Origin of the sequence: Citrobacter sp. BIDMC107, from assembly GCF_001037575.1 — a bacterium.
Lineage (GTDB): Bacteria > Pseudomonadota > Gammaproteobacteria > Enterobacterales > Enterobacteriaceae > Citrobacter > Citrobacter freundii.
In genome coordinates this window covers 3,294,061-3,350,404 of record NZ_KQ089848.1, presented here as the reverse complement: position 1 = coordinate 3,350,404, position 56,344 = coordinate 3,294,061, and the positions used below count along the sequence as shown (strand labels likewise).

The window sequence follows — 56,344 nt, the reverse complement described above, 5'->3', positions numbered from 1 at the left end:
AACGGGCCAAAACTTTGAATAACACTTTTCGGTTTACTGTGGTAGAGTGACCGTGAAGACAAAATTTCTCTGAGATGTTTGCAAGCGGGCCAGTCCCCTGAGCCGATATTTCATACCACAAGAATGTGGCGCTCCACGGTTGGTGAGCATGCTCGGCCCGTCCGAGAAGCCTTAAAACTGTGACGACACATTCACCTTGAACCAAGGGTTCAAGGGTTACAGCCTGCGGCGGCATCTCGGAGATTCCCTTCTACCTGGCAACAGCCATGACATTACTTTCTGAACTCCCTTTATCCCGGCAAGAAATTCGTCAACTGATTCGGCAGCGTCGTCGTGCGCTTACCTCCGAACAGCAACGACAATACGGTCAGCAAGCCGCGACCCGAATGCTCAGCTTTCCCCCTGTTGTACTCGCTCATACGGTGGCAGTATTCCTCTCGTTCGATGGCGAACTCGATACCCAGCCGCTAATAGATCAGCTGTGGCGAGCGGGCAAGCGCGTCTATCTTCCGGTTCTTCATCCCTTCAGCGCCGGTAATTTGCTGTTCCTGCACTATCATCCGCATAGCGACCTGGTAACCAATCGCTTAAAGATCCAGGAACCACGACTTGATGTACGTGACGTATTACCACTGTCACAGCTGGATGTACTGATTACGCCGTTAGTGGCGTTTGATGAATATGGGCAACGCCTGGGCATGGGCGGCGGATTTTATGACCGCACGCTACAAAACTGGCAGCAGCATAAGATCCAGCCCGTAGGCTACGCGCACGATTGTCAGCGAGTAGAAAAGCTGCCTGTTGAAGAATGGGATATCCCGCTGCCTGCGGTGGTGACGCCGTCAAAAGTATGGGAATGGTAGCTTTTTTGTCGATTGACAGCGCCGTTTTTTTAAACTAACTTTCTCGGTGAAGGGTGAGGGAGGCGAACCTCCCTCCTGCGTACTCTCTGTTAATATGCTGGCGAAGCGATGATTAACAGGATCAGCAGCATGATGACGTATCTCATCATCGTCCCTTTCCTTTTTAAAGCCCCTATCGTAAATTCCTTTTATTGATGTACAACGCAGAGCGCAACCTTTAATTACCAATTGCGGCAAAGATCGAAAACGGAATGTATGCGTTACACAAAGAGATAGTAAGGCAGGATAATCAGAGGAAAGATGGGCAGGTCAACTGCCTGCCCATGTAGAGGAAATCAGTACAGCAGACGAGCGCGAATGGTTCCCGGAAGAGCTTTCATCGCCTGCAGCGCTTTCTCCGCCACATCTTCATCCGCTTCAATATCAATAACTACGTAACCTACCTGTGCGGAAGTCTGCAGATACTGTGCGGCAATGTTGACGCCCTGTTCGGCAAAAATCTGGTTCAGCGCGGTCAGTACGCCCGGACGGTTTTCGTGAATGTGCATCAGACGACGACCGCCGTGTAGCGGCAGCGAAACTTCCGGGAAGTTAACTGCAGACAGCGTAGAGCCGTTATCGGAATACTTGGTCAGTTTCCCAGCCACTTCCAGACCGATGTTTTCCTGCGCTTCCAGCGTTGAACCACCAATGTGCGGCGTCAGGATCACGTTGTCGAAATCACACAGCGGCGAAGTGAAAGGATCGCTGTTGGTTGCCGGCTCGGTTGGGAATACGTCGATTGCCGCCCCTGCCAGGTGCTTGGTCGCTAACGCGTCGCACAGCGCAGGAATATCAACAACCGTACCACGTGCGGCGTTAATCAGCAGCGCGCCTGGTTTCATCAACGCAATCTCACGCGCGCCCATCAGATTTTTGGTGGAGGCATTTTCCGGTACGTGCAAACTGACCACGTCGCTCATATTGAGCAGGTCGGAAAGATGCTGCACCTGCGTGGCGTTGCCGAGTGGGAGTTTATTTTCTATATCATAGAAATAGACATGCATCCCCAGCGATTCCGCCAGAATGCCTAGCTGAGTACCAATGTGGCCGTAGCCGATGATCCCCAGTTTTTTGCCACGCGCTTCAAAGGAGCCGGTAGCCAGTTTGTTCCACACGCCGCGGTGTGCTTTGGCGTTCGCTTCGGGTACACCGCGTAGCAGGAGAAGCAGTTCGCCAATCACCAGTTCCGCAACGGAACGCGTGTTAGAGAATGGCGCGTTAAACACGGGGATCCCGCGCTTTGCCGCAGCGGTCAGATCAACCTGGTTGGTGCCGATACAGAAGCAGCCAATCGCGACCAGTTTCTCTGCGGCGTCAATCACATCTTCAGTCAGATGGGTACGGGATCGCAGGCCAATGAAGTGGGCATCACGGATGGACTCTTTCAGTTGTTCAGTGTCCAGAGCGCCTTTGTGAAACTCGATGTTGGTATAACCTGCTGCACGAAGGCTTTCGAGTGCTTTTTGATGCACGCCTTCTACCAGCAGAAATTTAATCTTATCTTTCTCCAGTGATACCTTTGCCATTTCCCCGACCCTGTCTTTTTTTGTTCAAACTGATGTGTTGTGTGTGGGATTTTCATCCGCCTCTTCAACATATCAAAAAATAATATTGCGGCAATATGAACGTTTGCGTCGCCGTGCTGAAGAAATGTCATTCAGAGAGAAATGTCAGAGGAAAATACTGGCGATAACTTTTTCTTTGGAGAGATCGGCAGGACAATATTATAAACGTGACACAAGTCACCAAATTTGCCCTGCCAAAATTTTTTTAACGGGAGAAGACACTCCCATCAGATCATTTTACGATAGTTTTCACGCCGTCTGGGGTACCGATCAGCGCGACATCCGCACCACGGTTGGCAAACAGACCGACGGTTACCACGCCCGGAATCGCATTGATGGCGTTTTCCATGGCCACGGCGTCAAGGATCTCCAGACCATGTACATCAAGGATCACGTTGCCGTTGTCCGTCACTACGCCCTGACGGTATTCAGGACGACCACCCAGCTTCACCAACTGGCGAGCCACAGCGCTGCGCGCCATTGGGATCACTTCAACCGGCAGCGGGAAGTTGCCGAGAATGTCGACTTCTTTGGACGCATCCGCGATGCAGATAAATTTCTTCGCCACGGAAGCAATGATTTTTTCACGGGTCAACGCTGCACCGCCGCCCTTGATCATCTGCATGTGGCCGTTGATTTCATCCGCGCCGTCCACGTATACGCCGAGACTATCAACTTCGTTAAGATCGAACACGTGGATGCCAAGGCTTTTGAGTTTTTCGGTTGAAGCGTCCGAACTGGATACCGCACCTTCAATCTGACCTTTCATTGTGCCCAGCGCATCAATAAAGTGTGCGGCTGTTGAACCTGTACCTACGCCCACAATGGTACCGGGCTGTACATACTGAAGTGCCGCCCATCCTACTGCTTTTTTCAGTTCATCCTGCGTCATGATCGTTTCGCCTGTGATGTGAATATGGTGGGAAAATTCACGCGCATTATAGAACATTGTGCAGAAAAATGTCCCCACACCCGCTCGCAAGCGGCGGATTTCGTCTTTACCCAACCTAAATTTGTGTCATAGTGCAGAACAAGCAAAATTTTCAGGAGTGCGTCAAAGCAATGAAACGTCCGGACTACAGAACACTACAAGCACTGGATGCGGTTATTCGTGAACGAGGATTTGAGCGCGCGGCGCAAAAGCTGTGCATCACGCAATCCGCGGTTTCACAGCGCATAAAACAGCTTGAGAATATGTTCGGACAACCGCTGCTGGTGCGTACCGTACCACCACGCCCAACCGAACAGGGGCAGAAACTACTGGCGCTTTTGCGTCAGGTTGAACTGCTGGAAGACGAGTGGCTGGGTGATGAACAAACCGGATCGACACCGCTGCTGCTCTCACTGGCAGTGAACGCCGACAGTCTGGCGACCTGGTTGCTTCCGGCGTTAGCCCCGGTACTGGCCAATTCACCGATTCGGCTGAACCTGCAGGTTGAGGATGAAACGCGCACCCAGGAACGTCTGCGTCGTGGTGAAGTGGTCGGTGCGGTGAGTATCCAACATCAGGCGCTGCCAAGCTGTCTGGTGGATAAACTTGGCGCGCTGGACTACCTGTTCGTTGGCTCCAAACCTTTCGCCGAGCGTTATTTCCCTAACGGCGTCACCCGCTCCGCCCTGCTGAAAGCCCCGGCGGTAGCGTTTGACCATCTTGATGATATGCATCAGGCGTTCCTGCAACAAAACTTCGATCTGCCGCCGGGAAGCGTGCCGTGCCACATCGTTAACTCTTCTGAAGCCTTCGTCCAGTTGGCGCGTCAGGGCACCACCTGCTGCATGATCCCGCACTTACAGATTGAGAAAGAGCTGGAAAGCGGCGAGCTGATCGATTTAACGCCAGGTCTGTTCCAGCGTCGGATGCTGTACTGGCACCGTTTTGCACCGGAAAGCCGCATGATGCGCAACGTTACCGACGCGCTGCTGGAATACGGGCACAAGGTGTTGCGCCAGGATTAAACCGTTTATTGCTCCAGAGTGCCGGATGGCGGCGTAACGCCTTATCCGGCCGACAAGCCTTTACCCTCTATTCATGCTATTCCCGCCACGTCTTTGAAATAAATCACAAAATCAAACACGCCATGCGGCAAAAAACGACGCCCTGTTGGCTATTTTTTGCTGGCGACAAGCCAAATGAAAAAGCTCACCGTATCCGCAAAGATTCAACTTATTGCGTAATACGGAGCAAAAAATGGCAAACGTGCAGGAGTGGCAAACACTCGCTAATAAAGAACTCAGTCGACGGGAAAAAACCGTCGAATCGCTGGAAAGACAGACGGCGGAAGGAATTGCCATCAAGCCGCTATACACTGAAGCGGACCTCGATAATCTGGAAGTCACGGGCACTCTTCCCGGCCTACCGCCTTACGTGCGTGGCCCGCGCGCCACCATGTATACCGCGCAGCCGTGGACCATTCGCCAGTACGCTGGTTTCTCTACCGCCAAAGAGTCCAACGCCTTTTACCGCCGCAACCTCGCCGCCGGGCAAAAAGGACTTTCCGTCGCCTTTGACCTTGCCACCCATCGCGGCTATGACTCTGACAACCCGCGCGTGGCAGGTGACGTCGGCAAAGCGGGCGTGGCGATCGATACTGTCGAAGATATGAAGGTGCTGTTCGACCAGATTCCGCTGGATAAGATGTCGGTATCAATGACCATGAACGGCGCGGTGCTGCCGGTACTGGCGTTTTATATCGTGGCTGCAGAAGAACAAGGCGTAACGCCAGAGCAACTCACCGGGACCATTCAGAACGATATTCTGAAAGAGTACCTGTGCCGCAATACCTACATTTACCCGCCAAAACCTTCAATGCGCATCATCGCCGACATCATCGCCTGGTGTTCCGCCAATATGCCGCGCTATAACACCATCAGTATCAGCGGTTATCACATGGGGGAAGCCGGGGCGAACTGCGTCCAGCAGGTGGCGTTTACGCTGGCTGACGGCATTGAGTACATCAAAGCCGCGCTGTCTGCCGGGCTGAAAATTGATGACTTCGCGCCGCGCCTGTCATTCTTCTTCGGCATCGGCATGGATCTGTTTATGAACGTCGCCATGCTGCGTGCGGCTCGCTATTTGTGGAGTGAAGCAGTCAGCGGTTTTGGCGCAAACAACCCGAAATCTCTCGCTCTGCGTACCCACTGCCAGACCTCCGGCTGGAGTCTGACCGAGCAGGATCCTTACAACAACGTGATCCGCACGACCATTGAAGCGCTCGGCGCTACGCTTGGCGGCACCCAGTCTCTGCATACCAACGCCTTTGATGAGGCGCTCGGGCTACCCACCGATTTCTCCGCCCGCATCGCGCGTAATACACAGATCATCATTCAGGAAGAGTCAGAGATCTGCCGCACCGTCGATCCGCTGGCCGGATCGTATTACGTCGAGTCGCTCACCGATCAAATCGTGAAGCAAGCGCGCACGATCATCAAAAAAATTGATGAGGCAGGCGGCATGGCGAAAGCGATCGAAGCCGGGCTCCCTAAACGGATGATCGAAGAAGCTTCCGCGCGCGAGCAGTCGCTGATCGACCAGGGTAAACGCGTTATCGTCGGCGTGAACAAATACAAGCTGGATAAAGAAGACGAAACGTCGGTACTGGAAATCGACAACGTGAAGGTACGCAACGAGCAAATTGCCTCGTTGCAGCATATCCGCGCAACTCGCGACACAGATGCCGTCAATGCCGCACTCGCGGCGCTGACCCACGCCGCGCAGCATAATGAAAATCTGCTGGCCGCCGCCGTTAACGCCGCCCGCGTTCGCGCCACGCTCGGTGAGATCTCCGACGCGCTGGAAACCACTTTTGACCGCTATCTGGTTCCCAGCCAGTGCGTCACCGGCGTGATTGCGCAAAGCTATCACCAGTCCGACAAATCCGCCGATGAGTTCGACGCCATTGTTGCGCAAACCGAGCAGTTCCTCGCGGAAAATGGTCGCCGACCGAGGATCCTGATCGCCAAGATGGGCCAGGATGGTCACGATCGCGGCGCGAAAGTGATCGCCAGCGCCTACTCCGATCTCGGCTTCGATGTCGATCTCAGTCCGATGTTCTCCACACCAGAAGAGATCGCCCGTCTGGCGGTAGAAAACGATGTGCATGTAATAGGCGCATCGTCACTGGCGGCGGGTCATAAAACGCTCATCCCGGAACTGGTTACCGCGCTCAAAAAATGGGGGCGTGAAGATATCTGCGTGGTAGCAGGAGGCGTTATTCCGCCACAGGATTACGCCTTCCTGCACGAGCATGGCGTGGCAGCCATTTATGGCCCCGGCACGCCAATGCTCGACAGCGTCCGCGATGTGTTAACCCGTATCAGTCAGCATCATGATTAACGCCGCTACGCTTGAGGATGCCGTCCGCCGCTTGCGACTTGGCGAACGGGCTACGCTCGCCCAGGCGATGACGCTGGTCGAAAGCAGCCACCCGCGCCACCAGCCGCTGAGTACGCAGTTGCTGGACGCAATTATGCCGTTCACCGGTAACGCCCTGCGTTTGGGGATAACCGGTACGCCGGGCGCGGGCAAAAGCACCTTTCTGGAAGCATTCGGCATGCTGTTAATCCGTCACGGATTACGGGTGGCGGTGATCGCCGTCGATCCCAGCAGCCCGGTCAGCGGTGGCAGCATTCTTGGCGATAAAACCCGCATGACGGAGCTGTCTCGCGCCGAATCTGCGTTTATTCGCCCGGTCCCTTCCAGCGGTCATTTAGGCGGAGCCAGCCAGCGCGCCCGCGAATTAATGCTGCTTTGCGAAGCGGCTGGCTTTGACGTGGTGATTGTAGAAACCGTCGGCGTTGGGCAGTCAGAAACCGAAGTCGCAGGCATGGTGGATTGCTTTATCTCACTGCAAATTGCCGGCGGTGGCGACGATTTGCAAGGCATCAAAAAAGGTCTGATGGAAATGGCGGATCTGGTCGTCATCAATAAGGACGACGGCGAGAACCATGCCAGCGTGGCCATCGCCCGCCATATGTACGAATCCGCCCTGCATATTCTGCGCCGTAAATATGACGAGTGGCAGCCGCTGGTTCTGACCTGTAGCGCCCTGGAAAAACGCGGTATTGAGGAGGTCTGGCAGGCGATAACCGACTTTAAAACGTGCCTTAGCGCCAGCGGTCGACTGGAAAAAGTCCGCCAGCAGCAGGCGGTGGACTGGTTACACCAGCAGGCTGAAGAAGAAGCCCTACATCTGCTGTTTGCGCGGACTGATTTCGACCGCTATTTCCAGCAGACGCTACAGGCCGTCAAAAATAACGATCTGTCGCCGCGCACCGGTCTGCGGCACATCAGCGAATTTATCCAGCATCATTACTTTCAATAAAGAGAACATTATGTCTTATCAATACGTCAACGTGGTCATCATCCAGAAAGTCGCGGTTATTGAGTTCAATTACGCCCGCAAGCTCAATGCCCTGAGTAAAGTGTTTATTGACGATCTGATGCAGGCGCTGAGCGATCTCAATCGTGCGGACATTCGCTGCATCATTCTACGCGCTCCGAGTGGAGCCAAAGTTTTCTCTGCCGGGCATGATATTCATGAACTCCCGACCGGACGTCGAGATCCGCTCTCCTATGACGATCCGCTGCGTCAGATAACCCGCATGATCCAAAAATATCCAAAACCGGTGATCTCTATGGTTGAAGGCAGCGTCTGGGGCGGCGCATTTGAGATGATCATGAGTTCCGATCTGATCATCGCCGCTGAAACATCCACCTTCTCGATGACCCCGGTCAACCTCGGCGTGCCGTATAACCTGGTCGGCATCCACAACCTGACTCGCGACGCCGGTTTTCACATCGTGAAAGAGCTGATCTTTACCGCCTCACCGATTACCGCTCAGCGTGCGATGGCCGTCGGGATCCTCAACCATGTGGTTCCTGTAGACGAACTGGAGGATTTCACTCTGCAAATGGCGCACCACATCTCGGAGAAAGCGCCGCTGGCGATCGCCGTCATTAAAGAAGAGCTGCGCGTACTGGGTGAAGCGCACACCATGAATTCCGATGAGTTCGAGCGCATTCAGGGCATGCGCCGCGCGGTGTACGACAGCGAGGATTATCAGGAAGGGATGAACGCGTTTATGGAAAAACGTAAACCTAATTTTGTCGGCCATTAATCACGTCTGAGGAAGGAGACGGCCATGAAACGGATGAGCGCCGAACAGGCGGCAGAAATTATCCAGCACGATGATATGGTGGCGTTTAGCGGCTTTACCCCCGCGGGTTCGCCAAAAGCGTTACCCACCGCAATTGCCCAACGTGCCTGCGAACAGCATCAGAACGGACAGCCTTTTCAGATCCGCCTGCTGACCGGAGCATCAATTGGCGCCGCCGCTGATGATGTACTATCCGCGGCGGATGCCGTTTCCTGGCGTGCGCCTTATCAAACGTCATCGGGCCTGCGCGACAAAATTAATCAGGGCCAGGTGAGGTTTGTCGATCTCCATTTGAGCGAAGTGGCGCAAATGGTTAATTACGGCTTTTTTGGCGAGATCGATGTTGCCGTCATTGAAGCCTCAGCCATCGCGCCGGATGGCCGGATTTGGCTGTCCAGCGGTATCGGTAATGCCCCCACCTGGCTGCTGCGGGCGAAAAAAGTGATCATTGAATTGAATCATTACCATAATCCGCGTGTGGCGGAGTTTGCCGACATCGTGATACCCGGTGCGCCGCCGCGGCGTAACAGCGTACCCATTTTTCATACCATGGATCGCGTAGGCAGTCAGTGCGTACAGATAGACCCCAAAAAGGTGGTTGCGGTGGTGGATACCGAACTGCCCGATGCAGGAAATGCATCGGATAAAACCAATCCGGTCAGCCAACAAATTGCCGATAACGTAGTCTCTTTTCTGCTGGCAGAAATGGCGCACAAACGCATTCCAGCTGAGTTTCTGCCCTTACAAAGCGGGGTGGGCAATATCAACAACGCGGTAATGGCTCGACTGGGCGAGAACCCGGATATCCCGCCCTTTATGATGTATTCGGAGGTGTTGCAGGAGTCGGTGGTGCATCTGCTGGAAACGGGCAAGATAACCGGTGCCAGCGCCTCCAGCCTGACCATTTCAGCCCCGTCGCTACAGAAGATTTACGACAACATGGACTTCTTCGCCAGCCGGATTGTGTTGCGCCCGCAGGAGATCTCCAATAACCCGGAAATCATTCGTCGGCTGGGGGTTATTGCGCTCAACGTCGGTCTGGAGTTTGATATCTACGGTCATGCCAATTCCACGCACGTTGCGGGGGTGAACCTGATGAATGGCATCGGCGGCAGCGGGGACTTCGAGCGCAACGCCTACCTGTCTATCTTTATGGCGCCGTCGATTGCCAAAGGCGGGAAAATCTCAACCATCGTACCGATGTGCAGCCATGTCGACCACAGCGAACATAGCGTTAAAGTGATCGTGACCGAACAAGGGATTGCCGATCTGCGTGGGTTATCTCCGATGCAGCGGGCGCACACGATTATCAATAACTGTGCGCATCCGCTTTACAGAGATTACTTGCACCGCTATCTGGAAAAAGCGCCCGGCGGGCATATCCATCACGATCTCAGCCATGCGTTCGATCTGCATCGCAACCTTCTCGAAACAGGCTCGATGCTAGGTTAACTTGCACTACCGTCACGATCTTCAGCAATATGCTGGAGCATGGTGGCGGTATAGCGATGATTTTTCAGCGAATAGAGAAACTCCTGCATATACATGGGGCTGCCGGGCGCGTCGAAATATTTCAGTGTCGACGGGTTCACCAGCCGCCAGGCGAAGTGAGGGATCACCGTCAAAAACTGCCCGCGCTCCACCGCGCTAATCTTCGCCATAAAGCTGTACGGACGATAGATAATCGTCGGGTTGATCCCGCAGGGTCGCATGTATGCATCCAGCATCGCCTCAAAGTTGGCGCGATTCTGGAAGCGCATTTGCAGCCAGGGCAGCTCGCGCAGCAGATCCTGCGGCTGTTTTTCTTCATAGCGTCGAGAAACGAGAAACCCCAGACGCAGCGGAGGCAGTTCGCTGATCGCCAGATTTTCCAGCTCCTGCACGCGGGGGGAAACGTGCTGCGGCGAGATAATAAAATCCAGTTTGCGATCGAACAGGTTATCAATCACCCCATTCTCGCTGAATTCAACGGCCTGAGCCGTCACACCGTCATACTTGTCACCAAGGCTAATCAACTGGTCAAAAATAATCGTTGGGTAGGTATTGTCGATGCCGATAACAATTTCCCGCGAGCGGCGAGAGGCGTTATGGATTTCGTTATCAATGGCAGAGAGGCGCTGATAAACGGGAAACAGCTTCTGATACAGCTCTTGTCCTGCTTTATTCAGGCTGATGTTGTTATCTTTGCGGGTAAACAGCGTATAGCCGATTTGATCTTCCAGTGCAGCAATGCTTTTACCGAAGGGCGATGCGGTCATATGTATTTTTTCTGCCGCTCTGGCGATGTTATTGGTTTGCGCCAGCAGAATGAAATTACGCATCTTTTTCGAGATAAAAATATCCATAGCGTCCCCTTAAAAATCGCTATGGCCTATCCTCATTACGGCGAAAAAAAAGACCGGATGTGAAGTCTCATTTTTACAGTTGCTCACAGAAAAAACCCGGCTGGAAAGCCGGGTCTGCAACAATTACTGAGTTTTGGCTGGCGTTGCGGCTGGTTGCCCCGCCGTCGGCTCAATCTGGAAGACGACATCAACCTGATCGTCAAACTGAATAACCGGCTGTTCGTAGGTTTCCTGAGCAGAAGCAGCAGGTGCGGCATCTGCTTTCATCATCCGTACCATCGGGCTCGGCTGATAATTGGAAACGTGGTAGCGCACGCTGTACACCGGGCCAAGTTTGCTATTGAAGCCCGCAGCCAGTTGCTCTGCCTGATGAATAGCATCATCAATTGCCGCTTTACGCGCTTTATCTTTGTAAGCATCCGGTTGGGCAACACCAAGCGATACCGAACGGATCTCATTCAGACCAGCCTTCAGCGCGCCATCGAGCAGAGCGTTAAGTTTGTCCAGCTGGCGCAGCGTGACTTCAACGGTGCGCACCGCACGATACCCTTTGAGGATACTTTTACCGTTCTGGTAGTCGTAATCCGGCTGGGTACGCAGGTTTGCAGCGCTAATGTCTTTCTTCGCTATCTGGTTCTGTTCAAGGAAGGACAGATATTGCGCCACGCGCTCATCGGCCTGCTTCTTCGCTGAAGCCGCATCCTTGGCAGCAACGTTCACTTCAATTGCCAGCGTAGCTATGTCTGGTGTCGCATCCACGCTTGCTGTTCCGGAAGTCACGATGTGCGGTCCATTTGGCAGCTCATTTGCCTGTACCGATAGTGCGCTGAATCCGACTAATGCCGCCAGGGCCATTATTTTGAACTTCACGGTCGTTCCTCCATGTTTCAACAATTACCCCGAAACTCAGGGCACATGCAGGCAAGCTTAGACGATCTCGCTGCGTTGTCCATCAGACAACACTTAGTTGAACAACGCATGAACGTGCGCAACACCTTCTTTTGCCAGTTGAAAAGCAATAAACCACATCACTAATCCTACCAGCGTATTGATGATGCGCTGCGCTTTAGCAGTGCGCAGACGCGGAGCCAGCCAGGCCGCCAACAATGCCAGACCGAAAAACCACAGGAACGAAGCGCTGACGGTTCCCAGCGCAAACCAGCGCTTCGGCTCAACGTCCAGTTGCCCCCCCAGACTCCCCAGCACCACAAAGGTATCCAGGTAAACATGGGGATTGAGCCATGTCACCGCCAGCATAGTAGCAATGATTTTCCAGCGCCCCTGCTTCATCACCTCGGCACTGGCCAGTTCCAGGTTACTGCTCATCGCCGTTTTTAACGCCCCGAAACCGTACCAGAGTAAAAAAGCCACCCCACCCCAGGTGACCAGCGCCATCAGCCATGGTGACTGCATCAGCAAGGCGCTACCGCCAAAGATCCCCGCACAAATCAGCACTAAATCGCTGATAGCACAGAGTAAAGCAATCATGATGTGATACTGGCGGCGAATGCCCTGGTTCATCACGAAGGCGTTTTGCGGACCAAGCGGAAGAATCATGGCCGCACCAAGTGCAAGCCCTTGAAAGTAATACGATAACACGTTAATCATCCCGAACTGTTTCTCTTAGGAGCAGACTATAGCGCGGGGAAAACATTAGCGGAAATGGATAATTTTAATCGTAGATTAGGGAAATTAATGGAAAGAAAGTTTTTATCGGCCCGGAAAGCGATAGCGCCTCCGGGCGCGTAATTACTCTGCCGCGCGCTCTTTCACACGCTTGAAGTTCACATCCATCTGCGGATAAGGGAAGCTGATGCCGTTGGCATCGAACTCGCGCTTAATACGCTCCAGTACGTCCCAGTAGACGCTTTGCAGGTCGCTGCTGTTGCTCCAGACGCGTACCACAAAATTAATTGAGGAAGCCCCCAGCTCATTCAGGCGCACCGTCATTTCACGGTCTTTAAGAATGCGATCTTCCGACTGAATGATATCGGTGAGGATTTTTTTCACCAGATCAATATCGGAGTCGTAAGCCACACCGATAATAAATTCGTTACGTCGAACCGGTTCACGAGAGAAGTTAATGATGTTCCCGGCGATGATTTTGCCGTTTGGGATCACAACAATCTTGCCATCCACGGTACGCATGGTGGTGGAGAAAATCTGCACGTTGAGCACGGTTCCCGCTACGCCGCCGAGATCGACATACTCACCCGCACGGAACGGACGGAACATTACCAGCAGGACACCTGCGGCGAGGTTGGACAGCGAACCTTGCAGCGCCAGACCGACGGCTAAACCTGCGGCACCGAGAACGGCGATCACGGAGGCTGTTTGCACCCCAACACGGCCCAGAGCGGCAATCAGCGTGAAAGCGATAATACCGTAACGCACCAGTGCAGAGAGGAAGTCGGCAACAGTGGCATCAATTTTACGCGCCAGCATCAGGCGGTTAACGGTATTTGATACAATGCGCGCCACGATCATACCGATAATGACAATCGCGATGGCCGCAACGATGTTGACGGCATAGCTCAACAGCAGTTCCTGGTTGCGCACCAGCCAGGTGCCCGCACCGTTTATGCTGTCGACAACATTCAAATCTTCCATTCAATATTCCTTTTTTGCTTACCCAAACGGGAGAAATAAAGCCGCCCTAACGGGACTGGCAACCTGACAAGGGTAAACAATAAACCTGGATTTTGCCAAACAGATCACAGAATTCTCTGCCAGCAGAACGTTGACATAGCAATAAAAAAGGCCCGCATTTGCGGGCCTCATGTCACGTGGAACTGCGTAAATTACAGAACGTCAACCGCGTTCAGTTCTTTGAAAGCCTGTTCCAGACGGGTGATCATGGTTGCCTGACCAGCACGCAGCCATACGCGCGGATCGTAGTATTTCTTGTTCGGCTGATCTTCGCCTTTCGGGTTCCCCAACTGGCCCTGCAGGTAAGCTTCGTTTGCTTTGTAGTAGTTCAGAACGCCTTCCCAGGTAGCCCATTGGGTATCGGTATCGATGTTCATTTTCACTACGCCGTAGCTTACGGAGTCTTTGATTTCCTGAGCAGTAGAACCGGAGCCGCCGTGGAAGACGAAGTTCAGGCTGTTGTGCGGCAGGTTATGTTTCTTAGAAACATAGTCCTGAGAGTCGCGCAGGATGGTCGGGGTCAGAACGACGTTACCCGGCTTGTAAACGCCGTGTACGTTACCGAAGGAAGCTGCGATGGTGAAACGCGGGCTGATCTTGCTCAGCTCGGTGTATGCGTAATCAACGTCTTCCGGCTGAGTGTACAGTGCAGAAGCGTCCATGTGGCTGTTGTCCACGCCATCTTCTTCGCCACCGGTGCAACCCAGTTCGATTTCCAGAGTCATGCCCATTTTGGACATGCGCGCCAGGTATTTGGAGCAGATTTCGATGTTCTCTTCCAGAGACTCTTCAGACAGGTCGATCATGTGAGAAGAGAACAGCGGTTTGCCGGTTGCTGCGAAGTGTTTTTCACCCGCGTCCAGCAGACCGTCGATCCACGGCAGCAGTTTCTTCGCGCAGTGGTCAGTGTGCAGGATAACCGGAACACCGTAGTGTTCAGCCATCTGGTGAACGTGATGCGCGCCAGAGATAGCACCCAGGATTGCAGCGCCCTGAGGAACGTCGGACTTCACGCCTTTACCCGCGATGAAAGAAGCACCACCGTTGGAGAATTGTACGATTACCGGCGCTTTAACTTTTGCAGCAGTTTCCAAAACGGCGTTGATGGAGTCGGTACCCACGCAGTTAACAGCTGGCAGAGCAAAGTTGTTTTCTTTAGCTACCTGGAAAACTTTCTGTACGTCATCACCAGTGATTACGCCTGGTTTTACGAAATCAAAAATTTTAGACATTTTACGAGTCCTGTATCTTCGGCCTTGGAAAGGGCGCGCGCCCTAAAGCGCGCTAAAATAAGGGCAGGTTTCCCTGCCCATTAAATTCTTACTTTTTAGCACGCTCTTCGAGCATGGCTACTGCTGGCAGTACTTTGCCTTCCACGAATTCGAGGAACGCGCCGCCGCCAGTAGAGATGTAGGAGATTTTGTCAGCAATGCCGAACAGGTCGATTGCTGCCAGGGTGTCACCGCCGCCTGCGATAGAGAATGCTTCGCTGTCTGCGATGGCATTAGCAACGATTTCAGTACCTTTGCGGAAGTTCGGGAATTCGAACACGCCAACCGGGCCGTTCCACAGAATGGTTTTCGCATTCTTCAGAATGTCAGCCAGCTGCTGTGCAGAAGCGTCGCCGATATCCAGGATCTGCTCGTCTTCTTTTACATCGCTAACGGATTTCAGGGTAGCCGGTGCGGTTTCAGAGAATTCAGTCGCTACGCGAACGTCGGTCGGAACCGGGATGTCGCAAGTGGTCAGCAGACGCTTAGCTTCGTCAACCAGGTCAGCTTCGTACAGGGATTTACCCACGTTGTGACCTTGAGCAGCAACGAAGGTGTTCGCGATACCACCGCCAACAATCAGCTGGTCAGCGATTTTTGACAGAGAATCAAGAACGGTCAGTTTGGTAGAAACTTTAGAACCACCAACGATAGCAACCATCGGACGAGCAGGTTCTTTCAGTGCTTTACCCAGTGCATCCAGCTCGGCAGCGAGCAGCGGACCTGCACAAGCGACATCGGCGAATTTACCGATACCGTGAGTAGACGCCTGCGCACGGTGAGCAGTACCGAAAGCGTCCATAACGAATACGTCGCACAGAGCAGCATATTTTTTGGACAGCGCTTCGTCGTCTTTCTTCTCGCCTTTGTTGAAGCGAACGTTTTCCAGAACAACCAGTTCACCGGCAGCGACTTCAACGCCGTCCAGGTAATCTTTTACCAGGCGAACCGGAGCAGACAGTTTGTCTTTCAGGTAGTTAACAACCGGCAGCAGAGAGAATTCTTCGTTGTACTCGCCTTCGGTAGGACGACCCAGGTGGGAAGTTACCATCACTTTAGCACCCTGTTTCAGGGCCAGCTCGATGGTCGGCAGGGAAGCACGGATACGCGCATCGCTGGTTACTTTCCCTTCTTTAACTGGTACGTTCAGGTCCGCACGGATAAAAACGCGTTTACCAGCCAGATCCAGATCGGTCATCTTAATTACAGACATGGTGAATCCTCTCGTTGATTCATAAAGTTTTGTCGACGCTCAAGCGTCGAGCCTGAAACCAATAGCAGCCATCGCTAACGTCGTATCGAGCATACGGTTAGCAAAGCCCCATTCATTATCACACCAGACCAGCGTTTTGATCAGGTGAGCGCCACTCACGCGCGTTTGCGTACCATCAACGATGGCGCTGTGCGGGTCGTGGTTAAAATCTACTGAGACCAACGGTAATTCCGTATAGTCAACTATACCATGAAATGCACCTTGTGCTGCTTTTTGCAGCAACTGGTTGACTTCACTGGCTTTTACTGGTTTTTTCACCGTCACGCTTAAGTCGATCGCCGTCACATTTATGGTCGGTACACGCACCGCAATCGCTTCAAAACGATCGTTAAACTGCGGGAAAATTCGCGTGATGCCCGCCGCCAGTTTGGTATCAACCGGAATGATCGACTGGCTGGCCGCTCGCGTGCGACGCAGGTCAGGATGATAAGCATCAATAACCTGCTGATCGTGCATCGCGGAGTGGATCGTGGTGACTGTACCAGACTCAATGCCGTAAGCATCATCCAGCAATTTAATGACGGGTATTATGCAATTCGTGGTGCAGGAGGCATTGGAAACGATCCGGTGCTCAGCGCGCAGCTGATCCTGATTAACGCCAAACACAACGGTTGCGTCGATGTCGTGACTACCAGGATGTGAAAAGAGCACTTTCTTTGCGCCGGCGGCAATATGCGCCTCGCCGTGTTCGCGGCTGCCAAAGACCCCCGTACAATCCAGCACAACGTCGACACCCAGTTCGCGCCACGGAAGCGCATCGAGCGTTCGCTCATGCAGAATGCGGATCGCGTCATCGCCAACGATGAGCTGGTCTCGTTCCTGACGAACATCCCAGGCAAAACGCCCATGGCTGGTGTCATATTTCAACAAATGCGCCATGCCTGCAGCATCCGCCAGTTCGTTGATTGCCACCACGGTGATTTCCGCCCGACGCCCGGATTCATACAAAGCACGAACCACGTTGCGTCCGATGCGACCGAAACCATTAATCGCTACGCGTACGGTCATAGGTCTCCTGCAAGGATTTCTCAGAAACGATGTGGCAGACAGAGTAATGCAGCAAATCGCTCAGGGAAACCTTACCTGTCGCAAACTGCGACTAATTGGTTAATTGTCGAACATTTAATCGACTGAAACGCTTCAGCTAGAATAAGCGAAACGCGGAATAAAAGGAATGATTGTCCAGCAACAGAACACAGTTATCTGACTTACGTCACATTTTAACGTCCTTCAACGCGACTTTTATTCCATATTCCAGAATTACGAATAACCGTAGCAAGATTATTTCGTTGCCATGTCACAAATCCTGATTTATATCAGAAAGCTCCCTAACCCGCGTCTATATTATCAGCGCAACGTCCGAGTCTCGGAGTCCCTCAACTATGGCAACATTCTATCCCCAACCATCTGAAGCTCGCTTTCATGCGCTGCGTTTATTACCGGGCCAGGAAGTCTTTTCAGCGCTACACGCTTTTATCCAGCAGCATCAACTACAGGCAGCCTGGATAGCGGGTTGCACCGGCAGTTTGACCAACATTGCTCTGCGCTTCGCCGGACGTGAAGAAACCACATTACTTACGGGTACGTGGGAAATTATCTCTCTGAACGGCACGCTGGAACTTACCGGCGAGCATCTTCATCTGGCGGTTGCTGACCCACACGGCGCGATGCTGGGCGGACACATGATGCCGGGCTGTACCGTGCGAACCACGCTGGAACTGGTGATTGGCGAGTTGACGTCTCTGGCATTCAGCCGTCAGCCCTGCGCCGTTTCCGGTTATGACGAACTGGTTATTTCATCCCGCTAACGATTCACTTATACGAGGTCTTTTATGGCGCGTCGCCAATTTTCCAGCCAGTCTCTGGTTCTTATTGTCATTGCTATCGCCATCAACATGGTCGGTGGGCAGCTTATCAGCATGTTGAAATTACCTATTTTTCTCGACTCGATTGGCACGTTGATCAGCGCGGTGCTGTTAGGTCCGGTTGTGGGGATGCTAACCGGATTACTCACTAACCTGTTGTGGGGGTTGCTGACCGATCCGATCGCCGCCGCCTTTGCGCCCGTCGCCATGGTTATTGGACTGGTCGCCGGTTGGCTGGCACGGGCGGGATGGTTTCGCACCTTACCCAAAGTCGTGGTCAGCGGCGTAATTATCACGCTTGCCGTGACCCTCGTTGCCGTGCCGATTCGCACGACTCTGTTCGGGGGTGTCACCGGCAGCGGCGCCGATCTTTTTGTCGCCTGGATGCACTCGGTCGGTCAGAACCTGGTTGAGTCCGTCGCCATCACCGTCATCGGTGCAAATCTGGTCGATAAAATCCTCACGGCAATCATCGTCTGGGTGCTGCTGCGACAACTTCCGCTGCGTACCACGCGCCATTTCCCTACGATGTCTGCCGTGCGCTAAATGCATCCGTTTACGTCGTTAACTCTGTGGGCGCTTGCCGCCTGCTCCACGCTCCTGCTGCCAGCCGGAGTGCCGCTCAGCTTGTACAGCGCCGCGACGTTTGTCGGTTTGCTATGTATGAAGGCTACGCGGTCGCGGGCGAAATACGTACTCTGGCTGATGATTCCCTTAGGACTGGGGCTATGGCTGGTACACGGCGGATGGCTTACCGAGTGGATTAGCGGGCAGCCGCGCACACCAGAACGCTGGGCCGATGCCGTTACGCTCTGGCTGCGGATCCTGGCCATTGTGTCGACATCGCAGATGTGGATGCAGTACGTGCCGGTTGCGCGCTTTATGCGCGCCCTGTTTGCTTCTCGCCTGCCGCCAGGCGTTGCCTATCTGTTCGCAGGCCCGCTGCTGGTGGTTGAACAACTCAAACGCCAATTGGCGATTATTCACGAGGCTCAGCGCGCACGCGGCGTACCGCTGGATGAGTCCTGGTACCAACGTTTACGCGCTATGCCGGCATTAATTGTGCCGCTCACCCATAACGCGCTCAATGACTTGGCCGTTCGCGGTGCAGCGCTCGATATGCGGGGATTTCGCCTGCATCGCACTCGCACCACGCTATGGGCGCCGCCAGACAGCACCTTACAACGTCTGGCCCGCTACGGTATGGTGGTTCTGATGGCAGTTGAGACAGGAATCAGGATATGGTTACGTTAGAGCAGTTTCGCTATATTCCGACGCACGCTATGCGGCCATCCGCCTGTTACGATTTCCATTACGCCAGGCCTGGTATGGTGGCTATTTTTGGTGAGAACGGCAGCGGGAAAAGTACGCTGGCACAGCTGATGGCTGGCTGGTACCCCGACTTCCTTCCGGGAGAAATTGAGGGCACAGGTACGCTACTGGGTAATCCCATCGGGCAACTATCGCTGGTCGAGCAGTCGAGTACCATCCAGCTTGTGCAGCAGTCACCTTACCTGCAGCTTTCAGGTTGTACTTTCAGCGTGGAGGAAGAAGTGGCGTTTGGCCCGGAAAATCTCTGCCTTACCGAGACTGAAATTATGCAGCGCATAGATGACGCCCTTACGCTGACAGAATGTCAGCCCCTACGCCATCGTCATCCCGGTACCCTTTCCGGCGGGGAAACCCAGCGGGTAGTCATTGCCAGCGCACTCGCCATGCAGCCGAAAATATTGATTCTGGATGAAGCGTTCAGTCGCCTGACGGCGCAAGCCACGGCAATGCTGCTGGCGCGACTGCAACAGTGGGCACAGGAACAGCATGCTTTGGTGATACTTTTCGAACGCAACCCTTCACCTTTTCTCAGCTACTGCCAGCAGGCATGGCAGCTGCGCGACGGAGCATTGTCATCACTATGCTGACGCTAAACCAGATCAGCTATCGCTGGCCGAACGCCGCCGATGACTGTTTACGCAATATTTCGCTGGAACTCCAGGAGGGGGAATGGCTGGCGCTAACGGGCGATAATGGCGCAGGAAAATCCACGCTGTTGCGCATCATGGCCGGGCTACTGACGCCCTCATCCGGCACAATAACCGTTCAAAATCGTGCGATTGCGCAACTGAAAAACCGGGAGCGCGCCAGGGTGCTCGGCGTACTGTTTCAGGAAGCGGAGAATCAAATCTTTCACAGCAAGGTTGCAGAGGAAGTGGCCTTCGGATTACGGCTACAGAAGCTTCCGGCGACTGAAATTGCGCAACGCACGATGGCGGCGCTGCGATTATGTCAGTTAGAGGATGTCGCCGACGCGCACCCGCTAGATCTGCATACTGCACAACGACGTATGGTTGCCGTCGCCAGTCTGGAAGCCCTCAAACCCGCTATTCTACTGCTGGATGAGCCCAGTCGGGACTTTGATGCGCACTGGCTTGGCGTCTTCGAAAACTGGCTGGCAGTGTGTCGTACACGTGGCGCCAGCGTTGTAGCGATCAGCCATGACGCTGCATTTACGCAGCGCCATTTTTCGCGCATAGTACGGCTACACAACAAAAACCTCATGCCGTCCGATATGCCCCCTCAATCGTCATCTCCAGCATAAGGTCTGCTGACAGGCTATCTTCCAGCACCCGACGAACATTCGGTCCGTCGGTACGCTCATAAAATGCCTCAGCGTCAGCTTGTGAGAGTCCGCCAGCCAGTTTACGGCCTACCAGCCGCGTACGCAGCGCATTGGCTGGAGCGCGAATAAACAACGAGTAATCACAAAACTCAGCTAACGCTCGCCATCTTTCATCATCGCGCAATAGCCAGTTTCCCTCCACAATCACCATCGGCGCAGTCACCCGTATGGCCTCTTCGACCGGATCGTGCTTTTGCCGATCATATTGCGGCCAGAATCCTTCTCCTTCCCTTATCTGACGTAGATTCTGCGCAAGCTTATCCACATCAAAGGTTTCCGGCGCACCTTTGTATGCCCTCAGGTTATGGGCATCCAGCCAGCTGTTGTAGTGATGGAAGCCATCCATCGGCAGCGTCTGGATCTCTGGTAGACAAGGATCCTGAGCGCAGAGATATTCCCAGAAGGTGGTCAGCGTCGATTTACCCGTACCCGGTGGCGCGCAGAGAAAAACTATCGTACGTCGCTGCGGATTAGCAGCGTGTATTTTTGCCAGTTGCTGTAATAACGGTTTGTGGACGTTCTCTATCTCATCATCATGGTAATGTGCTTCAACCTGTAGCCCATTCACCGTTAGTTTGATTTTCACGGCGTTAATTCCTTTAAAATCGCCGTCACTGCCAGCGTCATTGCCGTCTTGACCATTGCACTAAAGCGCACCTCAGACCACGCAGCAAAGTCGGCAAATTTCATTGACTCCAGTGCGCCGTAGAGCGTTGCGTTGTGGGTAATACTGTTCACGTTGCTGATAAAATCCCAGGTGATGTCATCGGCAAAACCGGGGATAGTATCCTGCTCGTTCAGGTACTGATAAAACTGGGAAAAATGGGTGATATCGGCGTAAAGCCATTTATCCATTTTTCCCAGCGCATAAATCAGACGTAGCGCAACGTCGATATCGTCAAGCGGTCCACTCTGGGCGAGCAACGGCTTCACTGCATATTCCACGATCTCTTCATCGTTATTAACGAACAGCGACGGCAGAAAGCGCTTAATGCCCTGGAGCAAAATGTTATGTGCCGTCGTCATAAACGAAAGTAAATTATTTTGAGCATCCAGTTGCTCAAGCACATCGTCTTCTGTCAGCGTCGTCATTAGTTATCCGATAAATCACCATGAATGCAGAGAGTCTATTATATTACACGTTCGATCCGCGCCGCCGATCAGTAAAGTTTGCGTGCGCACACCATTCGCAACCTGTTGGATCCCTTTCACAAGATCGCCGCCCGTAACCCCCGTCGCGCTGAAGAGGATCTTATTTCCCCCTACCAGTTCGTCTAGCGCGTAGATACGGTTGATCTCAACGCCCATTTCCCTGCAGCGCTGACGTTCCTGTGCCGCAATCAGACGATTATCTGCGCTATCACCTTTCGCCGCGCAAAAATCAATCAGTTCAGCCTGCATGTCGCCCCCCAGCGCTTTAACTGCGCAAGCTGAAATAACCCCTTCAGGTGCCCCGCCAATGGTGTACATCAGGTCATAGGGATTTTCCTGCATACAGGCCAGCACGCTGGCGGCCACATCACCATCGGGCAGCGCAAAGACTTTGACCCCAAGCCGTGTCGCTTCGGCAATCGCTGGTTGAAGACGCGGTTTATCCAGCGTCACCATCCGCAGTCGCTCCAGCGGTTTGCCCAGTGCCTCAGCCACATTGCGCAGATTGTCTGCCAACGGCAGCGCCAGATTAATCGCCCCTTTTGCATACCGATTAACAACCAGTTTTTTCATGTACATATCAGGGGCGTGTAACAAACTGCCGCGAGGGGCAAACGCCATGACGGCCAGCGCATTGCATTGCCCCATCGCCACCATTCGCGTACCTTCAATAGGATCGACAGCGATATCGACCTCTGGTCCGGCGCCGGTTCCCACTTCCTCACCAATCCACAACATCGGGGCTTGATCAATCTCCCCTTCGCCAATGACGATTCGTCCGCGGATGGCAATACTGTTCAATGCTTCGCGCATTGCCGTCACGGCCAGACCATCAATCTTGTTTTTATCGCCGCACCCGGTTTGCGGCCAGGCTGCCAACGCAGCCTGCTCCGTGATACGAAATAGCGGCCATGCCAGCGACATCATATCGCCGCCTCCCCGATATCAACGCCGAAGTGTGCCAGCAGGTATTTTTCTGCCTTTTCGTTCCAGATGCCGTGCGTTTCCTCCACCAGCAGCGCCAACTCTTTGAATAATGGGTCAGTTTTCCCTTTCTCGGCAAAATCAGCAATGGCGGTTAGCGGCATGGTAACGCCGTTATAAATCAGCTTCTTACCGCCAGGAATTGCCGGTAAATTCAATACGGTTTCCGGAACCGCATCAAGGCCGCCAATGTGCGTCACCATAAACGACGGCTGTAGCTGTCCGGTTGCACTGAGTGCAATAGCCTCTTTCATATCATCCGTTGATCCACCGGAGGTCCCGACCACGTGAGTGCTGTTGTAGTGCACGTTATAAAAATTAAACGGCACTTTAAAGTTGCTGTCCGTCGGACCGGCAAAGAAATTCAGGCAACCATCTTCCGCGAGTAAATCGTCAGCCATTTCAATGACGGCTGGCACTGCCGCATACACAAAGACATCATCAAAACCTGCGTCATTAGTAAGGGCGCGCAGCATCGCGGTCGGGGAGTCCATACCGAAGGTATTCACATAGATAAGCTCAATCCCTTTTTCTGCCGCCAGCTCAACCGGCAACAATTTTTTAGCCTGCGCCAGTCGTGCTTCGTCAATGTCGACCACCACCACGCGTGACGGCTGAATACTGCCGTTAATGGCATAATCTATTGCTCCGATACCCATCGGCCCGGCGCAGGCCAGAAGCGCAATGCTTCCCCCCGGCTTAATCCCCATGCGATGCTCATAGACGTAAGGCGTGGTGTGAAAATTCGCGTTATACGCGCCAATAATGCAGCACATCGGTTCTGCCAATGAGGCGGCGGCAAAATAAGAGCCGTGGTAAGGTAGAACGCATCCCAGATTAATCGCCACTTCCGGGATAATCATATATGTCGCATTACCGCCAAAATATTCGTAGCTGTATCCCGCGGAATATCCACTTGGCAATCCCATCGCGGGTTGCAACACAAAACGCTGACCTTTCTTATATTTATCCGTAAGGTTTTTTCCCACCTCAACAATGATACCTGCACATTCATGTCCGGTAATGACCGGATGATTTTCCAAATCGTCCGGCACGCGTTTATGATCGCTCCCTAATGCCGCCGCTTTCCAGGTGGACAAACAAACGCTATCGGATATTACGCTTACTAACAATTCGTTATCTGTAATTTCAGGCAGATCAAATTCGCGGATACGAATATCCTGCTTGCCATATATGGCAGCCACTTTCGTTTTCATACTTACTCCCAAAATAGAAGAAGGTTAGTTCGCAGTAATGCGTTTAAATAAATCATCCAACAGTGGATCACCAATATAGTTCTTAATAAGTACTAATGGCTTTTCACTCACTCGTTTAACACGACCTTCAAGACTGGCATGGGTGACAATAATATCGGCATCTTGTGGAACGTTTTCGATAGCATAGTGCGTGACGTTAATATTTAATCCCGCTTTCTCCAGACGCTTACGAAACGTGGTTGCCCCCATCGCACTGGAACCCATTCCCGCATCACAGACAAAAGCGACGCGTTTAATATTTTTATAAGAGAATTTACCTTCCTGCTTCATCGCTTTGACGGTTCTGGCTGATTCAGCAAAGTCATCCTCACTTTCTGTTTCTACGCTCTTTTCCATTTTCAGGATTACAGATGTAATCACAAAAGTAACAATTGTTCCCGCTGTAACGCCTGCGATGGTCGCGAGGAAAGATCCTTTTGGCGTTAATGCCAGATAGGCGAATATTGATCCTGGGCTCGGTCCTGCAACCAACCCACCGTCCAGCAGGTGGAATACCCACGTCCCGGTCATTCCCCCGGCAATCATCGCAATCAGGGTTAAAGGCTTCATCAGCACATACGGGAAATACAGCTCATGAATACCACCGAGGAAGTGGATAATCATGGCACCTGGCGCGGATTTTTTACTCATCCCTTTACCGAAAATGGCAAAGCCGAGTAACAGGCCTAACCCCGGCCCTGGGTTAGATGCCACCATGAAGAAAATCGATTTTCCCGTTTCAGAAGCTTGTTGCATTCCCAGCGGATAATAGACGCCCTGATCGATAGCATTATTCAGAAAGAGGATTTTCGCGGGTTCATTGATTACGGATAGCAACGGCAGATAACCCGCATGAACCAACGCTTCAATACACTCCTTCACAAAGTTATTGGCAATGAGAACCGCCGGGCCAATGACTTCAAATCCCAGCAAACATAAGAGCATTCCCGCGATACCCAGGGAGAAGTTATTGATAACCATCTCGAAACCAGCAGGGATGCGTTTTTCCAGCAGGCGGTCGATATGCTTAATCACCCAGCCGCCAAGTGGTCCCATCACCATCGCGCCAAGGAACATCGGGATATCCGCGCCCACAATAACGCCAATAGAACCAATGCCTCCCATTACCGCGCCACGTTTCCCACCAACCAGATGTCCCCCTGTGGAGCCAATCATGACAGGCAGTAAATAGGTAATCATCGGACCGACAATTTTGGCGAAATGCTCATTCGGCATCCAACCGGTAGGAATAAACAATGCGGTTATAAAACCCCAGGCAATAAAGGCACCGATATTGGGAATGACCATTGCAGTCAAAAAACCACCAAAAGCCTGGACTTTGGCACGAGCAGACTTGTTTTCCATAATATTATCCTAAAAGGAAACGATGAATTATGCAAAGGCGATAATATCCGCCAGCTGTTTTTCTGATTTAGCCGCTAACAAAGCGCTTAGCGCTTCCTCTTCACATAATAATTCGCTTAAAGCCTGAATAGCGCCAATGTGAGAGTCAGCATTTGCCGCCGACAACCCGATTAATAATCTGATACCTTCATCATCATCGGCAAATTTCACTTCCTGTTTAAGAAGCGTTAATGACATTCCGGTTTTTAACGCGCCACATTCCGGACGAGCGTGTGGCATGGCGACACCAGGCGCTAAAATATAATAAGGGCCATTGTTAATCGTTGAGTCTTTGATCGCCTGAATATAATCTGAATTGACATAATGATTGGCGAGTAAGGATGACATAGAAAAGTCAATTGCTTCCTGCCAGTTCTTTGCTGAATCTTTTATTGAGATAGATGATTCGGGAAAGTAATCAATCAGCCGCATACATTTTCCTTATTTTATTTTTAGGGTACGAGTTAGCGTTAAAAATAAAATACGCGTGCGGCAAAATGAAATCAATCGAGGGGGAAAATACGTATGGCGCGGAATGTCTTTTTGTGAAGTCTTTAAAAACAATGAATTGAGCCATTGAAAATAAAAAGCAACACTAATTGTGTGATGCGCATTGCAAATACCAAATAACACTAAATATCATATTTGTGATTCAGATCTAAATTTACTGATTGCGCAATGTGAATTAGATTCAGCTAAATTAAAAACGGGCCGCCTGAGCGACCCGTTTTCACCTGTAATCGAAATTACAGCAGTTCTTTTGCTTTCGCGACCACGTTGTCTACGGTGAAGCCGAATTCTTCAAACAGCAGTTCTGCCGGTGCAGACTCACCAAAGGTAGTCATACCGACAATAGCGCCGTTCAGGCCCACGTATTTGAACCAGTAGTCAGCAATGCCAGCTTCGATAGCGACGCGAGCAGAGACGGCTTTCGGCAGTACGGATTCACGGTAAGCCGCATCCTGCTTGTCGAATGCATCAGTAGACGGCATGGAAACAACGCGCGCTTTCACGCCTTCAGCGGTCAGTTTGTCCCAGGCAGCCACGGCAAGTTCAACTTCAGAACCGGTGGCGATGAAGATCAACTCCGGCTGACCCGCGCAATCTTTCAGCACGTAGCCACCGCGAGCGATGTTCGCCAGTTGCTCTGCGGTACGTTCCTGCTGTGCCAGGTTCTGACGGGAGAGGATCAGTGCGGTCGGGCCGTCCTGACGCTCAACACCGTATTTCCATGCTACTGCGGATTCAACCTGGTCACACGGACGCCATGTGCTCATGTTCGGGGTCACACGCAGAGAAGCAACCTGCTCTACCGGCTGGTGAGTCGGGCCATCTTCACCCAGACCGATGGAGTCGTGAGTATAGACCATCACCTGACGCTGTTTCATCAGCGCAGCCATACGCACCGCGTTACGGGCATATTCCACGAACATCAGGAAGGTGGAGGTGTACGGCAGGAAACCACCATGCAGGGAAATACCGTTTGCGATAGCGGTCATACCGAATTCACGTACACCGTAATGGATGTAGTTACCGGCAGTATCTTCGTTGATGGCCTTAGAACCAGACCACAGAGTCAGGTTAGACGGTGCCAGGTCAGCAGAGCCGCCGAGGAATTCAGGCAGCAGAGGACCGAAGGCTTCAATCGCGTTCTGAGAAGCTTTACGGCTGGCGATTTTCGCCGGTTTAGCCTGCAGCTTAGCAATGAACTCGTTGGCTTTCGCGTCGAAGTCAGACGGCATTTCACCTTTCATACGACGGGTGAATTCAGCAGCTTCCTGCGGGAAAGCTTTGGCATAAGCAGCGAACTTCTCGTTCCATGCGGCTTCTTTTGCCTGGCCGGCTTCTTTCGCATCCCACTGCGCGTAGATTTCAGACGGGATTTCGAACGGCGCGTATTTCCAGCCCAGCTGTTCGCGGGTCAGTGCGATTTCTGCATCGCCCAGCGGTGCACCGTGAGAGTCGTGGGTACCGGCTTTGTTCGGAGAACCGAAACCGATGATGGTTTTGCACATCAGCAGGGACGGTTTGTCGGTCACTGCGCGTGCTTCTTCAACAGCGCGTTTAATCGCGTCAGGATCGTGACCATCTACACCACGAATCACGTGCCAGCCGTAAGCTTCGAAACGCTTCGCGGTGTCATCGGTGAACCAGCCTTCAACGTGGCCATCGATAGAGATGCCGTTGTCATCGTAGAACGCAACCAGTTTACCCAGTTTCAGCGTACCAGCCAGGGAACATACCTCGTGAGAGATACCTTCCATCATGCAGCCGTCGCCCATGAAAGCATAGGTGAAGTGGTCAACGATGTCGTGACCAGGACGGTTAAACTGCGCCGCCAGCGTTTTTTCAGCGATAGCCATACCCACTGCATTCGCAATGCCCTGACCCAAAGGACCGGTCGTGGTTTCAACACCCGCGGTGTAACCCACTTCCGGGTGACCCGGCGTTTTGGAGTGCAGCTGACGGAAGTTCTGCAGCTCGGACATCGGCAGATCATAGCCGGTGAGGTGCAGCAGGCTGTAAATCAGCATTGAACCGTGGCCGTTAGACAGCACGAAACGGTCACGGTCAGCCCAGGACGGGTTAGTCGGGTTGTGGTTCAGGAAATCACGCCACAGGACTTCGGCAATGTCAGCCATACCCATCGGGGCACCCGGGTGACCGGATTTGGCTTTCTGTACTGCGTCCATGCTCAGCGCACGAATAGCATTGGCAAGCTCTTTACGTGAGGACATTTTGACTCCAGATCGGATAATGAAGGCCACGCCCTAAACGACTTGACGACAGCGCGTTTTGGGCTACGCCGGAAAAAAGTGCCAACAATGTAACCCAAGCCGCGTGTCATGTACATGGAGCATCCTTTTACCGCTTCAGAAATCTCTGGATCATGCGCGCAAGTTGCGCAATCTTCTCGCCCGCTTATTGTTCTTTTCTTTATACTTATGCCGAGCGTCGGTTCACCTGCAAACGACGCATTTTTTAGAATAATCCTGACTTTGTGCGGAAGAGAAAAAATGAAAATTCGCGCTTTACTGCTTGCTACGAGCATGGCGGCGGCATTGACCGGCTGCCAGAACATGGACTCAAACGGACTGCTTTCCTCAGGCGCAGAGGCTTTCCAAGCCTACAGTCTGAGCGATGCGCAGGTAAAAGCGCTGAGCGATCAGGCCTGTAAGGATATGGACAGCAAAGCTACCATCGCCCCGGCTGGCAGCGAGTATGCAACGCGTCTTGGCAAAATCGCCGCCGCGCTTGGCGATAACATTAACGGCCAGCCGGTGAACTACAAAGTCTATATGGCGAAAGATGTAAATGCCTTTGCCATGGCGAACGGCTGTATCCGCGTATACAGCGGCCTGATGGATATGATGACCGACAACGAAGTCGAAGCAGTGATCGGCCACGAAATGGGTCACGTTGCGCTGGGTCACGTGAAAAAAGGGATGCAGGTTGCGCTGGGTACGAACGCCGTGCGGGCAGCTGCGGCTTCCGCTGGCGGGATTGTCGGCAGCCTGTCGCAATCGCAATTGGGCGATCTTGGTGAGAAACTGGTGAACTCACAGTTCTCCCAGCGTCAGGAATCCGAGGCGGATGATTACTCGTATGATCTGTTGCGCAAACGTGGGATCAATCCGGCTGGCTTAGCCACCAGTTTTGAGAAACTGGCAAAACTGGAAGCAGGACGTCAAAGCTCAATGTTTGACGATCATCCGGCATCCGCAGAACGTGCGCAACATATTCGCGATCGCATGAGCGCAGACGGGATCAAATAATCTTCGAACAGTGCCGGATGGCGGCGTGAACGCCTTATCCGGCCTACAGAATTACAAATTTAGTCCAGCGATCGGGCGTTATTGGCGAAGCCAGTTTGAGACCGGACAGCGCACAGCCACCGGAGCGTACACGTAGTACGTGAGGATGGCGAGCACTGCCCGGGTTCAAAATGGCGAGTAAAATAGCCCGAAACCGTTACTCGCCTTTTTTCGCCGCCTGGATATAGAGCATTTCTAATGCTAACGTTGCCGCCGCCAGTGCGGTGATCTCTGACTGATCGTAGGCCGGAGCCACTTCAACAACATCCATCCCGACGATGTTCAGATCTTTCAGACCACGTACCAGTTTAATAGCACGATCGGAAGTCAGACCGCCGATCACTGGCGTACCGGTTCCTGGTGCAAACGCCGGGTCCAGACAGTCGATATCAAAAGTCAGGTATACCGGCATATCACCGACAATCTGCTTAACCTGAGCGATAATGTCATCAACGCTGCGGTCGTTAACCTGGCACGCATCCAGCACGGTAAAGCCGTTGTCTTTGTCGAACTCGGTACGAATACCGATCTGCACAGAGTGATTCGGATCGATCAGACCTTCGTTCGGCGCAGTGTAGAACATGGTGCCGTGGTCGAATTCGCAGCCGTTAGCGTAGGTGTCGGTGTGGGCATCAAAGTGCACCAGCGCCATTTTACCAAAGTGCTTGGCATGCGCGCGCAGCAGCGGCAGCGTGACGAAGTGGTCGCCGCCAAAGGAGAGCATGCGCTTACCGGCAGACAGCAGCTTCTCAGCATGCGCCTGCAGTTTTTCACTCATTTCACGCGCATCCCCGAACGCATAAACCAGATCGCCGCAGTCCACCACGTTCAGGCGCTCGCGCATATCGAAGTTCCACGGGAAGCGGTTGTGCTCCCAGGCCAGGTTGGTGGACACCTGACGGATTGCCGCCGGACCATGACGCCCGCCCGCACGACCAGACGTTGCCATATCAAACGGTACACCGGTGATCACCCAGTCGGCGTCGCTATCGTACGGCATGAAGTTCATCGGCAGACGTAAAAAACCAAAGGCGTTAGAAACCAAGGAGTTGTCGTATTGATGACCTAAGGTGCTCATGTACTGACCTCTTTAAAAATCGATGAAAAAAAATCCCCTCCGCGTCGTTAAGCCCGACGAGGAAGGGATTGATTTGGTAACTGCATATTTACGGCAAATTATCGCCGTTATTTTGTACGGATTCAAGTGAGTGCCACAAATGCTGCCCCCGCGGATTCCGACTGCCGGATGGCGGCTTCGCCTTATCCGGCCTACTTTCGTAGGAACGGTAAGCGCAGCGCCACCTGGCATTTATCGTTACTCATCTTCCAGATAAGTATAACCGTACAGACCGGCTTCAAACTCTTCGAGGAACTGCTGTTGCAGCTCAGCGTCCAGATCGGTGTTTTTCACCTGGTCACGAAACTGCGTCAGCAGGGTGTTCGGATCCAGCTGCACGTATTGCAGCATATCCGCCACGGTATCCCCTTCGTCGGACAGCTCAACTTCTACGCTGCCGTCAGGGAAGACGAACACGTCAACCGCTTCGGTATCACCAAACAAGTTGTGCATGTTGCCGAGGATCTCCTGGTACGCACCCACCATAAAGAAGCCCAGCATCGGCGGGTTCTCAGGGTCGTATTCCGGCATCGGCATGGTGGTCGCAATGCCATCACCGTCAACGTAGTGGTCGATAGCGCCATCAGAGTCACAGGTGATATCCAACAGCACCGCACGGCGTTCAGGCACCTGATTCAACCCTTCCAGCGGCATTACCGGGAACAGCTGATCGATCCCCCACGCATCCGGCATCGACTGGAACAGCGAGAAGTTGACGTAAATCTTATCCGCCATACGCTCCTGCAGCTCGTCGATAATCGGACGGTGCGCACGGTTGCTCGGGTCGAGTTGTTTCTGCACTTCATGGCACATGTTCAGATACAGCTGCTCTGCCCACGCACGCTCCTGCAGGCTAAAGGTGCCTGAAGAGTACCCAACGTGAATATCGTGCAGATCCATCTGGCTGTCGTGCAGCCATTCACGCAGCGAACGACGGGTTCCCGGTTCATGCATCTCTTGCCAGGTTTCCCACATGCTTTGCAGGGCACGTGGCGCATCGTCAGCCGGAGGTGTAGCTTCGGTGTGTTCACTACGCTCAACGCCGATAATGTTAGATACCAGCACGGTATGGTGCGCGGTTACCGCGCGGCCAGACTCGGTGATTACCGTCGGATGCGGCAGACCGTGTTCTTCACAGGCGTCACCAATAGCCCAGATGATGTTGTTGGCGTATTCGTTCAAACCGTAGTTTACGGAACAGTCAGACTGCGAACGGGTACCTTCGTAATCCACACCCAGACCACCGCCCACGTCGAAGCACTGGATATTAACGCCAAGCTTGTGCAGCTCAACGTAGAAACGCGCCGACTCACGTACGCCGGTGGCGATATCACGAATGTTCGCCATTTGGGAGCCGAGATGGAAGTGCAGCAACTGGATGCTGTCCAGACGACCACGCTCGCGCAGAATTTCTACCAGTTGCAGCACCTGGTTTGCCGCCAGGCCGAATTTTGATTTTTCACCGCCGGAGGACTGCCACTTGCCAGAGCCCTGCGACGCCAGACGCGCACGCACGCCCAGACGCGGAACGACATTCAGGCGTTCAGCTTCATCCAGCACGATAGCGATTTCAGACATCTTCTCGATGACCAGATAGACCTTATGGCCCATCTTCTCGCCAATCAGTGCCAGACGGATATATTCGCGGTCTTTATAACCGTTACACACGATCACGCTACGGGTCATTCCGGCATGGGCCAGAACGGCCATCAATTCAGCTTTGGAACCAGCTTCCAGCCCCAGCGGTTCGCCGGAGTGGATCAGCGATTCAATCACGCGACGATGCTGGTTGACCTTGATCGGGTAAACGAGGAAATAGTCACCGTTGTAACCGTAAGATTCACGGGCTCGTTTAAACGCGGCGTTAATCGAACGCAAACGATGTTGCAGGATCTGCGGGAAGCAGAACAATGCAGGCAGACGCTGGCCCTGCGCTTCACGGGCTTTCACCAACTCAGCAAGGTCAACGCGCGCTTCGGGTACGTCCGGATCCGGGCACACGCTGATGTGGCCCAGTTCATTGACGTCGTAGTAGTTATTACCCCACCAGGCAATATTGTAAGTACGCAGCATCTTGCTGGCTTCCTGGGAACTCATTGCAACCTCCTGCATGGAGCGTAGTACACCGTGTTCGCCTGCTGACGAAGGCGAACCCAAAGAAATGTCGTCAGACATAGCGAACCTCAAATTTTATTAACAAGTGTAAAACAGTTGACTACTATCGCAATCCGAAGACGCGATAACAACCCAAATACAGGCAGAATTTGCAGCAGATAGTGCTGACGCTCCGACTGTGCGACCGGTTTCTTTTTCATATCAATGTAAACACGTAACCGAACTTAATGCTGACGGTTCGGCGAAACCACGAGAAAACTCTTGTTTACCAAGAGCGCCCTTGTTCAGTTCTTAGTGACCGTTACCGGCCCTGGAGTCCTGAGAAGCGCCGAGATGGGTATAACATCGGCAGGTATGCAAGATGCAGATTGCGGGGAACATATGTACACCAGAACGGTGCGACAGATTCAGCAGAATACAACGGTTCATTATCTCGTATCACCTCCACGGTTGCTCCTGACGGAACGAACCCACAAGCCAAAGCTAAAGTCTTAACCCGGCTGGAAGTGGCAACACGATGAAAACGTCGTGTGCTTTTGTATGAGCCGCGCGCCGCGTTTTATACCCATAAGGAAGTCAAAAAGCAAAAGATAAATGCGCGCATTGCCAGCACCGTCAGGAAAAATTTCCAGTTACATTTTCAGTACAATGCGACCTCAATCAAAAAAAGCTGGAAATCAGGCGAAGAACTGTCCTAAAATAGCCGTCCAGATGTTAATCCATCTATACCGATTAACACTCAGACTGCCAGTGTCCGTCATCTGCAGACTCATGGTAGAATCTTCTACACATGGCTATTCCACTCGACAGTTTGAGCTAACCAAATTCTCCTTAGGTGAAATTAAATATGGCAAAACACCTTTTTACGTCCGAGTCCGTATCAGAAGGGCATCCTGACAAAATCGCTGACCAAATCTCTGACGCCGTACTGGACGCAATCCTCGAGCAGGATCCGAAAGCACGCGTTGCCTGCGAAACCTACGTCAAAACCGGTATGGTTTTAGTTGGCGGTGAGATCACCACCAGCGCATGGGTTGATATCGAAGAGATCACCCGTAATACGGTTCGCGAAATTGGCTATGTGCATTCCGACATGGGCTTTGACGCCAACTCTTGTGCAGTACTGAGCGCGATTGGTAAACAGTCTCCGGACATCAACCAGGGTGTTGACCGCGCCGATCCGCTGGAACAGGGTGCAGGCGACCAGGGTCTGATGTTTGGTTATGCAACCAACGAAACCGACGTGCTGATGCCAGCTCCAATTACCTATGCTCACCGTCTGGTGCAGCGTCAGGCTGAAGTGCGTAAAAACGGCACCTTATCCTGGCTGCGTCCGGATGCAAAAAGCCAGGTTACCTTCCAGTATGACGACGGCAAAATTGTCGGTATTGATGCGGTTGTTCTGTCGACTCAGCACTCTGAAGACATCGATCAGAAATCGCTGCAAGAAGCCGTTATGGAAGAGATCATCAAGCCGGTACTGCCTACTGAATGGCTGACTGCTTCGACCAAGTTCTTCATCAACCCAACCGGTCGTTTCGTAATCGGCGGTCCAATGGGCGACTGTGGACTGACAGGTCGTAAAATCATCGTTGATACCTACGGCGGCATGGCGCGTCACGGCGGCGGTGCATTCTCTGGTAAGGATCCGTCTAAAGTTGACCGTTCCGCAGCCTATGCAGCTCGTTACGTCGCGAAAAACATTGTTGCCGCTGGTCTGGCTGATCGCTGTGAGATTCAGGTTTCCTACGCAATCGGCGTGGCTGAACCGACCTCTATCATGGTGGAAACGTTTGGTACTGAAAAAGTGCCTTCTGAGCAACTGACCCTGCTGGTGCGCGAGTTCTTCGACCTGCGCCCGTATGGCCTGATTCAGATGCTGGATCTGCTGCACCCGATTTACAAAGAAACCGCTGCTTACGGTCACTTTGGTCGCGAACATTTCCCATGGGAAAAAACCGACAAAGCCGCTCTGCTGCGTGAAGCTGCCGGTCTGAAGTAATTCCCTCACGGCTCAACGCTTATGAAGACCAGCCTCGCGCTGGTCTTTTTTATGTCCTTTTCTCTTCCATACCCCATAGCCAAAGCTACGCTAATCTCCCTTGTTGCAAACAACAAATGAAAGCGATTACATATCGTAGAATTTCGATCCAACATGAATCAACATCTCTTCGTTACTATGATTGCATCACTGTTACATTATATTTCAGCATTATCTTAAACCCAGACAATCAATGTTATTCATGCGAAATAAATAACGTTATTTTTCAATCAAATAACCAATAACTTACATGAATGCTAGTGTAACCGATTACACTAATGTGATGTGATTCGCATTTTTTTACCCCGTACTCACCTACCCTTAACATCAACAAAACTAGCTACCCAACCGGAGGGCATCATGCCTGACAATAAAAAAACGGGGCGTTCCAACAAAGCCATGACATTTTTTGTCTGCTTTCTTGCAGCCCTGGCTGGATTACTTTTTGGCCTGGATATCGGTGTTATTGCCGGAGCTTTACCGTTCATCACCGACGAGTTCCAAATTACCCCCCACACTCAGGAATGGGTGGTGAGTTCGATGATGTTTGGTGCTGCCGTGGGTGCCGTCGGCAGCGGTTGGCTCTCCTTCAAACTGGGGCGTAAAAAGAGTTTGATGATCGGCGCAATCCTGTTTGTTGCCGGTTCACTGTTCTCCGCCGCGGCACCAAACGTTGAAGTGCTGTTGGTTTCCCGCGTACTGCTCGGCCTTGCGGTAGGCGTTGCGTCTTATACCGCGCCGCTTTACCTGTCTGAAATTGCCCCGGAAAAAATTCGTGGCAGCATGATCTCTATGTATCAGTTGATGATCACCATCGGTATTTTGGGTGCGTATCTTTCCGATACGGCGTTTAGCTACAGCGGCGCATGGCGCTGGATGCTGGGCGTGATCATCATCCCTGCCCTGCTGCTGCTGGTTGGCGTTATCTTCCTGCCGGACAGCCCACGCTGGTTTGCTGCTAAACGTCGTTTTGTCGATGCTGAACGTGTTCTGTTGCGTTTGCGTGATACCAGCGCAGAAGCCAAACGCGAGCTGGATGAAATTCGTGAAAGTCTGCAGGTGAAGCAGAGCGGCTGGGCGCTGTTTAAAGAAAACAGCAACTTCCGCCGCGCAGTATTCCTTGGCGTCCTGTTACAGGTGATGCAGCAGTTCACCGGGATGAACGTCATTATGTATTACGCACCGAAAATCTTTGAGCTGGCGGGCTACACCAACACCACCGAGCAGATGTGGGGGACTGTTATCGTCGGTCTGACCAACGTGCTGGCAACCTTTATCGCCATTGGCCTGGTTGACCGTTGGGGCCGCAAGCCTACGCTGATCCTCGGCTTTATCGTCATGGCCGTCGGTATGGGCGTGCTGGGTACGATGATGCACGTGGGTATTCACTCGGCGGCCGCGCAATACTTCGCTGTACTGATGCTGCTGATGTTTATCGTTGGCTTTGCCATGAGCGCCGGTCCGCTGATTTGGGTTCTGTGCTCTGAAATCCAACCGCTGAAAGGCCGCGATTTCGGTATCACCTGCTCTACCGCAACCAACTGGATTGCCAATATGATCGTCGGTGCAACCTTCCTGACGATGCTGAACTCGCTGGGAAGCGCCAATACTTTCTGGGTCTACGGTGGTCTGAACGTCCTGTTCATCTTCCTGACCCTGTGGCTGATACCTGAAACTAAAAATGTCTCTCTGGAACACATTGAACGTAACCTGATGAAAGGTCGTAAACTGCGCGAAATTGGCGCACACGACTAATCACGAAAAGCTTCCTCCCCCGCGGGAGGAAGCCTTCCTCTTGCAGTCCCTTCCCTGTCGCACTATCCTCTGGCGTTATGAAAACCTCCCGTCTCCCTATCGCCATCCAGCAAGCCGTTATGCGCAGCCTGCGGGAAAAACTCGCTCAGGCCAATCTCAAGCTAGAACGCAATTACCCGGAGCCAAAGCTGGTTTATCAACAGCGCGGAACCGCCGCGGGTACCGCGTGGCTACAAACCTACGAAATTCGTCTGAATCCCGTCCTGCTGATGGAGAACGTTGACGCGTTCGTTAACGAAGTGGTGCCCCATGAACTGGCGCATTTACTGGTGTGGAAATACTTTGGCCGCGTGCCGCCGCACGGCAAAGAGTGGAAATGGATGATGGAAAGCGTGCTGGGCGTGCCAGCCCGACGTACGCATCAGTTCGAACTGCAATCCGTGCAGCGTAAGACCTTTACTTACCGCTGCAAGTGTCAGGAACACCAACTGACCGTACGCCGCCATAACCGCGTGATACGCGGCGAAGCCACCTACCGCTGCGTTCACTGCGGCGAACCACTGATTGCAGAATAATCTTCAGAATTATCAGGAACTTTTCTGATCTAACTGATTGCATACAGGAATGACTTTCGCTACGTTGCGGGCTCGTTTTGACACGGAGTTCGTGATGTACCGTAATTTTTCTTTTGCTGCGGCCTTGTTAGCCGCAGCATTTTCAGGCCCGGCTTTAGCCGAAGGCATCAACAGTTTTTCTCAGGCAAAAGCGGCGGGCGTCAAAGTTAACGCCGATGCACCAGGCGATTTCTACTGCGGTTGTAAAATTAACTGGCAAGGCAAAAAAGGGGTCGTGGACCTCGAATCCTGCGGCTATAAAGTGCGAAAAAACGAAAACCGCGCCAGTCGAATTGAATGGGAGCACGTTGTTCCCGCCTGGCAGTTTGGTCATCAGCGCCAGTGCTGGCAGGACGGAGGGCGTAAAAACTGCGCTAAAGATCCGGTCTATCGCAAAATGGAAAGCGATATGCATAACCTGCAGCCTGCGGTAGGTGAAGTGAATGGCGATCGCGCTAACTTCATGTACAGCCAGTGGAACGGTGGCGAAGGCCAGTATGGACAGTGCGCGATGAAGGTTGATTTCAAAGAGAAAGTTGCCGAGCCGCCTGCCCGCGCCCGTGGCGCCATCGCGCGTACCTATTTTTATATGCGCGACCAATACAACCTGACGCTCTCTCGCCAGCAAACCCAGCTTTTTAATGCCTGGAATAAGCAGTATCCGGTCACCGACTGGGAGTGTGAGCGCGACGAACGCATCGCGAAGGTACAGGGGAATCATAACCCCTATGTGCAACGCGCTTGCCAGGCGCAAAAGAGCTAACCTACACTAGCGGCAATATTTTTAACCATGCCCTGGCCTGTTGCAGCCCAGGGCCATGACGCGGATGTTTAACTATGCGCATTCCTCGCATTTATCACCCAGAGCCACTCGCTTCCGGTAGCCAAATTTCACTGTGTGAAGATGCTGCCAACCATATCGGCCGTGTACTACGTATGGGGCCAGGCCAGCCGCTACAGCTGTTTGATGGCAGCAATCAGGTATTCGACGCCGAAATTACCCACGCCAGTAAGAAAAGTGTGGAAGTGAAGGTGCTTAACGCTGAACTCGACGATCGGGAATCACCGTTGCATATCCACCTGGGCCAGGTAATGTCGCGCGGTGAAAAAATGGAATTTACTATCCAGAAATCGATTGAACTGGGTGTAAGCCTCATTACGCCACTTTTTTCTGAGCGTTGCGGCGTTAAACTGGACAATGAACGCCTGAACAAGAAGCTCCAGCAGTGGCAGAAAATCGCTATTGCCGCCTGCGAACAGTGCGGTCGTAATCGGGTGCCTGAAATTCGCCCGGCAATGGATCTGGAAGCATGGTGCGCAGAACAGGACGAAGGACTGAAGCTCAATCTGCATCCTCGCGCCAGCGCCAGCATTAACACGCTGCCGCTCCCGGTGGAGCGCATCCGCTTGCTGATTGGCCCGGAAGGTGGGTTGTCGGCAGATGAAATTGCCATGACCGCACGGTATCAGTTTACTGATATTCTGTTAGGACCTCGCGTTCTGCGTACTGAGACAACTGCGCTCACCGCCATTACCGCACTTCAGGTGCGTTTTGGCGATCTGGGCTAAGGCATAAACGGAGAAGAACATGATCAAGCTCGGCATCGTGATGGATCCCATCGCAAGCATCAACATCAAGAAAGATTCCAGCTTCGCTATGCTGCTGGAAGCGCAACGCCGCGGTTACGAAATTCATTATATGGAGATGGCCGATCTTTATCTGATCAACGGCGAAGCCCGCGCCCATACGCGTACCCTGAGCGTAGAGCAGAACTACGACAAATGGTATGAGTTCAAGAGCGAGCAGGATCTCCCGCTGGCAGACCTGGACGTTATTCTGATGCGTAAGGATCCGCCGTTTGATACCGAGTTCATCTACGCGACCTATATTCTGGAACGTGCAGAAGAGAAAGGAACGCTGATCGTCAACAAACCGCAGAGCCTGCGCGACTGCAACGAAAAGCTGTTCACCGCATGGTTTGCCGATCTGACGCCGGAAACGCTGGTCACGCGTAATAAAGCGCAGCTGAAAGCCTTCTGGCAAAAACACAGCGACATCATACTTAAGCCGCTGGACGGCATGGGCGGGGCCTCTATTTTCCGCGTGAAGGAAGGCGATCCGAACCTCGGCGTTATTGCGGAAACGCTGACCGAGCACGGTACCCGCTACTGCATGGCGCAGAACTATCTGCCAGCCATTAAAGACGGCGATAAACGCGTGCTGGTGGTCGATGGCGAACCCGTTCCTTACTGCCTGGCGCGTATTCCGCAGGGCGGCGAAACCCGTGGCAACCTGGCCGCAGGTGGTCGTGGCGAGCCGCGTCCATTAACCGACAGTGACTGGGAAATTGCCCGTCGCATTGGGCCAACGCTGAAAGCGAAAGGTTTGATTTTTGTCGGTCTGGATATCATTGGCGATCGTCTGACGGAAATTAACGTCACCAGCCCAACCTGTATTCGTGAAATTGAAGCGGAGTTCCCGGTTTCGATTACCGGTATGCTGATGGATGCCATTGAGGCCCGTCTGCAAAAATAAAAGAACTCGCCGGTAGAAGGGACCCTACCAATACTAATAGTGACAGCGCTCCTGTTTGCCCACATACTGGGCGCTGTTGCTTTTTTGAACCAGGAAACAGAACCTCTGACAATGAATTTACAGCATCACTTTCTAATTGCCATGCCTGCTCTCCAGGATCCAATTTTCCGCCGTTCCGTGGTGTATATCTGCGAACATAATGAGAACGGAGCAATGGGGATTATCGTCAATAAGCCTCTGGAAAACTTACAAATTGAAGGGATTCTGGAAAAGCTGAAGATTACTCCAGAAGAACGCGATCCGGCCATTCGTCTGGATAAGCCCGTGATGCTCGGCGGCCCGCTGGCAGAAGACCGTGGATTTATACTTCATACCCCACCGTCGCGCTTTGCGTCCAGTATTCGCATTTCTGATAACACCATCATCACAACCTCCCGCGATGTATTAGAAACCCTGGGTACGCAGGAACAACCGTCCGAAGTGCTGGTTGCGCTGGGTTATTCATCATGGGAAAAGGGCCAACTGGAACAAGAGTTACTGGATAACGCCTGGCTTACGGCCCCTGCCGATCTCAACATCTTATTCAAAACACCGATTGCCGACCGCTGGCGCAATGCGGCGAAGCTTATCGGGATAGATATTCAGACCATGCCCGGCGTGGCGGGACACGCATGATGAACGGAACATTACTCTCTTTTGATTTTGGTACGAAAAGTATCGGCGTCGCCGTGGGTCAGCGCATTACCGGTACGGCCAGGCCATTGCCCGCCATCAAAGCACAGGACGGTACGCCAGACTGGAATTTGATTGAACGCCTGCTGAAAGAGTGGCAACCGGATGAAATCATTGTCGGCCTGCCGCTCAACATGGATGGCACCGAACAGCCCCTTACCGCGCGCGCACGTAAATTCGCTAACCGCATTCATGGTCGCTTTGGCGTAACCGTAACGCTGCACGATGAACGTTTGAGCACCGTCGAAGCCCGCTCAGGCCTGTTTGAGCAAGGCGGTTACCGGGCGTTGAATAAAGGCAAAGTGGACTCCGCTTCTGCCGTTATTATCCTGGAAAGCTATTTCGAGCAGGGCTATTAAAGCCGCCCCTGCGCCTGTCGCTGCTGTAAACTTTGTGCAAACGTCTGCATACCTGTCTGCTGCCCGGTTTGAATCACGCCGGGTAGCTGATGCGTTTTCCCTTCGCGGATCAAATTGCCCACGGCGGGCGTGTTGACGAGTAGTTCGAATAGCGCCACGCGTCCCCCCTGCTTATCCTCCTCAAGTTTTTGCGAAAGAACCGCCCGCAGGCTGTCTGCCAGTTGGTTACGCACAGGATCTTTCTCTGTTGCTGCAAAGGAATCCACCAGCCGCGCGATGGCCTGCGCCGCACCTCGCGTATGTAACGTTGCCAGCACCAGATGTCCGGTTTCCGCCGCCGTTAATGCCAGCCGAATGGTTTCCACGTCGCGCAGCTCGCCCAGCAAAATAACGTCGGGATCTTCGCGTAGCGCACCGCGCAAACCGGCGGCGAAAGAGGCGCAGTGTGCGCCCACCTCCCGCTGTTGAATCAGACAACGTCGGCTGGTGTAGCGATATTCAATAGGATCTTCCAGCGTCAGAATGTGCCCCTCAATATGCTGATTAAGATACTCCACCATCGCCGCCAGGGTCGTAGATTTACCGCTGCCGGTAGCGCCTGTCACCAGAATCAACCCATTTTCACTGTGAAGCAGTTCAGGTATGACCGCGGGAGGCTGAAGATCGTCTAAATGAGGACAATCCAGCGGTAGCAGTCTTAGCGCCAGCGAGGTTCCCTGCTGATGGACAAATGCGCTGGCGCGCAGCCGCCGGGAGTCCGTCAGGGTAACGGCAAAATCAATCTGCCCTTGCTCCTGCAACTGTACCTGTTGTTGCTCACTGAGCCAGCACATCAGCAGATTCTCTACGTCAGGCGTGGTAAACGGTGCGCTTTCGACTTTTCCACGCCTGCGCCAACGCGCGGGCCATGCATTGCACAGGTGTAGATCCGACACGTTATGCTTTACACTAAGGGCCACTATTTCTTCCATATTCATATGAACATCCTCGGAAAATGAACGATATCGCGCATAACCTGGCACATGTCCGGGACAAAATCTCAGCCGCCGCGACGCGTTGCGGGCGGTCTTCAGAAGAAGTTATGTTGCTTGCAGTCAGCAAAACCAAACCTGCGAGCGCCATCGAAGAAGCCATTACCGCAGGGCAGCGTGCCTTCGGTGAAAACTATGTCCAGGAAGGGGTGGATAAAATCCGCTACTTTCAGGAAAAAGGCGTCAACGATCTGCAGTGGCACTTTATCGGCCCGCTGCAGTCCAACAAAAGTCGTCTGGTCGCCGAGCACTTTGACTGGTGCCATACGATCGACCGTCTACGTATCGCTGCCCGTCTGAGCGAACAGCGCCCGGCAGACCTGCCGCCGCTGAATGTGCTGATCCAGATTAATATCAGCGATGAGAACAGTAAGTCAGGGATTCCGCTGACAGAGCTTGATGCCCTGGCCGCTGAAGTCGCTGCGCTGCCGCGCATTACCCTGCGTGGTTTGATGGCTATTCCCGCTCCTGAGTCAGATTATGTAAGGCAGTTTGAAGTTGCACAGCAAATGGCTGTAGCATTTGCCGGGTTGAAAACACGCTATCCAAATATCGATACGCTCTCGCTGGGGATGTCTGATGATATGGATGCCGCTATCGCGGCGGGTAGCACGATGGTGCGCATCGGCACTGCCATTTTTGGTGCTCGTGATTACACTAAAAAATAAGGAAAATTAAGGAACACCATGAATACGTTGACCTTCCTGCTCTCAACGGTAATTGAGCTGTATACCATGGCGCTGCTGCTGCGCGTGTGGATGCAATGGTCTCGCTGCGATTTCTACAACCCGTTCTCGCAGTTTATTGTGAAAATCACTCAGCCCATTATTGGGCCGTTACGCCGTATTATTCCTCCGATGGGGCCCATTGACAGCGCATCAGCATTAGTCGCGCTCGTTCTCAGCTTTATCAAAGCCATCGTGCTATTTAAGGTGGTCACGTTCCAGCCGATCATCTGGATCGCCGCCGTGCTGATTCTCCTGAAGACCATTGGGCTGCTGATTTTCTGGGTGCTGCTGGTAATGGCGATTATGAGCTGGGTCAGCCAGGGTCGCAGCCCGGTGGAGTACGTGCTGATTCAACTGGCGGATCCGCTGTTGCGTCCTATCCGTCGCATACTTCCAGGCATGGGCGGGATCGATTTCTCCCCAATGATTCTGGTTCTGCTGCTCTATGTCATTAACATGGGTATCGCGGAAGTGTTACAGGCGACAGGCAACATGCTGCTGCCGGGGCTGTGGATGGCGCTATGAGTGCCGTTACACCCTGCGACGACGGTCTGGTTTTACGGCTCTATATTCAGCCGAAAGCCAGCCGTGACAGTATTGTGGGTTTACATGGCGACGAAGTTAAAGTCGCCATTACCGCCCCGCCGGTCGATGGACAAGCCAACAGCCATCTGGTGAAGTTTCTCGGTAAACAGTTCCGCGTAGCGAAAAGCCAGGTCGTTATTGAGAAGGGCGAGCTTGGTCGTCACAAACAGGTTAAAATTATTCATCCGCAACAGATCCCGCCCGAAATTGCGGCGCTAACTGATTAGGTATCCCATGCAAAAAGTTGTCCTCGCGACCGGCAATGCCGGTAAAGTGCGTGAACTCGCCTCTCTTCTGAGTGATTTCGGTCTTGATGTTGTTGCCCAAACGGATCTGGGAGTTGATTCTGCAGAAGAGACCGGACTGACGTTTATTGAGAACGCCATTCTGAAGGCGCGTCATGCCGCGCAAATTACGGGTTTGCCAGCCATTGCTGATGACTCCGGCCTGGCAGTAAATGCCCTTGGCGGCGCGCCGGGTATCTATTCAGCCCGCTATTCCGGCGAAGATGCGACCGATCAGCAGAACCTGGAAAAACTGCTGCACACCCTGCGGGATGTCCCGGATGACCAGCGTCAGGCGCAATTCCACTGCGTGCTGGTGTATATGCGCCATGCGGACGATCCCACGCCTTTAGTGTGCCACGGAAGCTGGCCGGGCGTGATTACCCGTGAACCGGCCGGAAACGGTGGTTTTGGTTACGACCCAATCTTTTTTGTGCCGTCCGAAGGAAAAACAGCTGCTGAGCTGACCCGCGAAGAAAAAAGTGCGATTTCTCACCGCGGACAGGCACTGAAGCTGCTGCTGGATGCCCTGCGCAATGGTTAACCTTCCGCCGCTAAGTCTTTATATTCACATCCCCTGGTGCGTGCAGAAATGCCCGTACTGCGACTTTAACTCGCATGCGCTTAAGGGCGAGGTTCCTCATGACGACTATGTTCAGCACCTGCTGAGCGATCTGGATACTGAGGTGGCCCATGCCCAGGGGCGCGAAGTAAAGACAATTTTTATCGGTGGTGGTACGCCGAGCCTGCTTTCTGGCCCGGCAATGCAAACGCTGCTCGACGGCGTGCGTGCACGGCTGAATCTGGCCGCAGATGCAGAAATCACAATGGAGGCGAATCCCGGGACGGTGGAAGCCGATCGCTTTGTTGATTATCAACGCGCTGGCGTAAACCGTATCTCAATTGGCGTACAGAGCTTTAGCTCCGCCAAACTCGAGCGTCTGGGACGTATTCACGGACCGGAAGAAGCCAAACGAGCAGCACACCTGGCGAGCGGTCTGGGGCTACGCAGCTTTAACCTCGACCTGATGCATGGTTTGCCAGATCAGACGCTGGAAGAGGCGCTGGGCGATTTACAGCAGGCCATCGCGCTCAACCCACCGCATCTTTCCTGGTATCAGTTGACCATCGAACCCAACACGCTGTTCGGTTCCCGACCGCCTGTTTTACCAGACGATGATGCGCTGTGGGATATTTTTGAGCAAGGCCACCAGTTGCTGACCGCCGCCGGGTATCAACAGTACGAAACCTCAGCCTATGCGAAGCCGGGCTATCAGTGTCAGCACAACCTTAATTACTGGCGTTTTGGCGACTATCTCGGTATTGGCTGCGGCGCGCATGGCAAAATTACGTTCCCGGACGGGCGCATTCTGCGTACCACCAAAACGCGGCATCCGCGTGGCTACATGCAAGGGCGTTATCTCGAAAGCCAGCGTGATGTCGCCGAAGCCGATAAGCCGTTCGAGTTCTTTATGAACCGTTTCCGGTTGCTTGAGGCCGCGCCTCGCGCGGAGTTCAGACAATATACCGGGCTTACCGAGGACGTTATTCGTCGACAGATCGATGAGGCTATTTCCCAGGGCTACCTGAGTGAATGCGATGAATACTGGCAGATTACTCAACACGGTAAGCTGTTTTTGAACTCTCTGTTGGAGCTGTTTCTGGCGGAGTAATACGGTAACGATGTAGGCCGGATAAGGCCTTGAGCCGCATCCGGCAAATTGCCTGATGGCGCTGCGCTTATCAGGCCTACAGGGTTAGGTCGATGAGCGCAGCCACCTTCAGTCATTAATACTGATTAAACATTTCCTGGATCTGTTTAGGATCCTTGGTTTGAGTCAGCGCAAGCTGCAGCAGAACACGTGCTTTTTGCGGGTTCAGGGAACCTGAAGCCACAAATCCGTATTTTGCATCATCAACTTCTGCATCCTGCGTGGTGGCACCCGTTGGTACACGAGATGAACGCACCACAACGGTACCTTTATGCGCGGCGGTTGCCAGCGTATCGAAAATGGTTTTATACAAGTTACCGTTACCTACACCTGCACTAACGATCCCTGCGTAACCCGCATCTACCAGTGCTTTTGCCGGCAGATCGGAGGCGTTAGCATAGTTGTAAACAATCCCAACTTTCGGCAGCTCGGTCAGCTTAGAAACATCGAACGGAGTAGACGTGGTGTGCTTACGCGCAGGCGTACGCTGGTAGTCGATTTTACCGTTATGAATGTAACCCAACGGGCCGTAGTTAACGGATTTGAAGGTAGCAACGTCGGTAGTGTTAGTTTTAGTCACGTCGCGACCATCCATAACGGTGTCGTTCATCACCACCAGCACTCCGCGGTTGGCAGAGGCTTTGTCTGCGGCAGTTACCACTGCGTTATACAGGTTGAACGGGCCATCAGCGCTCATACCCGTAGATGGACGCATGGCGCCGACCAGCACGACCGGCTTGTTGCACTTGACGGTCAGGTCGAGGAAATAGGCGGTTTCTTCCATGGTATCCGTACCATGTGTCACCACGAAGCCGTCGGTTTTATCACACTCGGTATTAATCTTTTTGGCCAGCGTTAACCAGACTTCGTCATTCATATCCTGGGAGCCGATGTTCACCACCTGCTCGCCTTTAACGACAGCGATATCTTTCAACTGAGGTACGGCCTCAACCAGATTTTCTACGCCAACCTTGCCTGCCGTGTAGTTAGATTTTGTCGCGGAATCACCACCGCCGGCAATCGTCCCACCGGTCGCTAAAATGGTGATGTTTGGCAGTGCAAGCGCCGCGCCGCTGAAACCCATAACCAGTGCGGCAAGTGCCGTTTTCTTGAAAAACTCCATGTTATTTCTCCAGTTACTTGAATTTGCAGCATTATGTCTATCCTACAGATGAATAATGTGACGAGTTCCAATTAACCAGATTTATATCTCCACCAAATTGCCATTCTTAGAGATGGATATCAAAAAAACAGAAATATACAAAATAAAACGGCGCAGAATGTTTCTGCGCCGTTAAAAAGAGGTGAAGATTATTTCAGAGTGCTAACCAGCGTTTTACGATCGTTTTCCAGCGTCACGACGCGGGCACAAACATCTTTGCCAAACTGTTGGAAGTCTTGTTCCTGATTCTTCCATTCGTTTTGAATTGAGGTTTGCAAGCCACCAAGGCTACCGAGCACACCCTGCAACGGATTACCACCGCCTTTGAGTACGGCTTTGGCACCCATTTCGTTGATGCTGTCCTGCAAAATACCGCCCATCGCCTGATTAACCAGCTGTTGTCCGTCCGCGCGGACTTGATCAATCGCCTTATAATGGAAGGTCAGGCCATCAGTTCGATGCTCGATGATACGGTTCATCTGCTCTTTCAATTGCGCATCCAGCTTGGTTAAGCGGCCACGCATGTTGCTACTTTCACCGACCTCTTTGGCGATGATTTTATCCAGCGCCACGCGACCTTTCTCTACGCGCGCTCTGGCACCTTCGTCAATCCACGGCAGGCTGCTACGCAACGCCGCCTGATAATCTTTGGCCTGCTCACGCTGTGCGGCGTTCAGGCTGTACTGTTTACCGTTGAAGGTGACATCGCCGGCCTGGGTAATAATCAGGTCGCCGTTCTCACCCTTCACTTGCACCGTTTGTGGGCTCAAAATCACATCGTCACGCGGGGTGACGCTGCACTGGTAATCTGCATGTGCGGCCATCGCCGTGAACGTTAGGACTGCCGCCAGCAGCGTTTTGCGCATCATATCTTTCCCTCAAGACAAATCGGGCCGGCATTTGCCGACCCTGTGCTACTTAGTCCCACCAAATATCGAAAAGTTCGCTGGTACGCACTTCTTCTAGTTTGTGCTCTTCCAGCCACTTACGCACGATTGCCTGGTGTTCTTCGGTGCATTTGCCGATTTCCTGCAGACAGATCAGACCTTCCCAGGCCAGATAGCCGCTGCCGTCAAAAGCCAGCTTGTTCGGTTCGATAACTTCATTGATAAAGTCATCAACGATTTGATCGACCTGCTCTCCAGATGTACCTTCCGGGAAACGCCATGCAACCGAAAATCCTACTTCCTGGAATTCTTCGATGTGCATCTTTTTACGCAGACGACGGCTACGGTTCTTTGCCATTATTTCACCCTCTCGAACATTAAGTCCCATACGCCGTGGCCAAGACGATGACCACGTTGTTCAAATTTGGTTACCGGGCGCGATTGTGGGCGCGGTACATAATCGTTACTCTCGGACTGGTTTTTATACCCGTCAATGGAGGACATCACTTCCAGCATATGTTCCGCATAAGCTTCCCAGTCGGTTGCCATGTGGAATACGCCGCCCAGCTTCAGCTTACTTAAGATATGCTCAGCAAACGGTACCTGAACGATACGGCGTTTATTATGACGTGCTTTATGCCACGGGTCAGGGAAAAACAGCTGAACCATAGATAAAGAATTGTCAGGAATCATTTTATGCAGGACTTCAACGGCATCATGGCACATGACGCGCAGGTTCTCGACACCCTCTTCATGGGCTGAAGCCAGACACGCACCAACGCCCGGCGAGTGAACCTCAATGCCAAGGAAATTCTGTTCCGGACGCGCTTTCGCCATTGCGACCAGCGACGCTCCCATACCAAAACCGATTTCCAGCGTGACTGGCGCATCACGGCCAAACAGTTCTGCGAAATTTACAGGCTCTTCGCTGAACTCAACGCCCATCACCGGCCAGTAGTTTTCCAGCGCGTGCTCCTGCCCTTTGGTCAGTCGCCCCTGGCGACGAACAAAACTACGAATCCGGCGCAGAGGGCGGCCGTTTTCATCAAATTCCGGTGAAATGACGTCGTTCTTCATAAAAGTTTAGTCTGCTGTGTTTGAGTTCTGAAAACGGGCATTATCCAAAGTTAGTTGCCGGATGCAAGTAAAGGAAGAAAGTGAGCAGCGGAAAGTTCCGGTTTACACCCTGTTGCCGCTGTGCTGCAATCTTGCCCCCGGCAATAATGAAACGGTAATCATGCAAGCGTCTCAATTCTCGGCTCAGGTATTGAGCTGGTACGACAAATACGGGCGGAAAACGCTGCCCTGGCAAATTGATAAGACGCCTTACAAAGTATGGCTCTCTGAGGTAATGCTGCAACAAACTCAGGTTGCGACCGTTATCCCTTATTTTGAGCGCTTTATGGCGCGCTTCCCAACGGTAACGGATTTAGCCCATGCGCCGCTGGATGAGGTTCTGCATTTGTGGACCGGGCTGGGTTATTACGCCCGAGCGCGTAATCTGCATAAAGCCGCGCAGCAGGTTGTCACGCTACATAGCGGTATATTTCCGCAAACTTTTGATGAGGTGGCCGCCCTACCTGGCGTCGGTCGCTCAACCGCAGGCGCGATCCTTTCCCTCTCTCTGGGTCAGCATTTTCCGATTCTCGACGGTAACGTCAAACGCGTGCTGGCTCGCTGTTATGCTGTAAACGGCTGGCCGGGTAAAAAAGAGGTCGAAAAGAAGCTGTGGGAGTTGAGCGAGCAGGTGACGCCCGCCCATGGCGTTGAACGTTTTAATCAGGCGATGATGGATTTAGGCGCCATGGTCTGTACGCGCTCAAAACCTAAATGTTCGCTGTGTCCGTTGGAAAATGGCTGTGTGGCCAGCGCCAATGCAAGCTGGGCGTTGTACCCGGGTAAAAAACCCAAGCAAACGCTGCCAGAACGAACGGGCTATTTTTTACTGATGCAGCATAATGACGAAGTGCTGCTCGCACAGCGACCGCCCAGCGGCTTATGGGGTGGTTTATACTGTTTTCCACAGTTTGACGACGAAGATGGACTGCGCAACTGGCTGGCGCAACGGCAAATTAACGCAGATAATCTGACCCAACTTAATGCGTTTCGCCATACCTTTAGCCATTTCCACTTAGACATTGTGCCTATGTGGCTTCCTGTGTCTTCATTCGGCTCATGCATGGATGAAGGCAACGCGCTCTGGTATAACTTAGCGCAACCGCCGTCGGTCGGACTGGCGGCTCCCGTGGAGCGTTTGTTACAGCAATTACGTGCCGGTACACACGTTTAACGTACCGGTCGATAGAGAGGATTTTTTATGAGCAGAACGATTTTTTGCACTTTCCTGCAACGCGAAGCAGAAGGCCAGGATTTTCAGCTGTACCCGGGCGATCTGGGGAAACGCATCTACAACGAGATTTCTAAAGAAGCATGGGCGCAATGGCAGCATAAGCAAACCATGCTGATTAACGAGAAGAAGCTCAATATGATGAACGTTGAGCATCGTAAACTGCTTGAGCAGGAGATGATCAACTTCCTGTTTGAAGGCAAAGACGTGCATATTGAAGGCTATACACCAGAGTCTTAAGAACCGTTGCCGGATGGCGCTACGCTTATCCGGCCTACGATTTACTCTGGTCCTTGCAAATAACAAACACAACACGCACTCCCGGAATGATGAAAAAATTTCTCGCGCTTGCCGTTATTGCGCCGTTGCTCATCTCCTGTTCCAGTTCGACCAAAAAAGGCGATTCCTATAACGAAGCCTGGGTCAAGGATACCAACGGTTTTGATATTCTGATGGGGCAATTTGCCCATAACATTGAGAATTTGTGGGGATTTAAGGAAGTGCTGATTGCGGGTCCAAAGGACTACGTAAAGTATACCGATCAGTATCAAACCCGCAGCCATATCAACTTTGATGACGGTACGATAACCGTCGAGACCATTGCCGGGACAGATCCCGCCGGACACCTGCGTCGGGCGATTATCAAGACATTGCTGATGGGCGATGATCCGGGTTCTATCGATCTCTATTCCGATGTCGACGACATTAAGATTTCCAAAGAGCCGTTCCTGTACGGGCAGGTGGTCGATAATACCGGCCAGCCCATTCGTTGGGAGGGGCGTGCCACCAATTTCGCTGACTATCTGCTGAAAACACGCCTGAAAAGCCGCAGCAATGGTATTCGCATCATCTATAGCGTGACGATCAACCTGGTACCGAACCACCTTGATAAGCGCGCGCATAAATACGTCGGCATGGTGCGTCAGGCTTCGCGTAAGTATGGCGTCGATGAGTCGCTGATTCTGGCCATCATGCAAACCGAATCCTCATTTAACCCATATGCGGTCAGCCATGCCGATGCGCTGGGACTGATGCAGGTGGTACAGCACAGCGCCGGGAAAGATGTGTTTCGCTCGCAAGGGCGCTCCGGCACACCGAGCCGTAGCTTCCTGTTTGACCCGGCCAGCAACATTGATACCGGTACCGCCTATCTGGCTATGCTCAACAATGTCTATTTAGGCGGCATTGATAATCCAACGTCCCGTCGCTACGCGGTGATCACGGCATATAACGGCGGTGCGGGCAGCGTGCTGCGCGTTTTCTCGAACGATAAAATCCAGGCCGCGAATATTATCAACAGCATGACCCCGGGGGACGTTTATCAAACGCTGACTACCCGACATCCGTCGGCTGAATCACGCCGATACCTTTACAAGGTCAATTCCGCACAAAAATCATATCGACGCCGCTAATATATCCCCTCTTCTGCCCCGGTAAACGGGGCCCGGAAGAGGGTAAAGTGTTAACTCCATCACTCTTTTGCTTTGCAATCAGAAATTGTTTGCAAATATTTGTCACAGGTAACAAAAAAAGAGTGTCCCTCGTTGATAGAATCACATCATCAAGCCCCGGCAAATGTGCCTTTTAAAACATTCATCCGCATTACGGTGTGAGGAAATTAACATGAATCTTAAGCTGCAGCTGAAAGTGCTCTCGTTTCTGCAGTTCTGCTTATGGGGTAGTTGGCTCACTACCCTCGGCTCCTATATGTTTGTCACCCTAAAATTCGATGGTGCATCCATTGGCGCAGTGTATAGCTCGCTGGGGATCGCCGCCGTGTTTATGCCTACGCTGTTAGGGATCGTGGCCGACAAATGGATCAGTGCGAAATGGGTGTACGCCATTTGTCACCTGGTCGGTGCAGCAACGCTGTTCGCCGCAGCCGAAGTCACCACCCCAGGCGCGATGTTCTTTGTGATCTTGCTTAACTCTTTGGCCTATATGCCAACGCTGGGGTTAATCAACACCATTTCTTACTATCGCCTGCAGTCAGCCGGGATGGATATCGTAACGGACTTCCCGCCAATCCGTATCTGGGGCACTATCGGCTTTATCATGGCGATGTGGGGCGTGAGCTTCTCCGGCTTCGAGCTGAGTCATATGCAGCTGTATATCGGTGCAACGCTGTCCGTTGTTTTGGCGCTGTTCACGCTGACGCTGCCGCATATTCCGGTGGCTAACCAGCAGAAAAACCAGAGCTGGTCGTCCATGCTGGGCCTGGATGCTTTCGCGCTGTTTAAAAACAAGCGCATGGCGATTTTCTTCATCTTCTCAATGATGCTGGGCGCGGAACTACAGATTACCAATATGTTCGGTAATACCTTCCTGCACAGCTTCGATAACAACCCACTGTTCTCCGGTAGCTTCATCGTTGAACACGCCTCGGTGATGATGTCGATCTCGCAGATTTCCGAGACGCTGTTTATCCTGACCATCCCGTTCTTCTTGAGCCGTTACGGTATTAAGAATGTAATGCTTATCAGTATTGTGGCGTGGATGCTGCGTTTCGGCCTGTTTGCCTACGGCGATCCGACACCGTTCGGTACCGTGCTGCTGGTTCTGTCGATGATTGTTTACGGCTGCGCCTTCGACTTCTTCAACATCTCTGGCTCGGTATTCGTGGAGAAAGAAGTTCGCCCTGAAATCCGCGCTAGCGCACAGGGTATGTTCCTGATGATGACCAACGGCTTCGGTTGTATTCTGGGCGGACTGGTGAGCGGTAAAGTAGTTGAACACTATACGCTGAACGGTATTACCGACTGGCAGACCGTGTGGCTGATCTTCGCAGGTTACTCGCTGGTTCTGGCTTTTGCCTTCGTTGCGCTGTTTAAATACAAACACGTACGCGTTCCGGCAGGCACCCAAACTATCGCGCACTAACATTTACGCAGAGAAAAGCGGGTTGCCAAAAGGTAACCCGTTTTTTTTTGCGCTTACTTCACAACATATCCATACAGACGCTTAATACCGTCTGCATCCGTTTCACTGTAAACACCTTGCAGCTCCGGCGAGAAGCCCGGCAGCAGGTTAACACCCTCTTCCAGCGCCAGGAAATAACGTTGCACCGCCCCGCCCCAGATTTCGCCCGGTACCACGCACAGAACGCCTGGAGGATAAGGCAGCGCACCTTCTGCCGCAACGCGACCTGCGGCATCACAAATACGCACCAGTTCGACATCACCACGGATAAAGGCGCTGTTGGCATCCTGCGGGTTCATCGCCACGGCAGGCAAACTCTCCTGTCGGAACATCGCTTTTTGCAGATCCTTCACATCAAAGCTGACGTATAAATCGTGCATCTCCTGACACAGTTCACGCAGCGTGTAATCCCGATAGCGTACCGGATACTTGTTGAAGATGGTGGGCAGCACATCTGCCAGCGGCGTATCGTCCTCAATATGCTGCTCAAACTGCGCCAGCATCGCCACCAGTTGCGCCAGTTTCTCGGTGCTTTCTGCCGGGGTCAGCAGGAACAGAATCGAGTTAAGGTCGCATTTCTCCGGAACAATGCCGTTTTCACGCAGGTAATGCGCCAGAATCGTCGCCGGAATACCAAACTCAGTATATTGCCCGGTTTGCGCATCAATGCCCGGAGTAGTTAACAACAGCTTGCAGGGATCAACGAAGTACTGGTCGCGCGCGTAGCCGGAAAAACCATGCCATTTAGCACCCGGTTCAAAGCTAAAGAAGCGGCGCTCGCTGGCAATCACCTGCGTCGGATAGCTTTCCCACGGCTTACCATCAACTACCGGAGGAATAAACGGCTGAATCATCTTACAGTGGGTAAGAATCGCTTTACGGGCCTCAATGCCCAGCGCTACACACTCCGCCCATAGCCGACGCCCGCTCTCGCCTTCATGGATTTTGGCGTTAACATCCAGCGCCGCAAACAGCGGGTAAAACGGACTAGTGGAAGCATGCAGCATAAATGCATTGTTCAGACGTTTATGCGGACAGAACCGCGCCTGACCGCGAATATGGTTATCCTTTTTGTGGATCTGCGAGGTTTGCGAGAATCCGGCCTGCTGTTTGTGTACCGACTGAGTGACAAAGATCCCCGGATCGTCAGCATTGAGCTCCAGTAGCAGCGGTGACCCATCGGCCATCATCGGAATAAATTGCTCGTAGCCAACCCAGGCAGAATCAAACAGGATGTAATCGCACAGGCTACCGATCTTGTCGATCACCTGCCGGGCGTTGTAGATCGTACCGTCATAGGTACCAAGCTGAATGATTGCAAGGCGGAACGGGCGCGGCTGGTCAGCCTTGTGCGGCGCAACGTCACGTAGTTGCTGGCGCAGATACGCCTCATCAAAGCAGTGCTCGTCAATGCCGCCAATAAAGCCAAACGGATTACGCGCCGCTTCCAGATAAACCGGCGTCGCACCTGCCTGGATCAGCGCACCGTGGTGGTTCGACTTATGGTTGTTGCGGTCAAACAGCACCAGATCGCCGCGCGTCAGCAGCGCATTGGTCACCACTTTATTCGCCGCAGAGGTCCCGTTCAGCACAAAGTAGGTTTTATCCGCGTGGAAAACTTTCGCGGCAAATTTCTGCGCATGTTTCGCTGATCCCTCATGAATCAGCAGATCGCCCAGCTTAACGTCAGCGTTGCACATATCCGCGCGGAACAGGTTCTCGCCAAAGAACTCATAGAAATGTCTGCCCGCCGGATGCTTCTTAAAAAACTCACCGTGCTGGTGTCCCGGGCAGGCAAACGTGCTGTTCCCCATTTCGACATACTGGGTAAGCGTGTCATAGAACGGCGGCAGCAACTCTTCCTCATACTGACAGGCAGCAGACTCCAGCTCCAGCCAGTCCTGAGCCTGACCGCGAATCACCGCGTTAACGCCCGCAGGTACATCGACATCAGACTCTGCGAACAAAAACACCGGTATATGAAAACCAGTGCGTTTCAGCAAAGCCAGGATCCCACTGCGGCTGTCCGCAACGGTAATGACGACTGCCGCGACGTCAGTAAAATCGGTGCTGTCCAGCGCAACCACCTGGCGATGGCTGGAAAGACGAGAAGCCAGTTCACCACTGGCGGCAATTTTCATTGATTTCATAAGCGCAATAACCCGTTTCGGGAAAATCAAAAGTCCCGGGCAAAGCCGCATTGCTTTGCCCACGAAATGACGGGTCAAACTGTTTACCAGCCCCGACCGCCAGACATCAGTAAAAGCAGATAGCCTCTGATCTTACTGTTATCCTGCAGTGAGCGTACGCTGCCCTCACCGCATGGTGGCAGAGTATAGATAAGTCGCAGGAAGGGGCGAACGTCGCGCAAAAAGGCGATGTTGAAGGCGATGTAGGGGGAGTAATATCATCCCAGGCAGCCCCATTCAGACAGGAGAAAATTCGCGCAATCATGGCACCTTTCACCTACTGGCGCAAGATAAAATCCTGTGCTTAAACCTCACAGATAAACAAGCATTTCGTCTGACAATAGCGGCATAATAATGCAATCTGAAACATAATTTCACCCAAACAGTTGCCTTTAACATCAAGACGATAATGGGTATGCAGGAGCAAACGTGGTAATCGGACCCTTTATTAATGCCAGCGCCATTTTATTAGGCGGTGTTCTCGGCGCGCTGCTCAGTCAGCACTTACCCGAACGTATTCGGATCTCAATGACCTCAATATTCGGGTTGTGCTCGTTGGGAATTGGTATCTTGTTGGTTATCAAATGCGTTAACTTGCCGGTGATGGTTCTGGCGACACTGATCGGTGCATTAATTGGCGAATTCTGCCATCTGGAAAAAGGAATCAATGCCGCGGTTGCCAAAGCGCAACAGCTTTTCACCAAATCGGATGTCAATGCAACACACGAATCCTTTATCCAAAGCTATGTGGCGATCATCGTGTTGTTTTGCGCCAGCGGGACCGGGATATTCGGGGCAATCCATGAAGGGATGACCGGCGATCCTAATATTTTAATCGCCAAGTCATTTCTCGATTTCTTCACCGCTATTATCTTCGCCTGCTCGCTAGGGATCGCCGTGTCTGCCATTTTCATACCGATGCTGGCAATTCAGTTGACGCTTGCCACCTGTGCAGCTCTGATTTTACCGCTGACAACCCCAGCCATGATGGCCGATTTCAGCGCTGTAGGCGGACTGTTGCTACTTGCAACCGGTTTGCGGATTTGCGGCATTAAAATGTTTGCGGTGGTGAATATGCTTCCTGCCCTTCTACTGGCAATGCCGCTTTCCGCAGCGTGGACGGCTTTTTTTGCCTGAGAATGCGTGCAATAGCAACAATGTGGTGATAGATTGTGCAGTCTGCATTGATTTGAAGAAATTTCGTTGACGAAACGAAGTGAATCGGGTTTAATGCGCCTCGTTGCCCGGATAGCTCAGTCGGTAGAGCAGGGGATTGAAAATCCCCGTGTCCTTGGTTCGATTCCGAGTCCGGGCACCACTATTCAAAGAACCCGCCCAAAAGGCGGGTTTTTGCTTTGGAGTATTTCTAAAATTATTCCCATCAAATAACCCCGTGGTAGTAACATCACCACCACAGGGGGTTGCGATTATTCCTTCACCACAATCAGCGGTTCGATATCGCTCTCTTTTTTAATCACCAGTGATTCGTCGCCGCGCAGGCAGGTACCGCCGTAGTTACCGCCTACGGTGAAGGTACAAACCTGAATATATTTACCGGCAATGTTTGGCAAACACCAAAGCTGCTGATAAATGTTCTTCTGCTCGGCAAACTTACCGCTGGTTTTATCCAGTAGCTCTTCCTGATGGCTCACCAGATCGATGTTGCTGCCACAACGTCCTGCAATGGGTTTCACCGCATAACCGGTTTGTGCCAGCTCTTCATTAACAGTGAAATCGGTATCAAGCAGATAGCGGTGGTGCGGGAATAGCTGCCAGAGGATTGGCAATATCGCTTTGTTGCCTGGGATCACCGTCCACAGAGGTTCGAAGACCAGCACTTCCGGGCGCAGCAACACGTCGATTAAACGCACTTCCTGATTCGTATGCCCGGTACGAATTGGTACCGCGGCGTAC

58 protein-coding genes, 1 tRNA gene and 1 other RNA gene (2 of these 60 running past the window's edge) are annotated in these 56,344 nt (G+C 52.7%); 33 read left to right on the top strand and 27 right to left on the bottom strand.

The genetic code is table 11. The annotated features are described in order from the left end of the window. The 3 genes from zapA to SK39_RS15685 form a co-directional block, all read left to right on the top strand. On the top strand, window positions 1–22 hold the 3' portion of the coding sequence (zapA, locus tag SK39_RS15690) for a cell division protein ZapA (protein WP_003026980.1). Its footprint begins 308 nt before the window's first position; only the last 22 of its 330 coding nucleotides appear in the window; its start codon lies beyond the left edge, outside the window; its stop codon occupies window positions 20–22. A 41-nt stretch (window positions 23–63) separates the two neighbouring features. Then, window positions 64–247, top strand: a non-coding RNA gene (ssrS, locus tag SK39_RS26050) — 6S RNA. Between the two features lie 19 nt (window positions 248–266). Further along, window positions 267–863: a 5-formyltetrahydrofolate cyclo-ligase gene (locus SK39_RS15685; RefSeq protein ID WP_046670315.1), complete on the top strand. Its 597-nt coding sequence runs from the start codon at window positions 267–269 to the stop codon at window positions 861–863. A gap of 335 nt (window positions 864–1,198) precedes the next feature. On the opposite strand, the gene serA is transcribed toward SK39_RS15685, so the two are convergent. Further along, on the bottom strand, window positions 1,199–2,431 hold the full coding sequence (serA, locus tag SK39_RS15680; protein ID WP_048217182.1) for a phosphoglycerate dehydrogenase: 1,233 nt from the start codon (window positions 2,429–2,431) through the stop codon (window positions 1,199–1,201). Between the two features lie 271 nt (window positions 2,432–2,702). Next, window positions 2,703–3,362 (bottom strand): ribose-5-phosphate isomerase RpiA, encoded by a 660-nt coding sequence (rpiA, locus tag SK39_RS15675; protein ID WP_003026986.1) that lies wholly within the window; start codon window positions 3,360–3,362, stop codon window positions 2,703–2,705. A gap of 170 nt (window positions 3,363–3,532) precedes the next feature. Between rpiA and argP the strand changes: the two genes are divergently transcribed. The 5 genes from argP (at window position 3,533) to SK39_RS15650 (ending at window position 10,078) form a co-directional block, all read left to right on the top strand. Further along, window positions 3,533–4,426 (top strand): DNA-binding transcriptional regulator ArgP, encoded by an 894-nt coding sequence (gene argP, locus SK39_RS15670; protein WP_003026988.1) that lies wholly within the window; start codon window positions 3,533–3,535, stop codon window positions 4,424–4,426. Window positions 4,427–4,658: 232 nt separating this feature from the next. Further along, window positions 4,659–6,803 carry a methylmalonyl-CoA mutase gene (gene scpA, locus SK39_RS15665; protein WP_048217180.1) on the top strand — a complete coding sequence of 715 codons (2,145 nt, stop codon included), beginning with the start codon at window positions 4,659–4,661 and terminating at the stop codon, window positions 6,801–6,803. Beyond that, window positions 6,796–7,791: a methylmalonyl Co-A mutase-associated GTPase MeaB gene (gene meaB / locus SK39_RS15660; protein WP_048217179.1), complete on the top strand. Its 996-nt coding sequence runs from the start codon at window positions 6,796–6,798 to the stop codon at window positions 7,789–7,791. Before scpA ends, meaB begins: the two co-directional genes overlap by 8 nt. Window positions 7,792–7,801: 10 nt before the next feature. After that, window positions 7,802–8,587 (top strand): methylmalonyl-CoA decarboxylase, encoded by a 786-nt coding sequence (gene scpB, locus SK39_RS15655; protein ID WP_003026994.1) that lies wholly within the window; start codon window positions 7,802–7,804, stop codon window positions 8,585–8,587. 24 nt (window positions 8,588–8,611) lie between these two features. Next, window positions 8,612–10,078 carry an acetyl-CoA hydrolase/transferase family protein gene (locus tag SK39_RS15650; RefSeq protein ID WP_016150958.1) on the top strand — a complete coding sequence of 489 codons (1,467 nt, stop codon included), beginning with the start codon at window positions 8,612–8,614 and terminating at the stop codon, window positions 10,076–10,078. Here SK39_RS15650 and srsR read toward each other — a convergent pair. The 7 genes from srsR to epd form a co-directional block, all read right to left on the bottom strand. Further along, window positions 10,075–10,971 (bottom strand): LysR family transcriptional regulator SrsR, encoded by an 897-nt coding sequence (gene srsR, locus SK39_RS15645; RefSeq protein WP_003026999.1) that lies wholly within the window; start codon window positions 10,969–10,971, stop codon window positions 10,075–10,077. The genes SK39_RS15650 and srsR overlap by 4 nt on opposite strands. Window positions 10,972–11,094: 123 nt before the next feature. Beyond that, a complete protein-coding gene (locus SK39_RS15640; protein ID WP_003027002.1) occupies window positions 11,095–11,841 on the bottom strand; it encodes an oxidative stress defense protein in 747 nt (248 codons plus the stop codon). A gap of 93 nt (window positions 11,842–11,934) precedes the next feature. Then, window positions 11,935–12,570 carry an arginine exporter ArgO gene (argO, locus tag SK39_RS15635; protein WP_003027005.1) on the bottom strand — a complete coding sequence of 212 codons (636 nt, stop codon included), beginning with the start codon at window positions 12,568–12,570 and terminating at the stop codon, window positions 11,935–11,937. 150 nt (window positions 12,571–12,720) lie between these two features. Then, window positions 12,721–13,581 (bottom strand): small-conductance mechanosensitive channel MscS, encoded by an 861-nt coding sequence (locus tag SK39_RS15630; protein WP_032937416.1) that lies wholly within the window; start codon window positions 13,579–13,581, stop codon window positions 12,721–12,723. 191 nt (window positions 13,582–13,772) lie between these two features. Beyond that, window positions 13,773–14,852 (bottom strand): class II fructose-bisphosphate aldolase, encoded by a 1,080-nt coding sequence (gene fbaA / locus SK39_RS15625; RefSeq protein ID WP_003027029.1) that lies wholly within the window; start codon window positions 14,850–14,852, stop codon window positions 13,773–13,775. An 88-nt stretch (window positions 14,853–14,940) separates the two neighbouring features. Next, window positions 14,941–16,104 carry a phosphoglycerate kinase gene (pgk, locus tag SK39_RS15620; RefSeq protein WP_003027032.1) on the bottom strand — a complete coding sequence of 388 codons (1,164 nt, stop codon included), beginning with the start codon at window positions 16,102–16,104 and terminating at the stop codon, window positions 14,941–14,943. 39 nt (window positions 16,105–16,143) lie between these two features. Beyond that, window positions 16,144–17,172, bottom strand: a complete 1,029-nt coding sequence (gene epd / locus SK39_RS15615) for an erythrose-4-phosphate dehydrogenase (RefSeq protein WP_003027035.1) — start codon at window positions 17,170–17,172, stop codon at window positions 16,144–16,146. Between the two features lie 374 nt (window positions 17,173–17,546). Between epd and SK39_RS15610 the strand changes: the two genes are divergently transcribed. From SK39_RS15610 to SK39_RS15590, 5 genes are read left to right on the top strand one after another with little or no spacing between them, the layout of a single operon-like run. After that, window positions 17,547–17,972 carry a PPC domain-containing DNA-binding protein gene (locus SK39_RS15610; protein ID WP_003027037.1) on the top strand — a complete coding sequence of 142 codons (426 nt, stop codon included), beginning with the start codon at window positions 17,547–17,549 and terminating at the stop codon, window positions 17,970–17,972. A gap of 24 nt (window positions 17,973–17,996) precedes the next feature. Then, entirely contained in the window at window positions 17,997–18,575 is a 579-nt protein-coding gene (locus SK39_RS15605; protein ID WP_003027040.1) for an ECF transporter S component, read from the top strand. Then, window positions 18,576–19,283, top strand: coding sequence for an energy-coupling factor transporter transmembrane component T (locus SK39_RS15600; RefSeq protein WP_048217178.1), 708 nt, complete (start codon window positions 18,576–18,578; stop codon window positions 19,281–19,283). Further along, window positions 19,271–19,948 (top strand): ABC transporter ATP-binding protein, encoded by a 678-nt coding sequence (locus SK39_RS15595; RefSeq protein ID WP_048217177.1) that lies wholly within the window; start codon window positions 19,271–19,273, stop codon window positions 19,946–19,948. The genes SK39_RS15600 and SK39_RS15595 overlap by 13 nt, the downstream gene beginning before the upstream one ends. Further along, complete coding sequence (locus SK39_RS15590) at window positions 19,942–20,625, top strand: ABC transporter ATP-binding protein (RefSeq protein ID WP_048217176.1); 684 nt, start codon at window positions 19,942–19,944, stop codon at window positions 20,623–20,625. Before SK39_RS15595 ends, SK39_RS15590 begins: the two co-directional genes overlap by 7 nt. Here the strand turns inward: SK39_RS15590 and SK39_RS15585 are convergent. The 7 genes from SK39_RS15585 to tkt all read right to left on the bottom strand — a co-directional run bounded on the left by SK39_RS15585 (window position 20,582) and on the right by tkt (window position 28,240). After that, window positions 20,582–21,292: a nucleoside/nucleotide kinase family protein gene (locus SK39_RS15585; RefSeq protein ID WP_048217175.1), complete on the bottom strand. Its 711-nt coding sequence runs from the start codon at window positions 21,290–21,292 to the stop codon at window positions 20,582–20,584. The genes SK39_RS15590 and SK39_RS15585 overlap by 44 nt on opposite strands. Then, a complete protein-coding gene (locus SK39_RS15580; protein ID WP_032950053.1) occupies window positions 21,289–21,798 on the bottom strand; it encodes an MltR family transcriptional regulator in 510 nt (169 codons plus the stop codon). Before SK39_RS15580 ends, SK39_RS15585 begins: the two co-directional genes overlap by 4 nt. A gap of 15 nt (window positions 21,799–21,813) precedes the next feature. Continuing rightward, a complete protein-coding gene (gene glpX / locus SK39_RS15575) occupies window positions 21,814–22,785 on the bottom strand; it encodes a class II fructose-bisphosphatase (protein ID WP_016150963.1) in 972 nt (323 codons plus the stop codon). Beyond that, complete coding sequence (locus tag SK39_RS15570; protein ID WP_016150964.1) at window positions 22,782–24,059, bottom strand: zinc-binding dehydrogenase; 1,278 nt, start codon at window positions 24,057–24,059, stop codon at window positions 22,782–22,784. The genes glpX and SK39_RS15570 overlap by 4 nt, the downstream gene beginning before the upstream one ends. 24 nt (window positions 24,060–24,083) lie before the next feature. Further along, window positions 24,084–25,463, bottom strand: a complete 1,380-nt coding sequence (locus SK39_RS15565; protein WP_016150965.1) for a PTS mannitol transporter subunit IIBC — start codon at window positions 25,461–25,463, stop codon at window positions 24,084–24,086. Window positions 25,464–25,490: 27 nt separating this feature from the next. Then, window positions 25,491–25,934 (bottom strand): PTS mannitol transporter subunit IIA, encoded by a 444-nt coding sequence (gene cmtB, locus SK39_RS15560; RefSeq protein WP_032950059.1) that lies wholly within the window; start codon window positions 25,932–25,934, stop codon window positions 25,491–25,493. 314 nt (window positions 25,935–26,248) lie between these two features. Next, window positions 26,249–28,240 (bottom strand): transketolase, encoded by a 1,992-nt coding sequence (tkt, locus tag SK39_RS15555; RefSeq protein WP_048217174.1) that lies wholly within the window; start codon window positions 28,238–28,240, stop codon window positions 26,249–26,251. Window positions 28,241–28,519: 279 nt separating this feature from the next. On the opposite strand from tkt, the gene loiP reads away from it, so the two are divergent. Beyond that, the gene (loiP, locus tag SK39_RS15550; RefSeq protein ID WP_003027053.1) at window positions 28,520–29,278 is read left to right on the top strand and encodes a metalloprotease LoiP; all 759 of its coding nucleotides are present in this window, start codon (window positions 28,520–28,522) and stop codon (window positions 29,276–29,278) included. Window positions 29,279–29,474: 196 nt separating this feature from the next. Here loiP and speB read toward each other — a convergent pair whose 3' ends face one another. The 4 genes from speB to SK39_RS27880 all read right to left on the bottom strand — a co-directional run bounded on the left by speB (window position 29,475) and on the right by SK39_RS27880 (window position 32,978). Then, window positions 29,475–30,395 carry an agmatinase gene (speB, locus tag SK39_RS15545; protein WP_003027056.1) on the bottom strand — a complete coding sequence of 307 codons (921 nt, stop codon included), beginning with the start codon at window positions 30,393–30,395 and terminating at the stop codon, window positions 29,475–29,477. A gap of 237 nt (window positions 30,396–30,632) precedes the next feature. After that, complete coding sequence (gene speA, locus SK39_RS15540; RefSeq protein WP_003027059.1) at window positions 30,633–32,609, bottom strand: biosynthetic arginine decarboxylase; 1,977 nt, start codon at window positions 32,607–32,609, stop codon at window positions 30,633–30,635. An 8-nt stretch (window positions 32,610–32,617) separates the two neighbouring features. Next, entirely contained in the window at window positions 32,618–32,749 is a 132-nt protein-coding gene (gene yqgB / locus SK39_RS26035; RefSeq protein WP_003027062.1) for an acid stress response protein YqgB, read from the bottom strand. Between the two features lie 91 nt (window positions 32,750–32,840). Further along, entirely contained in the window at window positions 32,841–32,978 is a 138-nt protein-coding gene (locus SK39_RS27880) for a hypothetical protein (protein ID WP_269147429.1), read from the bottom strand. Between the two features lie 418 nt (window positions 32,979–33,396). Here SK39_RS27880 and metK point away from each other — a divergent pair, with 418 nt between their 5' ends. The 8 genes from metK (at window position 33,397) to ruvX (ending at window position 40,586) form a co-directional block, all read left to right on the top strand. Next, window positions 33,397–34,551, top strand: a complete 1,155-nt coding sequence (gene metK / locus SK39_RS15535) for a methionine adenosyltransferase (protein ID WP_003027071.1) — start codon at window positions 33,397–33,399, stop codon at window positions 34,549–34,551. Between the two features lie 399 nt (window positions 34,552–34,950). Then, window positions 34,951–36,345 (top strand): galactose/proton symporter, encoded by a 1,395-nt coding sequence (galP, locus tag SK39_RS15530; RefSeq protein ID WP_003027074.1) that lies wholly within the window; start codon window positions 34,951–34,953, stop codon window positions 36,343–36,345. Between the two features lie 77 nt (window positions 36,346–36,422). After that, window positions 36,423–36,920 (top strand): SprT family zinc-dependent metalloprotease, encoded by a 498-nt coding sequence (locus SK39_RS15525; RefSeq protein ID WP_003838223.1) that lies wholly within the window; start codon window positions 36,423–36,425, stop codon window positions 36,918–36,920. Window positions 36,921–37,014: 94 nt separating this feature from the next. Then, complete coding sequence (gene endA, locus SK39_RS15520) at window positions 37,015–37,722, top strand: deoxyribonuclease I (RefSeq protein ID WP_016150969.1); 708 nt, start codon at window positions 37,015–37,017, stop codon at window positions 37,720–37,722. Window positions 37,723–37,796: 74 nt separating this feature from the next. Then, window positions 37,797–38,528, top strand: a complete 732-nt coding sequence (gene rsmE, locus SK39_RS15515; protein WP_003027080.1) for a 16S rRNA (uracil(1498)-N(3))-methyltransferase — start codon at window positions 37,797–37,799, stop codon at window positions 38,526–38,528. Window positions 38,529–38,547: 19 nt separating this feature from the next. After that, on the top strand, window positions 38,548–39,495 hold the full coding sequence (gshB, locus tag SK39_RS15510) for a glutathione synthase (protein WP_003027083.1): 948 nt from the start codon (window positions 38,548–38,550) through the stop codon (window positions 39,493–39,495). 111 nt (window positions 39,496–39,606) lie between these two features. After that, on the top strand, window positions 39,607–40,170 hold the full coding sequence (locus SK39_RS15505; RefSeq protein WP_048217422.1) for a YqgE/AlgH family protein: 564 nt from the start codon (window positions 39,607–39,609) through the stop codon (window positions 40,168–40,170). After that, complete coding sequence (gene ruvX, locus SK39_RS15500; protein ID WP_003027087.1) at window positions 40,170–40,586, top strand: Holliday junction resolvase RuvX; 417 nt, start codon at window positions 40,170–40,172, stop codon at window positions 40,584–40,586. The genes SK39_RS15505 and ruvX overlap by 1 nt, the downstream gene beginning before the upstream one ends. On the opposite strand, the gene SK39_RS15495 is transcribed toward ruvX, so the two are convergent. Then, complete coding sequence (locus SK39_RS15495; protein WP_016150970.1) at window positions 40,583–41,563, bottom strand: type IV pilus twitching motility protein PilT; 981 nt, start codon at window positions 41,561–41,563, stop codon at window positions 40,583–40,585. The genes ruvX and SK39_RS15495 overlap by 4 nt on opposite strands. A gap of 17 nt (window positions 41,564–41,580) precedes the next feature. On the opposite strand from SK39_RS15495, the gene SK39_RS15490 reads away from it, so the two are divergent. Genes SK39_RS15490 through hemW form a run of 5 tightly spaced genes read left to right on the top strand, consistent with a single transcriptional unit; the run spans window position 41,581 to window position 44,887 of the window. Beyond that, a complete protein-coding gene (locus SK39_RS15490; RefSeq protein WP_048217173.1) occupies window positions 41,581–42,285 on the top strand; it encodes a YggS family pyridoxal phosphate-dependent enzyme in 705 nt (234 codons plus the stop codon). A gap of 18 nt (window positions 42,286–42,303) precedes the next feature. Further along, on the top strand, window positions 42,304–42,870 hold the full coding sequence (locus SK39_RS15485; RefSeq protein WP_048217172.1) for a YggT family protein: 567 nt from the start codon (window positions 42,304–42,306) through the stop codon (window positions 42,868–42,870). Then, window positions 42,867–43,157, top strand: a complete 291-nt coding sequence (gene yggU, locus SK39_RS15480; protein WP_003027101.1) for a DUF167 family protein YggU — start codon at window positions 42,867–42,869, stop codon at window positions 43,155–43,157. Before SK39_RS15485 ends, yggU begins: the two co-directional genes overlap by 4 nt. A gap of 7 nt (window positions 43,158–43,164) precedes the next feature. Next, window positions 43,165–43,758 (top strand): XTP/dITP diphosphatase, encoded by a 594-nt coding sequence (locus SK39_RS15475; protein WP_003027104.1) that lies wholly within the window; start codon window positions 43,165–43,167, stop codon window positions 43,756–43,758. Then, on the top strand, window positions 43,751–44,887 hold the full coding sequence (hemW, locus tag SK39_RS15470; RefSeq protein WP_032937402.1) for a radical SAM family heme chaperone HemW: 1,137 nt from the start codon (window positions 43,751–43,753) through the stop codon (window positions 44,885–44,887). Before SK39_RS15475 ends, hemW begins: the two co-directional genes overlap by 8 nt. Window positions 44,888–45,002: 115 nt before the next feature. On the opposite strand, the gene ansB is transcribed toward hemW, so the two are convergent. From ansB to trmB, 4 genes are all read right to left on the bottom strand, one after another. Beyond that, the gene (gene ansB, locus SK39_RS15465) at window positions 45,003–46,049 is read right to left on the bottom strand and encodes an L-asparaginase 2 (RefSeq protein WP_003027108.1); all 1,047 of its coding nucleotides are present in this window, start codon (window positions 46,047–46,049) and stop codon (window positions 45,003–45,005) included. Window positions 46,050–46,237: 188 nt separating this feature from the next. After that, on the bottom strand, window positions 46,238–46,957 hold the full coding sequence (locus SK39_RS15460; protein ID WP_003838208.1) for a YggN family protein: 720 nt from the start codon (window positions 46,955–46,957) through the stop codon (window positions 46,238–46,240). 49 nt (window positions 46,958–47,006) lie between these two features. Then, window positions 47,007–47,333 carry a YggL family protein gene (locus tag SK39_RS15455; protein ID WP_003027115.1) on the bottom strand — a complete coding sequence of 109 codons (327 nt, stop codon included), beginning with the start codon at window positions 47,331–47,333 and terminating at the stop codon, window positions 47,007–47,009. Next, window positions 47,333–48,052: a tRNA (guanosine(46)-N7)-methyltransferase TrmB gene (gene trmB / locus SK39_RS15450; protein ID WP_003027117.1), complete on the bottom strand. Its 720-nt coding sequence runs from the start codon at window positions 48,050–48,052 to the stop codon at window positions 47,333–47,335. Before trmB ends, SK39_RS15455 begins: the two co-directional genes overlap by 1 nt. A 160-nt stretch (window positions 48,053–48,212) precedes the next feature. Here trmB and mutY point away from each other — a divergent pair, with 160 nt between their 5' ends. From mutY to SK39_RS15430, 4 genes are all read left to right on the top strand, one after another. Next, a complete protein-coding gene (gene mutY / locus SK39_RS15445; RefSeq protein ID WP_049001615.1) occupies window positions 48,213–49,265 on the top strand; it encodes an A/G-specific adenine glycosylase in 1,053 nt (350 codons plus the stop codon). Between the two features lie 27 nt (window positions 49,266–49,292). Beyond that, complete coding sequence (locus SK39_RS15440; RefSeq protein ID WP_003027126.1) at window positions 49,293–49,562, top strand: oxidative damage protection protein; 270 nt, start codon at window positions 49,293–49,295, stop codon at window positions 49,560–49,562. A gap of 86 nt (window positions 49,563–49,648) precedes the next feature. After that, window positions 49,649–50,734, top strand: coding sequence for a membrane-bound lytic murein transglycosylase MltC (gene mltC / locus SK39_RS15435; RefSeq protein WP_049001609.1), 1,086 nt, complete (start codon window positions 49,649–49,651; stop codon window positions 50,732–50,734). A gap of 211 nt (window positions 50,735–50,945) precedes the next feature. Continuing rightward, window positions 50,946–52,202, top strand: coding sequence for a nucleoside permease (locus SK39_RS15430; RefSeq protein ID WP_003027130.1), 1,257 nt, complete (start codon window positions 50,946–50,948; stop codon window positions 52,200–52,202). Between the two features lie 53 nt (window positions 52,203–52,255). Here the strand turns inward: SK39_RS15430 and SK39_RS15425 are convergent, their stop codons facing one another. Beyond that, the gene (locus SK39_RS15425) at window positions 52,256–54,391 is read right to left on the bottom strand and encodes an ornithine decarboxylase (protein ID WP_003027133.1); all 2,136 of its coding nucleotides are present in this window, start codon (window positions 54,389–54,391) and stop codon (window positions 52,256–52,258) included. A gap of 468 nt (window positions 54,392–54,859) precedes the next feature. Between SK39_RS15425 and SK39_RS15420 the strand changes: the two genes are divergently transcribed. Next, the gene (locus tag SK39_RS15420) at window positions 54,860–55,567 is read left to right on the top strand and encodes a DUF554 domain-containing protein (RefSeq protein WP_003846348.1); all 708 of its coding nucleotides are present in this window, start codon (window positions 54,860–54,862) and stop codon (window positions 55,565–55,567) included. Between the two features lie 105 nt (window positions 55,568–55,672). Next, window positions 55,673–55,748: transfer RNA gene (locus SK39_RS15415), tRNA-Phe, on the top strand. Between the two features lie 109 nt (window positions 55,749–55,857). Here the strand turns inward: SK39_RS15415 and gss are convergent. After that, on the bottom strand, window positions 55,858–56,344 hold the 3' portion of the coding sequence (gene gss / locus SK39_RS15410; RefSeq protein ID WP_048217170.1) for a bifunctional glutathionylspermidine amidase/synthase. Its footprint extends 1,373 nt past the window's final position; only the last 487 of its 1,860 coding nucleotides appear in the window; its start codon lies beyond the right edge, outside the window; the stop codon is at window positions 55,858–55,860.

Excerpts from the sequence above, each read along its gene's own strand:
- argP (WP_003026988.1), top strand. The coding sequence starts at position 3,533 with ATGAAACGTCCGGACTACAGAACACTACAAGCACTGGATGCGGTTATT.
- SK39_RS15600 (WP_048217178.1), top strand. The coding sequence starts at position 18,576 with ATGCATCCGTTTACGTCGTTAACTCTGTGGGCGCTTGCCGCCTGCTCC.
- speB (WP_003027056.1), bottom strand. The coding sequence starts at position 30,395 with ATGAGCACCTTAGGTCATCAATACGACAACTCCTTGGTTTCTAACGCC.
- SK39_RS15610 (WP_003027037.1), top strand. The coding sequence starts at position 17,547 with ATGGCAACATTCTATCCCCAACCATCTGAAGCTCGCTTTCATGCGCTG.
- SK39_RS15570 (WP_016150964.1), bottom strand. The coding sequence starts at position 24,059 with ATGAAAACGAAAGTGGCTGCCATATATGGCAAGCAGGATATTCGTATC.
- SK39_RS15495 (WP_016150970.1), bottom strand. The coding sequence starts at position 41,563 with ATGAATATGGAAGAAATAGTGGCCCTTAGTGTAAAGCATAACGTGTCG.
- srsR (WP_003026999.1), bottom strand. The coding sequence starts at position 10,971 with ATGGATATTTTTATCTCGAAAAAGATGCGTAATTTCATTCTGCTGGCG.
- epd (WP_003027035.1), bottom strand. The coding sequence starts at position 17,172 with ATGACCGTACGCGTAGCGATTAATGGTTTCGGTCGCATCGGACGCAAC.
- trmB (WP_003027117.1), bottom strand. The coding sequence starts at position 48,052 with ATGAAGAACGACGTCATTTCACCGGAATTTGATGAAAACGGCCGCCCT.
- ruvX (WP_003027087.1), top strand. The coding sequence starts at position 40,170 with ATGAACGGAACATTACTCTCTTTTGATTTTGGTACGAAAAGTATCGGC.
- ansB (WP_003027108.1), bottom strand. The coding sequence starts at position 46,049 with ATGGAGTTTTTCAAGAAAACGGCACTTGCCGCACTGGTTATGGGTTTC.
- SK39_RS15595 (WP_048217177.1), top strand. The coding sequence starts at position 19,271 with ATGGTTACGTTAGAGCAGTTTCGCTATATTCCGACGCACGCTATGCGG.
- SK39_RS15630 (WP_032937416.1), bottom strand. The coding sequence starts at position 13,581 with ATGGAAGATTTGAATGTTGTCGACAGCATAAACGGTGCGGGCACCTGG.
- SK39_RS15475 (WP_003027104.1), top strand. The coding sequence starts at position 43,165 with ATGCAAAAAGTTGTCCTCGCGACCGGCAATGCCGGTAAAGTGCGTGAA.
- SK39_RS15430 (WP_003027130.1), top strand. The coding sequence starts at position 50,946 with ATGAATCTTAAGCTGCAGCTGAAAGTGCTCTCGTTTCTGCAGTTCTGC.
- metK (WP_003027071.1), top strand. The coding sequence starts at position 33,397 with ATGGCAAAACACCTTTTTACGTCCGAGTCCGTATCAGAAGGGCATCCT.
- scpB (WP_003026994.1), top strand. The coding sequence starts at position 7,802 with ATGTCTTATCAATACGTCAACGTGGTCATCATCCAGAAAGTCGCGGTT.
- SK39_RS15505 (WP_048217422.1), top strand. The coding sequence starts at position 39,607 with ATGAATTTACAGCATCACTTTCTAATTGCCATGCCTGCTCTCCAGGAT.
- SK39_RS15605 (WP_003027040.1), top strand. The coding sequence starts at position 17,997 with ATGGCGCGTCGCCAATTTTCCAGCCAGTCTCTGGTTCTTATTGTCATT.
- SK39_RS15590 (WP_048217176.1), top strand. The coding sequence starts at position 19,942 with ATGCTGACGCTAAACCAGATCAGCTATCGCTGGCCGAACGCCGCCGAT.
- yggU (WP_003027101.1), top strand. The coding sequence starts at position 42,867 with ATGAGTGCCGTTACACCCTGCGACGACGGTCTGGTTTTACGGCTCTAT.
- rpiA (WP_003026986.1), bottom strand. The coding sequence starts at position 3,362 with ATGACGCAGGATGAACTGAAAAAAGCAGTAGGATGGGCGGCACTTCAG.
- SK39_RS15455 (WP_003027115.1), bottom strand. The coding sequence starts at position 47,333 with ATGGCAAAGAACCGTAGCCGTCGTCTGCGTAAAAAGATGCACATCGAA.
- SK39_RS27880 (WP_269147429.1), bottom strand. The coding sequence starts at position 32,978 with ATGAACCGTTGTATTCTGCTGAATCTGTCGCACCGTTCTGGTGTACAT.
- scpA (WP_048217180.1), top strand. The coding sequence starts at position 4,659 with ATGGCAAACGTGCAGGAGTGGCAAACACTCGCTAATAAAGAACTCAGT.
- SK39_RS15525 (WP_003838223.1), top strand. The coding sequence starts at position 36,423 with ATGAAAACCTCCCGTCTCCCTATCGCCATCCAGCAAGCCGTTATGCGC.
- SK39_RS15565 (WP_016150965.1), bottom strand. The coding sequence starts at position 25,463 with ATGGAAAACAAGTCTGCTCGTGCCAAAGTCCAGGCTTTTGGTGGTTTT.
- tkt (WP_048217174.1), bottom strand. The coding sequence starts at position 28,240 with ATGTCCTCACGTAAAGAGCTTGCCAATGCTATTCGTGCGCTGAGCATG.
- gshB (WP_003027083.1), top strand. The coding sequence starts at position 38,548 with ATGATCAAGCTCGGCATCGTGATGGATCCCATCGCAAGCATCAACATC.
- speA (WP_003027059.1), bottom strand. The coding sequence starts at position 32,609 with ATGTCTGACGACATTTCTTTGGGTTCGCCTTCGTCAGCAGGCGAACAC.
- SK39_RS15485 (WP_048217172.1), top strand. The coding sequence starts at position 42,304 with ATGAATACGTTGACCTTCCTGCTCTCAACGGTAATTGAGCTGTATACC.
- yqgB (WP_003027062.1), bottom strand. The coding sequence starts at position 32,749 with ATGAAAAAGAAACCGGTCGCACAGTCGGAGCGTCAGCACTATCTGCTG.
- SK39_RS15425 (WP_003027133.1), bottom strand. The coding sequence starts at position 54,391 with ATGAAATCAATGAAAATTGCCGCCAGTGGTGAACTGGCTTCTCGTCTT.
- endA (WP_016150969.1), top strand. The coding sequence starts at position 37,015 with ATGTACCGTAATTTTTCTTTTGCTGCGGCCTTGTTAGCCGCAGCATTT.
- SK39_RS15460 (WP_003838208.1), bottom strand. The coding sequence starts at position 46,957 with ATGATGCGCAAAACGCTGCTGGCGGCAGTCCTAACGTTCACGGCGATG.
- loiP (WP_003027053.1), top strand. The coding sequence starts at position 28,520 with ATGAAAATTCGCGCTTTACTGCTTGCTACGAGCATGGCGGCGGCATTG.
- SK39_RS15650 (WP_016150958.1), top strand. The coding sequence starts at position 8,612 with ATGAAACGGATGAGCGCCGAACAGGCGGCAGAAATTATCCAGCACGAT.
- SK39_RS15440 (WP_003027126.1), top strand. The coding sequence starts at position 49,293 with ATGAGCAGAACGATTTTTTGCACTTTCCTGCAACGCGAAGCAGAAGGC.
- cmtB (WP_032950059.1), bottom strand. The coding sequence starts at position 25,934 with ATGCGGCTGATTGATTACTTTCCCGAATCATCTATCTCAATAAAAGAT.
- pgk (WP_003027032.1), bottom strand. The coding sequence starts at position 16,104 with ATGTCTGTAATTAAGATGACCGATCTGGATCTGGCTGGTAAACGCGTT.
- glpX (WP_016150963.1), bottom strand. The coding sequence starts at position 22,785 with ATGATGTCGCTGGCATGGCCGCTATTTCGTATCACGGAGCAGGCTGCG.
- mutY (WP_049001615.1), top strand. The coding sequence starts at position 48,213 with ATGCAAGCGTCTCAATTCTCGGCTCAGGTATTGAGCTGGTACGACAAA.
- SK39_RS15580 (WP_032950053.1), bottom strand. The coding sequence starts at position 21,798 with ATGACGACGCTGACAGAAGACGATGTGCTTGAGCAACTGGATGCTCAA.
- galP (WP_003027074.1), top strand. The coding sequence starts at position 34,951 with ATGCCTGACAATAAAAAAACGGGGCGTTCCAACAAAGCCATGACATTT.
- meaB (WP_048217179.1), top strand. The coding sequence starts at position 6,796 with ATGATTAACGCCGCTACGCTTGAGGATGCCGTCCGCCGCTTGCGACTT.
- serA (WP_048217182.1), bottom strand. The coding sequence starts at position 2,431 with ATGGCAAAGGTATCACTGGAGAAAGATAAGATTAAATTTCTGCTGGTA.
- fbaA (WP_003027029.1), bottom strand. The coding sequence starts at position 14,852 with ATGTCTAAAATTTTTGATTTCGTAAAACCAGGCGTAATCACTGGTGAT.
- hemW (WP_032937402.1), top strand. The coding sequence starts at position 43,751 with ATGGTTAACCTTCCGCCGCTAAGTCTTTATATTCACATCCCCTGGTGC.
- rsmE (WP_003027080.1), top strand. The coding sequence starts at position 37,797 with ATGCGCATTCCTCGCATTTATCACCCAGAGCCACTCGCTTCCGGTAGC.
- SK39_RS15490 (WP_048217173.1), top strand. The coding sequence starts at position 41,581 with ATGAACGATATCGCGCATAACCTGGCACATGTCCGGGACAAAATCTCA.
- SK39_RS15685 (WP_046670315.1), top strand. The coding sequence starts at position 267 with ATGACATTACTTTCTGAACTCCCTTTATCCCGGCAAGAAATTCGTCAA.
- mltC (WP_049001609.1), top strand. The coding sequence starts at position 49,649 with ATGATGAAAAAATTTCTCGCGCTTGCCGTTATTGCGCCGTTGCTCATC.